Below are 57,671 nucleotides of genomic sequence, written 5' to 3' on the forward strand. Positions count from 1 at the left end.
AATGGCGCAGGATCACCCGCCTGACCTCCCGAACCCCGCACGATCGCCCATGCTAGAAACATCCAGGGTTGATCGCCCCCGTCAGCACTTCGACGCGAAGGGCCAATCATGACCCAGTCCCCGACCGAACCGCGATCCCGCTGGTCACCCTGGTCCCTGCACGGCGACGGCCGCACCGTACGCCCCGGGGACGTGGTGCACCCCGACGAACGGCTCTCCTGGCCCCGCACCCTGGGCATCGGGGTGCAGCATGTGGTGGCGATGTTCGGGGCCACCTTCACGGTGCCCCTGATCACCGGCTTCCCGCCGGCCACCACCCTCTTCTTCTCCGGGCTGGGCACCCTGCTCTTCCTGCTGATCACCGGCAACCGGCTGCCGTCGTACCTCGGCTCGTCGTTCGCCTTCATCGCCCCGGTGCTGGCGGCCAAGGCCGGCGGCGACATCGGCCCGGCCCTCGGCGGCATCGTCGTGGTCGGGGCGACGATCGCCCTGGTCGGCATGGTGGTGCAGTTCTCCGGAGCGGGTTGGATCAACCGACTGATGCCGCCGCTGGTCACCGGCGCCATCGTGATGCTGATCGGGTTGAACCTCGCCCCGGTGGCATGGGACGGCGGCGGGAACGGCGGGGTCAAGGCCCAACCCCTGGTCGCGGTGGTCACCCTGGCCGCGATCCTGATCTGCACGGTGCTGTTCCGGGGCTTTCTGGGCCGGCTGTCCATCCTGCTCGGGGTGCTCGTCGGCTGGCTGCTCGCCGCGCTGACCGGCGGGCTGGACCCGGCGACGGTCACCGGGCTGCGGGAGGCCGCCTGGGTCGGGCTGCCCGAGTTCCACACGCCCAGCTTCAGCCTGCGCGCCGTGGTGCTCGTCATCCCGGTGGTCCTGGTGCTGATCGCGGAGAACGCCGGCCACGTCAAGGCGGTCGCCGCCACGACCGGGCGGAACATGGACCGGGACATGGGCAAGGCGTTCATGGGTGACGGCGTGGCCACCATGCTCGCCGGCTCCGGCGGCGGCTCCGGCACCACCACGTACGCCGAGAACATCGGGGTGATGGCGGCGACCCGGGTCTACTCGACCGCCGCGTACTGGATCGCCGGGCTGGCCGCGGTGCTGCTCGGGCTCAGCCCGAAGGTCGGCGCGCTGATCCTCACCGTGCCGGCCGGGGTGCTCGGCGGCGCCACCACCGCCCTCTACGGGCTGATCGCCATCCTCGGTGCCCGGATCTGGCTGGACAACCGGGTCGACTTCCAGGACCCGGTCAACCTGCTGACCGCCGCCGTAGCAGTGATCATCGGGGCCGCCGACTACACCCTCACCGCCGGCGACCTCTCCTTCCACGGCATCGCCCTGGGCTCCGCCGCCGCCCTGATCATCTACCACGGCATGCGCCTGATCGCCCGCCTCCGCAACACCACCCCGACCTCCCGCCAGGGCCCCGAGCCGGAACTCTGAGCAGACCCGCTGCCACCCCGCCCTCCCCGCCCCACCCCGCCCTCGCCCCCACCCCGCCCTCGCCCCCACCCCGCCCTCGCCGCTGTTGATCAAGAGGTTTTGGTCGTGACAAGCGCGATTCTCGACGCAAACCTCTTGATCAACAGGGCGAGAGGGGTGTGGTGAGGGCGAGAGGAAGGGGGTCAGGCAGGGTGGGTGGGTGAGTGGGTCAGGGGCGGTCGATTTGGTGGCCTATTACGGTCGGGCCGAGCATGACGGCGAAGCCGGAACCGTCGCGGCGGGGGTCCTCGGCCGGTAGGGCCACCGGTTCGCCGTTGGCGGTCGCGCCGACCGGGCGAGGGCCGGCCCAGGCGACGACCACCTCGGTCTCACCCTTGAGGAAGCGCTGGGCGCGCACCCCGGCGGTCGCCCGCCCCTTGACCGGGTACGCCGAGAAGGGGGTCACCTTGACGGTGGCCCCGGTCGAGGTCACCACCATCGGCTCACCGTGGTCCGGGTCGTCGGTGCGTACCGCGCCGAAGAAGACCACCTGGGCCCCGGCCGACAGGGCGATGCCGGCCATGCCGCCACCCTTGAGGCCCTGTGGTCGCACCAGCCCGGCCGGGAAGCGCAACAGCGAGGCCGCGTTGGTGAGGAAGGTCAGGTTCTCGGCGCCGTCGACCAGCCAGGTGGCTCCGATGACCTCGTCTCCTTCCCGCAGCCCGATCACCTCGAACTCGTCGGAACGTACCGGCCAGTCGGGGGCGCAGACCTTGACCACCCCCTGACGGGTACCCAACGCCAGACCCGGGGAGCCTTCGGCGGCGGCACCCAGGGGCGCCAGACCCACCACGGTCTCCCCCGGCTCCAGCGGCACCAACTCGGCGGCCGACATCCCGCCGCGCAGCGACACCGTGCCGGACTGCTCCGGCAACACCGGCAGGGGCAGCACATCCACCTTGAAGGCCCTACCGGCACTGGTCACCAGCAGCACCCGGCCCCGGGCGGTGGAGTGCACCATGGCGCGTACCGCGTCGTGCTTGACCCGGCCGTGCCGACGCCGCCCCTCGGCGGCCTCCTCCGACTCGGCCGCGGTACGGGCCACCAGGCCGGTGGCGGACAGGATCACCTGGCAGGGGTCGTCGGCCACCTCCAGCGGCCCGGCCGGGGCGGAGGCGGCGAGCACCTCCTTGAGATCACCGTCGACGAGGACGGTACGACGCGGGGTGGTGAACTGCTTGACCACCGCGGCCAACTCGTCGGAGACGAGCTTCTTCAGCACCTTCTCGTCGTCGAGGATGGTGGACAGCTCGGCGATCTCGGCACGCAGCTTCTCCTGCTCGGCCTCCAACTCCAGCCGGTCGTACTTGGTCAGCCGACGCAGCGGGGTGTCCAGGATGTAGCCGGCCTGGATCTCGGAGAGCTTGAACCGGCGCATCAGGCCGTCCTTGGCGTCCTGGGCGTCCTCGCTGGCCCGGATCAGCTTGACCACCTTGTCGATGTCGAGCAGGGCGATCAGCAGACCGTCGACCAGGTGCAGCCGCTCCTGGCGCTTACGCCTGCGGTACGCGCTGCGCCGGGTCACCACCTCGTAGCGGTGTGCCAGGAACACCTCCAGCAGCGGCTTCAGCCCCAGGGTGCGCGGCTGCCCGTCGACCAGCACCAGGTTGTTCACCCCGAAGGACTGCTCCAGCGGGGTGAGGCGGTACAGGTCGGCCAGCAGCGCCTGGGGGTTGACCCCCACCTTGCACTCGATGACCAGGCGGGTGCCGTTCTCCCGGTCGGTCAGGTCCTTGACGTCGGCGATCCCGGTCAGCCGCTTGGTCTTGGTGACCTCGTTGGTGATGGCGGCGATGACCTTCTCCGCACCCACCCCGTACGGCAACTCGACCACCGTGATCGCCTGCCGACCCCGACTGCCCTCCAGCGGGCCGATCTCCACCTTGCCGCGCATCCGCACCACGCCCCGGCCGGTCTCGTACGCCCGGCGCACCTCGTCCAGGCCGAGCAGCAGCCCACCGGTGGGCAGGTCCGGACCGGGCACGAACTCCATCAGCTTGTCGAGGGTGGCGTCGGGGTGCCGGATCAGCCAGCGGGCCGCCGAGACGACCTCCCCCAGGTTGTGCGGGATCATGTTGGTGGCCATCCCGACCGCGATCCCGGAGGTGCCGTTGACCAGCAGGTTCGGGAAGGCAGCCGGCAGTACGGTGGGCTGGGTCAGCGAGCCGTCGTAGTTGGGCTCGACATCGACGGTCTCCTCACCCAGCTCGCCGACGAGCAGCATCGCCTCCCGCGACATCCGAGCCTCGGTGTTGTGGTTGACGAAACCGCCAGCGAGGAATGAGTGGTCTTCGGTGTCGACTCTGATCGAGTAGACCTCGGCCGGCTCGCACGCGGTCACCTCGGTGATCCGCTCGAATCGGTAGCCCGAGTCCATCACGGGCAGGATCGTCGCAAGTACCTCGGGATCCTTGATCCGATCGACGATGCGAAGCCGTTCAGTCTCCCAACGCTCTACCCGGTCAAAGTTGTGCTGAGTCAGCCACTTGCGGCCCGAACCACGCCTGTCGAAGGCGAGCGCCCCACGAACGTATTCGGCCACGAAAGGCACGTGGTCTTTACTGAGTCGATGCGGGCGCAACGGTGAACGTTTGAGCACCCTGTGCAGCACAGCCTGCTTGGTACGGAGGAACCCGACCCGATTGGCGAACGCCGCAATGTTCCGCATCCCTGAAATGACCAGCCGATGCTCCACCGAGCCACTCGGACGCGTATATTGCCGCCAACACGCGATGACACCGAACTCCGCCAACAACTCTTGGACGTCCCGAGTAAGGCGTTCGCTGAAGCTCGTGTACTGAATGGTGAAGCTGTCCTTCGCTACCCGTACGCCGCCGTCTCCTTCGAACAACGCCATCAGGAACGAGCGCTTCACACCCCACCCTCCGGTCCAGACGAACTGCGGAACGAACTTGTCCCGCGCCTGGTGCCCGATGAGTTCGGCTAGCGGGCTGGCACGGAACGCGGCCATCCCCCCGGCATACTCCTGTACATCCAACTCCTGGATGCGTTTGCGGTCGCGGCGGGTATGCCGCTCGCTGACGTAGCGCTGCCCGCCTACAACTTGGTCGTAGGCATGCAGGACCTCGCCGAAGAAGTGCTCATCCGTATTGTTGAAGCCCGCTCGCGACTCACTCGCGAACCCTTCGGATACCCAGGCGCCCCCGAGTACTCCCAGCATGTACTCCCGAGCCGTAGGGGTTACCTGGTACCAGGCGTTCCGCGCGATGCAGACGACCGTGTCGGGGGTCACCTCGTCGAGACGGCGCCACTGGAACACCGGCACGCCGAGCGGCACCTCCAGACACAAGACCAGGTGATTCTCACTGCCCCGGAGTGAGAACCCGGCTTCCGTACGGATCTGGATGGTGGGATGGACACCCGAGTTGAAAACCTTGCTCGCCCGGACGGCCTTGCCGTCCTTGTCGAGTACCTCGAAATCGACGTCAGCTTCACTATCGGGAGCGAGATTCGCCAGCTCGCCGATTCGAGGACTCGAACCGTCTGCCAGGCGAATCCGAGTATCGCCCGTCACACAGTAACGCGCCGCCGCCGGTCCGTCGTCCGGGCTGCCGAAGTTGCCGTGCCCGTCGATGAGTGGCACATTCAGGGAGAAGTCCTGCGCCATCCGGACCATCGCGTCGTAGATCGCGGTGTCGCCGTGCGGGTGGTAGCGCCCCATCACGTCACCGACCACCCGGGCCGACTTGACGTGGGCCCGGTCGGGCCGGAAGCTCGACTCGTACATGGCGTACAGGATGCGCCGGTGCACCGGCTTCAGGCCGTCGCGGGCGTCCGGCAGGGCCCGGGAGTGGATGACCGAGAAGGCGTACTCCAGGTAGGAGTCGGACACCTCGGTGACCAGCGGGTTGTCGAAGACCCGCGCGCCGGCCCGGTCGAACGCGGAGTGGTCGACCTTCGTTTCCTTGCGGCGTGCCATGGTTCAGCTTTCCTTCCGAAGAACCCGTTGGTCAGGCGTCGATGGCGTCGCGGTCGACCCGGTCGGCGGAGTCGATCAGCCAGTTGCGGCGCGGCTCGACCTTCTCCCCCATCAGCAGTTCGAGGATCCGCTCGGCGGCGTCGACATCCTCCAGAGTGATCCGCCGCACCGACCGGGTGGCCGGGTTCATCGTGGTCTCCCACAACTCGTCGGCGTCCATCTCACCGAGACCCTTGAACCGGGGAATGGGGGTGACGATCTGCTTGCCGGCCTTCTCCAGCTTGCGGACGGTCGCCTCCATCTCCGCCTGGGTGTAGGTGTAGACGGTCTCCGGGTTACGCCCCCTGGTGGTGATCTTGTGCAGTGGCGGCATCGCGGCGTAGAGCCGACCCGCCTCGATCAACGGCCGCATGTACCGGGCGAACAGGGTGATCAGCAGGGTCCGGATGTGGGCGCCGTCGACGTCCGCGTCGGCCATGATGAGCACCCGGCCGTACCGCATCGAGGACAGGTCGAAGGTACGCCCGGAGCCCGCCCCGAGCACCTGCACGATGGCGGCGCACTCGGCATTGTCCAGCACCTGCTGGAGGTTGGCCTTCTGCACGTTGAGGATCTTGCCGCGAATCGGGAGAAGCGCCTGATACTCGGCAGAACGGGCAAGTCGCCCCGTACCCAGGGCGCTGTCCCCCTCCACGATGAACAATTCGCTTCTGTCGATGCCTGAGGCGCGGCAGTCGACCAGTTTGGCCGGCATGGCGGCGCCTTCGAGCGCGGTCTTGCGGCGGGCGGCGTCCTTCTGCTGCTTCTGGGTCAGGCGCACCCGCGCGGCGTCGACGATCTTCTGGAGGACGGTACGCGCCTCGGTCTTGGTCCTGCGGTCCTCCAGCCAGGACTTGAGGTGCTGCTCGACCAGGCCCTGCACCACCTTGGTGACCCCGGCGGTGGAGAGTTCGTCCTTGGTCTGGGAGGTGAACTGCGGCTCGGGCACCCGCACGTGCACCACCGCGGTCATGCCCTCCAGCACGTCGTCCAGGGTGGGGGCGTCCTCCTTGGCCTTGAGCAGGCCACGGGTATTGCGTACGGCGTCGGCGAGGGTACGCACCAGGGCCCGTTCGAAGCCCTTGCGGTGAGTCCCGCCGTGCGCGTTACGGATGGTGTTGGTGAAGCACTCGACCGTGCGCTCGTAGCCGGTGCCCCAGCGGAAGGCCACCTCGATCTCGGCGCGTCGCTGCACGTTGGACTGCATCACGCCGTTGGCGTCGGCGGCGTTCTCCCGGTAGGTGCCCTCGCCGGTGACCAGCAGGGTGCCGGAGACCGGCCGGTCGCCGGAGGGGGCCAGGAAGTCCACCATGTCGGTGAGCCCGTTGGGGTAGTGGAACTGCTCCTCGGTCGGCTCCTGGGCGGTGAGGTCGCGCAGGGTGTAGCTGACCCCGGGCACCAGGAAGGCGGTGTGCCGCAGCTTGGCGCGTACCGCGTCGTGGTCCAGGGCCGCGCCGGTCTCGAAGTAGCGGGGGTCGTACCAGTAGCGGATCGAGGTGCCGGTGCGCTGGCCGCGCTTCATCGCGCCGGCTACCTGGAGGCCGGGGCCGGGGGTGAACGGCGCCTCCGGGCCCTCACCCTCGAAGATGCCGGGTGCCCCGTGCCGGAACGACATGGTGTGCACCTTGCCGCCGCGACGGACGGTGACGTCGAACCGGCGGGACAGCGCGTTGACCGCCGAGGCGCCGACCCCGTGCAGACCACCGGAGGTCTTGTAGCCGGAGCCGCCGAACTTGCCGCCGGCGTGCAGCCGGGTGAGCACCAGCTCGACCCCGGAGATGCCGGAGCGGGCGTGCACGTCGGTGGGGATGCCCCGCCCGTCGTCGTCCACCTGCACCGAACCGTCGGGGTGCAGGATGACCTCGATCTTCGTGGCGTGGCCGGCGACGCCCTCGTCGGTGGAGTTGTCCAGGATCTCGTTGACGAGGTGACCCACGCCACGACTGTCGGTGGAGCCGATGTACATGCCGGGCCGCTTGCGAACGGCGTCCAGCCCCTCAAGATGGGTGAGGTCATCGGCCCCGTACAGGGTCTCAGGCTCTGCGGTCAACTCCGTCGTACTCCCCGGTCTCGGCGATGTGCTGCCCCACACCGTCGGTGGTCGGCCCAGCGTGGGACGGCCGCAGCGAGCGTAGCCGTACGCCCCGACACCTGACGCGGACACCCGCGCGGCACGCCGCAGGAGGCCTCTGCTGGTGGCACCTGCCGCGGTCAACGCCCCGGCGCCGCACCTTATGCCCGACGCCGTCTCGGTGTGGGCTGGGATTTAACTCCCGCCTGACCCAGATGTCACATCTGTTTCCCGTGTTGACGCACGTCACACCTGCGTGATTCCATCACGAGAAGAGGATCTTTCATATTTCTATGAATGGATGGGGCTGCCATGCCGAGGTTGCGTCGTACCGCCGCCGCGATGGTTCTGGCCGTCGCCGCGGCGACCCTCTCCACCGCCATCACCCACACCGCCCCGGCGACCGCTGCGGCACCCACCGCCGCGGTCGCCCTCGGCGACAGCTTCATCAGCGGCGAAGGCGCCGGGGCCTACCAGCCGGTGGTCGACTCGACCGGGGTCGCGCGCAACTTCCCGGGCTGGACCGCGCCGAACAACAACGCCTTCTTCTGCCACCGGTCCGGCAATGCCTCGCTGCACAAGGCGTCACTGCCCGGCATTCAGGACCGGTTCAACCTGGCCTGCTCCGGCGGCCAGCCGCGCGACATCGCCGCCGCCTCGTCGGCACGCACCGGCGGTCGGCAGGTGGCCGCCCAACTCGACCAGCTCCGCACGGTCGCCCAGACCCACGACATCGACCTGGTGCTGATCGGTCTGGGCTCCAACAACAGCTCGTTCACCTTCGGCGGGGTGGCGGAGAAGTGCGCCAACCGGTTCATCGCCGACGCCTGGACCGGCTGGTGGGAGTTCTGGGCGTACCTCAACGGCCCGGTGGAGCAGAAGCCCTGCACGGACGCCGACCTGGCCACCGCCGCGCAGATCAGCGCCGCGACCGCCGAGACCACCGCGGCGGTACGCCAGATCCTGACCACGTTGCGCGAGGTGGACGCCGACGGTCAGCACCGGGTGGTGTTGCAGGACTACACGAACCCGCTGCCGCTGGACCTGGCCTCGTCGTACCACTCGGAGGACAGCCGGGACGACACCCGGGACAAGTTCCGCGCCCTCGGAGCGGAGCGGTACGCCGCCGGCTGCCCGATCCACCGGGCCAGCCTGGCCCCCGGCCACCGGTTCTCCCAGGGGCTCGGCACCATCGTCCGCTCCACCCGGGACACCCTGGCCGCCGAGTTCCCCGGTGCCGACCTGGTCTACCTCAACGTCCAACGGGCCTTCGACGGCGCCCGGCTCTGCGAGAACTCGAACAGCCCGACCGGCACGCTGGCCACCCCGATCCGGCTGATGGACAACCCGCCCAACGGCACCTTCGTCACCAGCCTCTCCGGCAAGGACAAGATCGCCATCCAGCGGATCGCGAACACCTGCGCGACCTACTTCCAGACCTGCCAGGAGTCGTGGCACCCGAACGCCGCCGGGCATCAGGTGCTCGGCCAGTGCCTGGCCGGGGCGGCCACCACCACCGCTCGCTCGGTGACCTGCGTACGGGCCTCGAACGGCACGATAAGCGTCTCCTGACCATCCGGGACCGGCCCGTATCCCCGTGGTGCGGGCCGGTCGCCGTCGCCACTCAGGGCGCGGGCGGTGCACCGAGGGCGAGCAGTACCGGGCCGGTCGGTGAGTCGACGAGATCGGCCATGCTGACCTGGTCGAGCACGGCGAGGAAGGCCTCCTGCGCCCGGCGCAGCTCTACCCGTAGCCGGCAGGCTGCCCGCAGCGGGCAGGCCGGTGCCTCGCAGTCGACCACCTCGCCGGCTCCCTCGAACGCCCGTACCACCTGCCCGACGGTGTAGGTGGCGGCGTCCGCGGCGAACGCCACTCCGCCGGAGCGGCCCCGGATGGTCACCAGCACGCCGAGGTGCTGCAACCGCTGCACCACCTTCGCCACGTGGTTGCGGGGCAGCGCCAGCCGCTGGGCCAACTCGTCCACCGTGGTCCTGCGGCCGGAGGCGGCGGTCAGCATGGCGATCCGCATCGCCATGTCGGTGGACCGGTTGAGCTTCACCTTTCGACCCTACGGTGGCCGTGCGCCGCACCGGCCGCCGGTGTGATCCGCGCGACCAGCGATCCGGGACCTTCGACCCTAAAGAGGTAACTGCGATACCTGTTTTGGTGAGCGCGTCCGTAACGTTCGTCCCGAAGGAGAACATCGTGCTCACCCAGTCCTCAGCAGAGGTGGTTACGGCGACCCTGCCCGCCGTACGGGCGCACGGCGAAGCCATCACGCGCCGGTTCTACCAGCGGATGTTCGCCGCGCATCCCGAGCTGCTCGACCTGTTCAACCGGGGCAACCAGGCCAGCGGCAGTCAACAGGCGGCCCTGGCCGCCGCCGTGGTCGCGTACGCCGAGCACCTGGTCGGCGCGGGTGCCAAGCCCTGGGGTCCGGTGCTGGACCGAATCGCGCACAAGCACGCCTCCCTGGGGATCACCCCGGCCCAGTACACCGTCGTGGGCCGGCACCTGCTCGCCGCCGTCGGCGAGGTGCTCGGCGACGCGGTCACCCCGCCCGTCGCCCTCGCCTGGGACGAGGTCTACTGGCTGCTGGCCGTCGAACTGGTCGCCCGGGAGGCCCGACTCCACGCCGCCGCCGGGCTGGCCGAGGGCGGATCGGTGTGGCGCCCGTGGCGGGTGACGGCACGCCGGCAGGAGACCCCCGAGGTGGTGTCGTTCACTTTGACGCCCGACGACCCCGGCGAGGTCCCCACCTTCGTACCGGGCCAGTACACCTCGGTCGCGGTGGACCTCGGCGGCGGTCGTGGCCGGCAGATCCGCCAGTACAGCCTCGCCGGACGTCCCGGCGCCGCGCACTGGCGGATCGCCGTCAAGCGACTGCGCGGGATCGACGGCGCCCCGGACGGTCAGGTCTCGACCTTCCTGCACGAGCAGGTGACGGTCGGTACGACGTTGCGGCTCAGCCCGCCTTTCGGCGAGGTCAGCGCCGTCGCGGGCGATGGCCCGCTGCTGCTGGTCAGCGCCGGCATCGGGCTGACCCCGGCGATGGCCGCGCTGGAACACCTGGCGGTCACCGCGCCGCAGCGCCCGGTGGTGCTGGTGCACGCCGACCGGGCCGGCGCCGCCCATGCGCTGCGCGGTGACCTGCCGCGCCTGCACGCCGCGCTGCCGAACCTGCGCACCAGGCTGTGGTACGAGGACACCAGCGACGTCGCCCTGCCCGGGGTCGCCGTCGAGGTGACCGGCGGCCGGGTGGACCCCGAGTCGATCCCACTCTCCCCCGACGCCCACGTGCACCTCTGCGGGCCGCTGCCGTTCATGAACCTCGTCCGGGGTGGACTGTTGCGCCGGGGCGTACCGGTGGAGCGGATCGCCTACGAGGTGTTCGGGCCGGGCATGCTGCGCGGCTAGCGCGCCGACCCCGGCGGGTCGCTCGACTCGCCGGGGGCCGCCCCCGCCACACCCTACTCGCGGGTAACCTGTGCTGGTGAGCGCGACGGTGGAATACGTGCAGGAATTCGTCCAGGTCGACGGCGCCCGCCTGGGCATCCAGGTCTATCCGGAGCCCACCGGCCCGGCGGAGGCACCGGTGGTGCTGGTCGTGCCGGCCATGGGGGTGCGGGCCCGGTACTACCGGCCCTTCGCCACCGCCCTGCGCGCCGCCGGACTGCGGGTGGTCGTGGCCGACCTGCGGGGCACCGGCGAGAGCACCCCCAGACCCAGCCGGGCCTGCCGGTACGGCTACCCGGAACTGGCCGCCGACATCGGTGCGGTACGCGCCGCCCTCAAGGCCCGGTTCGACGGTCGGCGCACCCTGCTGTTGGGGCACTCCCTCGGTGGGCAGGCCGCGGTGCTGCACCTGGCCCTGCACGGCGAACAGGAGGTCGACGGGTTGGTGCTGATGGCCGTGGGGATCCCGTACTGGCGGGACTTCACCGGCCCACGGCGCTACGGCGTGTTGCCGTACACCCAGGGCATCGCCGCCACGGCCCGGCTGCTCGGGGTCTGGCCCGGCTGGGGGTTCGGTGGCCGGCAGGCCCGCGGGGTGATCCGCGACTGGGCGTACACCGCCCGCACCGGCCGCTTCCCTGACCTGGAGGGGGTGGACACCGAGGCGGCGGTGCGGCAGATCCGTACCCCGGTGCTGGCCGTCAGCTTCGCGCACGACCAGTACACCCCGCATCCGACCCTGGACCGGCTCTGCGCCAAGCTTCCCGCGGCTGCCGTGGTACGCGTGCGGTACCCCGACCCGCAGGGTGTCCCGCTGGACCACTTCACCTGGGTACGCCAGGCCGCCGAGCCACTGGCCGCGCGGGTGGCCGACTTCGCCGCCACTCTGCCGGCCCGCTGACCCCTCGCACCCCCACCCGGTGATTAGGGCCTGCCAGGGCGGGTAAGCCGCAGCGCTCGAAAACGGCTTGAGGGGGACAAACATGTCGGACACACACACCGCTCTTCGATCCATGCACGACCTGGGCCTGGCGGCCTGGTTCGGTGGCTCCCTGATGGGGGCCTTCGGCGTCAACGGCGCCGCGGCCCAGGTCGGCGACTCGACCCAACGGCTGCCGGTGGCCTCGGCCGGCTGGTCCCGGTGGACCCCGGTCAACGCCGCCGCCATCGGCGCCCACCTGGCCGGGGCGGTCGGTGAACTGGTCACCGAGAGCCCTCGGCTGGCCGCCCAACGGGGTGTCGGCCGGGTGAGCACCCTGAAGACGGCCCTGACCCTCAGCGCCCTGGCGGTGACCGGGTACAGCCGGCTGCTCGGCAACCGCCTGGCCCGGGCGGGTGGGCCCAGCGTGGCGGGGGTGACCGAGCCGAATCAGCAGACCCCGCAGAACGTGGCCGCCTGTCAGCGGCAGCTCAAGCTGCTCCAGTGGACCATTCCGGCGCTCACCGGCGCGCTGATCGTGGTCACCGCGTACATGGGTGAGCAGCAGAAACCCGGACAGGTCCTGCGCGGCATCATCGGCCGGGCCAACGGGCTGATGCAGTCGCCGAAGACGATGGCCAAGGCCGGCGGGCTGATGCAGATGTCGAAGGCGATGAGCCACAACGGCCACTGAGGGTCGGTCGGCCCGGCGGGGTCGAGCATCCGGCTCAGCGGCGCGACGACCGTTCGGCTCCGGCTGGTACCCGCCCGGCGGTGAGCAGACCGGCCAGCCGTTCGGCGTCGCGCTGGGCCTGCCCGGCACAGCAGTTGTTGAACAGCACATGCAGTTCGTCGGCCTGCCCGGCGAGTTCGGTCAGCAACTCCGACCAGATGCCCAGCTCCCGATCCGCGTAGGCGTACCGGAAGCGGTCCTCCTTGTCGCCGCCGGCCCAGGCGGTGCTGTGCCCGTGCATCCGTACCATCGCCAGGTCGGCGGTGGCGATCAGGATCGGTGGCACCGACTCGGGGTGGCCCTGCGGCATGTCCACGGCGCAGTTGGTCAGCCCGTGCTCGCGGAGGAAGGCCAGGGTCTCCAGCGCCGCGGTGCCGTCGAACCAGGACCCGTGTCGCAACTCGACCGCCACCCGCCACGGTCGGCAGCGATCGGCCAGTTCGGCGATCCGGCGCCGGGCCGCCTCGCCGCGGGCCAGCCACGGCGGGAACTGCAACAGCACCGCGCCGAGCCGGTCGGCCGCCGCGATCGGGGCCAGCGCCGCCCGGAACCGGCGCCACAGCTCGTCGTACGCCGCCGGTGGCAGGTCCCGGCGGCGGATCCGGGCCGGGCCGCCGCTGGGGCGCAGGTCGGCGGGGAGGGTGGCGACCGGGGTCGGGTGGCCGGTGAACAGGCGGTACGCCTTGACGTTGAAGGTGAAGTCGTCCCCGGTGGCCTCGACCCAGCCCTGGGTGGTCTCCGGCGTCGGCACGGCGTAGTACGAGGTGTCCACCTCGACCAGGGGGAACTTGCCGGCGTAGTAGTCGAGCCGACCGGACGGGGTGTTCGCCGCCCGCGGGTACCAGCCGGACCGCACCAGCGTCTGATCGGCCCATGAGGACGTGCCCACCTTGATGACACTCATGTAATTCAGTGCACCGCTACCCGGTGCGATCGGCAACCGCTGGCGCGACGGCTGGGTTTGAATGGATCCTCACCGGGCAGCCGAAGCGTTGGCTTCAGCGGACAAGGAGGCAAGGATGCGTGCGCTACGGCTGCCAGCATGGAAGACCGACCCGGAACTGGTCGAGGTGGACGAGCCGACACCCGGACCGGGTCAGGTGGTGGTGAAGATCGGCGCTGCCGGTGCCTGCCACTCCGACCTGCACCTGATGCACGACTTCGAGGCGGGCGGCCTGCCCTGGAACCCGCCGTTCACCCTGGGGCACGAGAACGCCGGTTGGGTACACGCCCTCGGTTCCGGGGTGACCTCACTGGAGTTGAACCAACCGGTCGCCGTGTACGGGCCGTGGGGCTGTGGGGTCTGCCCCCGCTGCCGGCTCGGCGCCGAGAACTACTGCGAGAATCCGGCCGCCGCGCCGATCCCGGGTGGTGGGGGCGGTCTCGGCCTGGACGGCGGGATGGCCGACTACCAACTCGTGCCGGACGCCCGGCTGGTGGTGCCGCTGCCCGACGGGCTGGATCCGGTGCAGGCGGCGCCGCTGACCGACGCGGGGCTGACCCCGTACCACGCGATCCGCCGGTCCTGGTCCAAGCTGCCGCCCGGCAGCACCGCCGTGGTGATCGGCGTGGGTGGGCTGGGGCATGTGGGGGTGCAGATCCTCAAGGCCACCACCGCGGCCCGGATCATCGCCGTGGACACCCGGGACGACGCGTTGCGGCTGGCCGAGGAGTGCGGCGCCGACCTGGTGCTGCGATCGGGTGAGCGGACCGTCGAGGAGATCCGTTCGGCCACCGGGGGCCGGGGTGCGGACGTCGTGCTGGACTTCGTCGGCGCGGACGCCACCCTGAAGATGGGGGCCGCCGCCGCGCGTACCGTGGGGGACCTGACCATCGTCGGTATCGGCGGCGGGACCCTGCCGGTGAGCTTCTTCTCCGTGCCGTACGAGGTCAGCATCCAGACCACCTACTGGGGTAGCCGACCGGAGCTGATCGAGGTGCTGGATCTGGGTGCCCGTGGGCTGCTGCGGCCGAAGACGACCACCTTCAAACTGGATCAGGCGATGACCGCGTACCGGCAGATGCAGGACGGCACCCTGGAAGGCCGGGCCGTGATCGTGCCGTGACCACCGACGCGGCGGCCCCTAGAGTGATCATGTGGTCGCCGCGTTGGAGCTTTATCTGGACACCGTCGCCACCCGCCGCATCCGGGTCCTCTGGGACGCTCTGGAGGCCGAGGGCGTGCAGAGCCTGCGCTCGCTGCTGGAGCAGCGGCACCGGCCGCACGTGTCGCTGGCGGTAGCACCGCGTTTCGACCCGCAGCGGGTGGCGGCGGCGTTGGAGGGTACGACCGTGGCCGCGCCGCTGCGGCTGTCCTTCCAGTACGTCGGCCAGTTCGTCGGCCGGGTGCTCTGGCTGGGCCTGGCGCCCACCGTGGAACTGCTGGAGCACCATCGGCGGGTGCACGACCGGCTGACCGCCGCCGGCATCCCCCTGGCCGAGCACTACCGCCCAGGCAACTGGATCCCGCACTGCACCCTTTCCATGCGGGTACCGAACACCCTGTTGACCCCGGCCATCCGCCGCTGCCTGGAGATCCTCCCCCTGGAAGCCACCATCACCAGCGCCGCCCTGACCGACCACGCCCACAACATCTCCCACCCCCTCCCCTAACCACCCTCACCCCTATTTCCCCCGTCGATCTTGCACTTTTTGTCGCCGCATACCGCGCATAGCGGACGAATCAGCGACCGAAAGTGCAAGATCGACGGGGGACAGAGGGGGTGGCGGGGAGGGTGAGGGGTTAGGAGGTGGGGTCGGGGTGGCCGTGGCGCCAGTAGCCCATGAAGGCGACGGCGCGGCGGTCCAGGGCGCAGTCGTTGACCAGGTGGCGGCGCAGGGTACGGATGACGCCCGCCTCCCCCGCCAGCCAGGCGTAGCAGGGGGCCGAGGGCGGGACCTCGGGCACCTCCCAGAGAATCGTCTCCGCCTCCACCTCCTCGATCGAGGGGCCGGGGACGGAGCCGGGGACGGCGGGCGGCGCGACGGCCAGCAGGTCCCGGGCCGCCTCGGCTACGGCGCCGATCAGTCGGTCCCCGTAGCGTCCGCCCTCGCGGGGCAGCCAGGTCACCTCGACGCCGGGGGGCGTGTCCAGCGGCAGGACGTCCGCCGCGTGGGGCACCTCCAGCAGGACCCGGCCCCGGGCGTCCAGGGGCAGCCGCTCGCAGATGCCGCTGATCGCCGGGACCGCCGTCTCGTCCCCGGCCAGCAGCAGGCACCCGGTCGACGGCGGGCGGAACTCGCGTCCACCGTGGTCGCCCTCGTAGCCGGCGTCCGGGCCGGCGATGGCGATCTCGTCGCCGGGGCGGACCTGCTGGGCCCACCGGCTGGCCGGGCCGCCGTCGCCGTGCAGCACCAGGTCCACATCGAGTTCGTGCAGGTGCGGGCGGACCGCTCGGGCGGTGTAGGTGCGGATCGGGTTGCGTCGGTGCTCCGGCAGGGCCCGCCACTGGGCGTACCAGTCGGGGCCCTGCGGCAGGTCGACCGCCCGCTGGCCGGGCAGCGGCAGGGCCAGCTTGATCCGCTGGTCGTAACCGTTGTCGGCGAAGCGGTCCAGGTCCGGGCCGGTGAAGGTGACCCGGACGAAGGAGGGACTGAGCCGGCGTACCGCGCGGATCTCGACGGAGAACAACCGCCACGGCGCGACGGGCAGGGTGTTGGTCATGCTGCCTTCCTTGGTACGGGCCACGGGAGGGGTTACCGGGACTGCGCGGCCGAGGCGCGCGAGCGCCACAGCAACCAGACGAAGTACGGGGTACCGATCAGGGCGGTGACCAGCCCGGCCGGGATCTGGGCCGGGGCGATCACCGTGCGGCCCAGGGTGTCGGCGAGGCTGACCAGGGCCGCACCCAGCAGGGCGGCGACCGGGAGTACCCGGCTGTGTCGGCCGCCGACCAGGGCGCGGGCGGCGTGGGGGGCGACCAGACCGACGAAGCCGATCACCCCGACGGCGGAGACCGCGGTGGAGGTGAGCAGCGCCGCTGCGGCCAGGGCTATCAGCCGGGTGCGTTCCAGCCGGACTCCGAGCACCCGGGGGGTGTCGTCGTCCAACGCCATCAGGTCCAGTTCGCGGCGGGCGGCCAGCACGGCCGGGGTGAGCACCAGCAGGGCGATCGCCACCGGCAGCACCTGGGTGGCGGTGCGGCCGTAGGTGGACCCGGACATCCAGGTCAACGCCTTGCCGGTGTTCCAGGGGTCGTGGGCGACGATCAGGAAGGTGATCAGCGCCATGCCGCCCTGCCAGGCCCCGAATCCGATCAGGACCAGCCGGTCGGAGCTGAGTCCACCTCGCCAGGCCGCGCCGTAGACCAGGGCGAAGGCGAGCATCGCGCCGAGCCCGGCCATCCCGGAGACGGCCCACACACTGGCCAGCGGCACGAAGGTGATCAGCGATACGGCGCCCAGTCCGGCCCCGGCGGTGATGCCGAGGATGCCGGGCTCGGCCAGCGGGTTGCGGCAGACCGCCTGCACGGTGGTGCCGGCCACCGCCAGGGCCGCGCCGGCCAGCAGGGCGGCGGCGACCCGGGGCCATCGCTGGTCCAGCACGAAGGTGTACGCCGGGCCGGTGCTGCCGTTGACCCAGTTGACCAGGTCACCGAGGAGCACCCAGGTGTCCCCGGCCAGCATCCCGACCAGCACCGCCACGGTGACGACCGTGGCCGTCACCCCGACGACGGTGCGGTGGAAGGCGGCCGAGCGTACGGCGGCGTGACCGCCCGGGGGTCGGCGGGTGGGTCCGGCGTCGCGGTGCCGCCGGGCCAGCCAGATCAGCACGGCCGCACCGAGCAGGGTGGTCACCACGCCGGTGGGGATGTCGACACCGGCCTGGGCGCCCATGATCGCCCGGAGCAGCACGTCCGAACCGAGCACGATGATCACCCCGGCCAGGCCGGAGAGCGGCAGCAGCACCCGGTGGCGGTGCACTCCGGGCACCAGCGGGCCGAGCAGCCGGACGATCACCGGCGCGCAGAGGCCGACGAACCCGACCGGCCCGGTGAGGGTGACCGCCGCGGCGGAGAGCAGGACGGCCAGCACGGTGACGATCAGCCGGGTACGCCGTACGTCGAGGCCGAGCACGGCGGCGGTGTCGTCGCCGAGGGCCAGGATGTCCAGGCGGTGTCCGAGCAGCATCAGCGCCACGATGGACAGGCCGATGACCGGGGCGAGCTGGGTCAGGGCGTTCAGGTCGCTCTGCACCAGGGACCCGTTGCCCCAGGCGAACAGGCCGATGGTGGCCTGTTCGAAGAGCAGGAGCAGCAGCATGCTCACCGAGCTGAGCGCCAGCCCGGTGGCCGAACCGGCCAGGATCAGCCGGGTGGTGCCGGCCTGCCCGCCGGAGGACATCGCCATCACCAGTCCGGCCGCCGCCAGGCCGCCGCAGAAGGCCAGTCCACCGGCCGGCAAGGCGGGCAAGGCGATGCCGAAGGCGGCGACCGACACGATGGCCAGGTGGGCACCGGCGTTGACGGCCAGGGTGTCCGGGGAGGCTAGCGGGTTGCGGGCGATGGACTGGAGGGCCGCACCGGCGAAGCCGAGGGCGACCCCGATGGCCAGCCCGGCGAGCAACCGGGGCACCCGGGAGGCGACGAGCACCCGGACGGTCTCGTCGTCACCGCCGGTGAGCAGGCGCAGCAGGTCGAGCGCGCCCACGGCGGAGGTGCCCTGGGTGAGGTGCACGACGGCGACCACCAGGGCCAGCGCGGTGGCCGCGATGAAGGCCCCGACGACGCGGGAAGCGGAGGTGCGTCCGGCCGGAGCCGACCCGAGGGCCGGCTCCGGACGCGCGGGCGCGGACAGCCCGGTCACACCGCGTAGGTGTTGACGAACTGGTCGATGTACTGCTTGGCGGACAGCGGCCCGCCGAAGGTCCAGATGCCGTCCGGCATCCGGTGCAGGTTGCCCTGCTGGACGAAGGGCAGCGACTTCCAGATGGCGTTGTCGGCGAGGCCCTCGGCGAAGACGTCCGTGCCGTCCGAGGCGTTGTAGAAGAAGTGCAGGTCCGGGCTCTTGAGCCCGGTCAGGCCCTCGACGTCGGTCTGGCCCAGGCCCCACACCTCGTCGACCTTGCCGGTCCAGGCGTTGGTGAGGCCGAGCTGGATGCCGAGCTGGGAGACGAAGGCACCCTGGCCGAACATCCGGATGCTGACGGTGCTGCCTTCCTTCCAGCCGTCGGCGATGGCGAACGGCTTACCGGCGGCACCGGCCTCGGCGATCTTCTTCTTGCCGTCGGCCAGGGCGGCGTCGAAGTCGGCCAGCAGCTTCTCCGCCTCGGCGGTCTTGCCGACCGCCTTGGCGATCATGTTGAGGTCGGCGCGCATCCGGCCCACGTTGTCGGTGGCGTCGCTGCTCTTGGTCACCAGCACGGGGACGTACTTCTCCAGCTGGTCAAGCAGGGCGGCGCCACGACCGTCCGAGACGACCACGAGGTCGGGGGCGAGGGCGACGATCGAGTCGACACTGGGTTCGCCACGGGTGCCGACATCCTTGACCGCGGGGTCGAGCTTGGCGGCGGTCACCCAGGTGGCGTACCCCTTGGGGTCGGCGACCCCGACCGGCATGACGCCGAGGCTGACCAGCATCTCGACCTCGCCCCACTCCAGGCCGACGACCTTGGTGGCGGGGCTGTCGAGCTTGATCTCCTTGCCCCGGCTGTCGGTCACGGTGACCGGTCCGCCGGCGGCGGAGGCGGAGGGGGTGGGTTCGGCGGTGTTCTCGGTGGTGCCGCAGGCGGCCAGCAGCAGGGCGGTAGCGGCGGCGGCGACCAGGGCGGTGACACGGGTACGGGACATGACGTTCTTTCTCGTTGCTGGACCGGTCCGGGTTCAGACCGGGATACGGGTCAGGTGCCGCCCCACTGGGCGGGTGGTCACCAGACCGGTGAGTGGATCGGTGCTGACCTCGATGCGGATGCCGTAGGTCTCGGTCAGGTCCGTCTCGGTGAAGACCTGCTCCGGGGTACCGGCGGCGCGGATGCGGCCGTTGTGCAGCAGGACCACCTCGTCGGCCACCGCGGCGGCCTGGTTGAGGTCGTGCAGCACCACCCCGACCGCGACGTGGTGTTCGTCGGCCAGCTCGCGCATCAGGTCGAGGATCTCGACCTGATAGCGCAGGTCGAGGAAGGTGGTGGGCTCGTCGAGCAGCAGTACCGTGGTGTCCTGGGCCAGGCAGGTGGCCAGCCAGACCCGCTGGAGTTCGCCGCCGGAGAGTTCGTCCACGGGCCGGTCGGCCATCGCGGCCACCCCGGTGACCGCCATCGCGCGGGCGATCGCGGCCGGGCCCTCGGGGTCGTCGTTACGCCAACGACCCCGGTAGGGGTGGCGGCCGTAGCCGACCACGTCACGGACGGTGACCCCGTTGGGTACCGGTCGACTCTGCGCCAGCAGAGTGACCCGGCGGGCGAACTCCTTGGCCGGCAGGCTGGCCGCGGCGACCCCGTCGGCGCAGAACACCGCCCCGGTGTCGATCGGGTGCAGCCGGGCCAGCGCCCGCAGCAGGGTGGATTTGCCGCTGCCGTTCGGCCCGACCAGGGCGGTCACCCTACCGGCAGGCAGGGCGATCGAGGCGCCGTGGACCACTGCCTTACGGTGGTAACCCAGGCAGAGGTCGACGCCGCGAAGGCGCTGCTCAGCGTCGTTCGACGCCAGTACGCTCGACATGCGGTTAGGTTAACCTAACCTAACTTCGAGTCAAGATGTGGGGCCTCCTCATCTCCGCACGCCCCCCGGCCGGGTAGCCCCGCCTCGATGCCACTCCCCCCCGGTCGACCGGGTCGCACCACGCCCCGCGAGGAACACGAGAAGGTGTCGGGGTGGGGGACGACAGACCGGCACGAGCGGCGGTAGCGTTGCGCGTCATCGCCGCCGGGTCGCCGGTGCGCCGACCCGCGTTCGTACGGAGGATGAGGCATGTCCATCGGCGAGGAGCCGTACGCAGTCCGCGACGACCTGGCCTCCCGGCCGACCTTCGAGGTGACCCTGCGCGGTTACGAGAGAAAGCAGGTCCACCGCTATGTGGAGCAGTTGGACGGTCAACTCAGCACGGTCTCGGCCGAACGGGACCGGGCCCTGGGCCGGGCCCGGGAGCTGACCGCCAAACTCCAGGCCGCCCAGGCCGAGGTGGCCGAGCTGCGGCAACGACCGGCGCAATTGGACAAGGCGACCTTCCAGGATGTCGGCCCGATGGTCGGCCAGATCCTGGACCTGGCGGAGAAGCAGGCCGCGGCGATCATCGACACGCACACCCAGCGGGCCAACAAGCTCCAGGCGGAGGCGGAGAAGACCCTGGCCAATGCCCGGGAGCGCACCGTCAAGGCGCTGGCCGACCTCGAGGAGGAACTGGCCGCCCGCCGCGCCGAGCACGACAAGAAGTACGAGGAACTGCGGGCCACGGCCGAGGCCGAGTTGACGGAGACCCGGGAGTGGGCCGACCGGCTGCGCGCCGAGGGTGAGGCCGCACACGAGCGGGCTCAGCAGGAGGCCCAGCGCATCGGCGAGCAGTGCCGCCAACAGGTCGAGCAGGCCCGCGCGGCGGCGGAGGCGCTGACCTCCTCCGCGCGTACCCAGATCCACCAGGAGATCCAGGCGGCCCGGTCCAAGAGCCAGCAGGAACTGACCCAGCGGCGGACCGCCGTCGAGGAGGAGTTGGCCGAGCGACGGGCCACGGCCGAGGAGGATCTGGCCGAGCAGCGGGCCTCGGTGGAACGCGAGTTGGCCGCCCAGCGCACCGCCGCCGAGCAGCGGGTCAGCTCGATGATCGCGGACGCCCAGCAGTACTCCGCGGAGATCCGCAAACGCGCCGACGAGCAGGCCGCCGAGGTACGCCGACACAGCGACGAGCAGGCCGCCGCCGCCGAGGAGCAACTGCACGCCGTCCAGTTGCAGATCGGCGAACAGCAGGACACCCTGGCCGGCGTACAGGAGGAGTTGGAGACCGCCCGGCGGCAGCTGGCGGAGACCCAGCGGGACCGGGAGGTCACCGACGCCGAGCTGACCCGGATGCGCCAGCAGTTGGAGGAGACCGTCCGGGATCTGACGGCGGAGAGCCAGCGACTGGACGAGGTACGCCGGGCCGTCGAGGCGGCCGAGCGGCACGCCAAGGAGACCCGGGCACGGGTGCAACGGGAGGCCAAGCGGGTCGCCGACCTGGCGGCTGCGGCCGTGATGGCCGCCGCGGCCGGGGGTGGGGAGACCGCCGAGTATCCGATGGTCGGGGCCCGCTCGGTGCAGCGCCCGCCCACCCGGGCGGCAGAGGCCGAGCCGGTGGGCCAGGGTACGACTGCCGAGCCCGGTGGGCCGGAGACGGCCGAGGGTGACGGTGGCGCCGTCGATGCCCCGACGCTGAGCCCCAAGGCACCTGCGGGCGGGGAACCGGCTGCCGAGGGAGTGGATCAGTCGTACCTCGGGCCGACGGTGGCGCTTCCGCAGAACGCCCTGGCGCGGGCCGAGGCGGCGCTGGCGGCCGGCGGACCCCCCGGCCTCAACTGGTTCGCCGGGCAGCCCGAGGGCCAGGACGAGGCCCCGACCGACCGGAAGCCGGAGCCCTCGACCCCCTGACCGGGATGGCGTCCCGCGCACCACTGTGGAGCGCGGGGCGCGGCGCGGCCCGCTGAACGTGCTCGGCGCGTCAGGCGTCCGCACGATGGTCGGCGACAGCCGACGGTGCCAGAATCGCCCCATGCGGCGTGCGCTCGTGGGCCGGGACGAGGTATTCGACCAGGCCTGGCGCTCGCTGGGCGGGGCCGGGCAGGTGCTGCTGGAGGGGCCGGCCGGGATCGGTAAGACGGCCCTGCTGCGGGCCCTGGTGGCCGAGGCCGCCCAGGCGGGTTGGTGGGTGCTGTCCTGCGCGCCGACCGAATGCGAGGCCGATCTCCCCTTCGCCGCCCTGGCCGACCTGCTGCGTCCCCTGGCGGGCCTGGCGGCGGACCTGCCGCACCCGCAGCGGGTAGCGGCCGAGACGGTGCTGGTCACCGGCGACAGCGACGAGACGATCGACGAACGGGTGATCGGGGCGGCCACCCGGTCGCTGCTGGAGGCGGCGCTCGCCTCGGGGCGGCCGGTGCTGCTGGCCGTGGACGACGCCCCCTGGCTGGATCGGCCGAGTGAACGTGCCCTACGGTTCGCCCTGCGCCGGGTCGGCCCCGGTCTGTCCACACTGGTCAGCAGCCGCAGCACCAACGGGCCCACCATGCCGGCCACCCCGCTGGGACTCGACGCGGGCGCCACCGTACTGACCCGGCTGGCGTTGGCCCCGTTGGGTGTGCACGCGCTGCACCACGTCCTGCGGGAGCGGGTCGGCGCCGTCCTGGACCGCCCCCTGCTGGCCCGCATCGCCCGGGAGTCCAGCGGCAACCCACTGGTGGCCATCGAGGTGGCCCGGGCGGTGCAGCGACTGCCGAAGCCACCGGAGCCGGCCCAGGAGCTGCCGGTGGCCTCCTCCATCCACCAGCTCCTCGCCGAGGTGCTGGCCGGGCTGCCGACCCGGTGCCGCGACGCCGTACGGCTGGCGGCGCTGCTCGGGGTGCCCCTGCTGCGGGACCTGACGGCGGCCGGGGTCGGCCCGCGCGCCTTCGATCCGGCCGAGGAGGCCGGACTGCTGGTGGTGACCCCGACTCGGGTGCAGTTCGCCCATCCGGTCTACGCGGCGGCGGTACGGGCCGGCATCCCGCCGGGGGTACGGCGAGGGCTGCACCGCAGGCTGGCCGAGGCGGTGGCGGACCCCGACGAACGGGTGCGTCAGCTGGCCGCCTGCACCACCACGACCGACCCGGTGGTCGCCGACGCCCTGGCCGCAGCCGCCGTACGCCAGCACACCCGGGGCGCACCGGAGGCGGCGGCGAACCTCTACGAGGCAGCCGCCCGACTCACCCCGGCCGAGGACCGCCCTACCCTGGGGCAGCGGCTGCTGGCGGCGGCCCGGTGCCGGTTCGACTGCGGCGATCATCCGGGGGCACGGATGGCCGCCGAACAGGTGGCCGCCGGGTTCACCGGCCACCTGCGGGCCGAGGCGCTGCTGTTGCGCGCGGTGGTCGCCTGGAGCGCGGACGAGCCGGGCGGCACCGCCCTGGCGGCCGCTGGGCGGGCCCTGGCCGCCACCCGGCCCGGTTCCCCCCTGGCCGGGCGGATCCACGCCCATCTGGCCCTCTTCGTCGACCTGCCGGAGCCGGCGCGTACCCACGCGGAGGCGGCCATCGCCCTGCTCACCGGCCCGGGTGGCGACCGGGAGCTGCTGGCCGCAGCCCTGCTGCACCTGTTCTTCAGCGAGGTACGCGCCGGGGAGCCACCCCGCACCGAACTGCTGGACCGGGCCCTGGGCATGGAGGGGGCCGAACCCTCCTGGCTGGCCGGTACGATCCCGGCGATCTGGTGGAAGGGGATCGACGAACCCGACCGGGCGCGTGAGCGGCTGACCCGGCTGCTGGACCGGGCGGCGGCGCGCGGCGACGAACCCTCCCAGTACGAACTGCTCAAGCATCTCGGTGAGACCGAGTTGCTGGCCGGGCGGTGGGGGCTGGCCGAGCGGCACATCGCGGCGGCCCGAGACCTCGGTGAGCTGCTGGGCACCGAGTTGACCGCGGAGATCTGGCTGACCGGCCTGCTGGACGCCCTGCGGGGACGGCTTGACGCTGCGGGACAGGTGGCCGAGGCGGGCCTGCGGCTGGGCGAGGAACTCGACGACGACTGGTGCCGCCGCATCCACCTGCAACTGGGTGCCTTCGTCGCGCTCTGCGCCGGACGGGTCGCCGAGGCGGCGGCCGGGTACGGTCGGCTGGCCGCCACGGTGGACCGGATGGGCCTGGCCGAGCCCCTGGCGCAGCGCTTCGAACCGGACTGGATCGAGGCATGTGTGGCCGCCGGTGACCTGGCCACCGCCCGCGCCGCCCTGCACCGGCTGACCGAACGACACCGCCGCCTGCCTCGGCCCTGGACCCTGCTGGGCCTGGTACGCAGTCGCGCCCTGCTGGACAGCGCCGCCGGCGGGGACCCCTCGGCCGCCCTGGACGACCTGGTCGCCGCCCGCGCCGCGGTGGCGCCGGAGGTGCTGCCACTGGATCGGGCCCGCTGCCTGCTGGTGGCCGGCATCGTGCATCGGCGGCTGCGTCGCAAGCGCCCGGCCCGGGAGGCCCTGGAGGCGGCGGTGGGCGAGTTCGAGGCGCTGGGCGCGGCGGCGTTCGCCGCGCGGGCGCGGGCGGAGGCGGCCCGGTTGGGCGGCCGACCCCCGGCACCGTCGGGGTTGACCGCCACGGAGGAACGGGTGGCCCGGCTGGCCGCCCTGGGACGGACCAGTCGGGCCATCGCCGACGAGTTGTTCGTCAGCCCCAAGACGGTGGAGACGAACCTCTCCCGGGTCTACCGCAAGCTGGGCATCTCCCGGCGGGCCGAACTCAGCGCGGCGCTGGCCCGGGTCGGCCTCCCCGAGGCGCCGCTCGGCCCCAAAGGCTAGGGAAACACCGGATTCCTTCGCCTGGTCACAGCCGTACCGTCAAGGTCACTCCGACCGTCAGTGGCGCTGGTGCGCCGGGCGTACGGCCGGGTCCAGGAAGGGGACAGACAGTGCGACGACTGATCCTGCCGGTGGTGCTCGCGGCGGCCCTGGCACTGACCGGCTGCGGCGACAGCGAGCCGACGACGCCCGCTGCCGGTTCGGACGCCGGCTCGGATGCCGACCTCGACCTGCCCGTCGACGGCGGCGGGTCCATCCGCCCGGCCTGCCCCTTCACCGCCGAGCAGGTCGCCGAGATCGTCGGCCAGCAACTGGACGACAAGGGCAACTGCAGCTTCGGCGACGGAATCGCGCTGCTCACCGTGACCACGGCCTCCCGGGAGGCCGGGGAGATGACCTACGACTACCAGCGCCAGCAGGCCGACCAGACCTACCAGTCGGTGACCGACCTCGGCGTCGGGGACAAGGGCTACCTGGCGGTCAAGGACATCGAGGCGGAAGCGGTAGTGATCAACGGCGCGGGCGGTTTCACCGTGACATTGAGCAGCTTCGCGCGTCTCGGCGCCCAGCCGGACGGATACGCCCAGGTGATGCGCGAACTGGTCGACGCCCTGCCGCGCTGAAGCCCCCGACGAAGGAGACACCGTGCGCCACCTGACCACCGTCGCTCGACTCGCCGTGGCGGCCACCGTGCTGGCCACCCTGGCCGCCTGTGGCGGAGCGGAGCCCGCGGCGGCACCGCCGGCACCGCCGCCCTCGGAACCGGTGGCGCCGACCGAGGTCACCGAGGCACCCGAGCCGCCCGCCGCCACCCCGGTGGACGCCTGCGCCCTGGTCTCCAAGCAGGATGCCGAGAAGCTGGCCGGTACCCCGCTGGACGACCCGATGCCCAGCGGGGAGAGCTGCTGGTTCACCGGGCCGGTCTCCGGGCCGGTGGCGCAGGTGGAGGTGCATGTCGGGGACGGGGCCAAGAAGATGCTGGACATCGACCGCGATCTCGATCATGAGTTCGAGACCTTGTCCGGCATCGGCGACGAGGCGTACCTGGAGGACTGGAACGTCTTCGTCAACGTCTCCGGAGTCTGGGTGGCCATCCGGCTGGTCCGCACGGATGAACCGGCCGAGTACAACAAGCGGCTGACCGAGCTGGCGCGGACGGTGGCCGGGCGGCTCTGACCCCGGCCCGGCCGATCGCCCCGGAGCGGCAACCGGGGGTATCACCTGCGCAGCAGCCCTTCATATCGTGGTGTGTCGATTGACAAAGTTCATGATCCCAACTTATTGTGCGAGCCGGCCGGAGGTTGCCGGCGGTCCGGCGACATGCGGCCAGCCACCCGTCGACACCATCACCACACGAGGAGCGCCATGGCTGGGCTGCGCACACCACGAAGGACACGATGGCGACTGGGGGTGGTCGGCGTCGGAGTCGCCACCCTGCTGGCCGGGATCGGGCTGGTCGGTACGGGTGCCGCCCAGGCGGCGGCCGGCTGCCGGGTGGTGTACTCCGCGCCGAGCCAGTGGCCGGGCGGTTTCACCGCGAACGTGGACCTGACCAACCTCGGCGACCCGCTCAACGGCTGGCGCCTGACCTGGACCTTCCCCTCCGGACAACGGGTGACCCAGGCGTGGAACGCCACCGTCACCTCCACCGGCAACGACGTCACCGCCACCAATGTCGGCTACAACGCGGCGCTGGGCACCAACCAGACCGTGTCGTTCGGCTTCAACGGCTCGTGGTCCGGCAGCAACCCGGCCCCCACCTCGTTCGCCCTCAACGGGGTCACCTGCACCGGCAGCGTGGGCCCGACCACCCCACCCCCCACCACCCCGCCGCCGACCAGCCCTCCCCCGACCACTCCGCCGCCGACCGGTGACCCGATGGCCTACGTGGCCGCGATGCAGCCGGGCTGGAACCTGGGCAACACCTTCGACTCCGTCGGCGCCGACGAGACCGCCTGGGGCAACCCACGGGTCACCGAAGCCCAGTTGGACGCCATCCGGGCCCAGGGGTTCAACAGCATCCGGATCCCGGTCACCTGGAGCAACCGCCACGGTCCGGCCCCCTCGTACACCATCGACGCGGCCTGGCTCAACCGGATCAAGGAGGTCGTCGGCTGGGCCCTGGACGACGGCTTCTACGTGATGATCAACCTGCATCACGACTCGTGGCAGTGGATTCACGAGATGCCGAGCAACCGGACGACAGTGCTCAACCGCTACAACGCGCTCTGGACCCAGATCGCGGCGGCCTTCCGGGACGCCTCACCCAGGCTGCACTTCGAGAGCGTCAACGAGCCGCAGTTCGCCAACAGCTCCGGTGACGCCCAGAACGCGCAACTGCTGCACGAGCTGAACGTCAACTTCCACCGGATCGTCCGCGCCTCCGGCGGCAACAACGCCACCCGGATGCTGGTCCTGCCGACCCTGCACACCTCCTCCGAGCAGGCCCGGATCGACGAGCTGACCACGACCCTCAACCAGCTGGGCGACCGCAACCTGATCGCCACGGTGCACTTCTACGGCTACTGGCCCTTCAGCGTGAACGTCGCCGGTGGCACCCGCTTCGACGCCACCACCCAGCAGGACCTCGTGGACGCCTTCGACCGGGTCTACAACGCCTTCGTCGCCCGGGGCATCCCGGTGGTCATCGGCGAGTACGGGCTGCTCGGCTTCGACCGGCACACCGGCACCATCCAGCAGGGCGAGAAGCTGAAGTTCTTCGAGTACTTCGGCTACTACGCCCGGCACCGACAACTGACCACCCAACTGTGGGACAACGGCCAGCACTTCAACCGGACCACCTTCGCCTGGCGGGACGCGGAGCTGATCAACCAGATCAAGTCGAGCTGGACGACCCGCTCCGGCACCGCCTCCTCCGACCAGGTGTACGTGCCGCGTACCGGCTCGATCACCGCCAAGACCCTGACCCTGAACCTCAACGGCACCACCTTCTCCGGTCTGCGTCAGGGCAGCACCGAGCTGGTCCGGGGCACCGACTACACCATCTCCGGCAACCAGTTGACGCTGACCGCCAGCGCGTTGACCCGGCTGGTCGGCAACCGGGCGTACGGCGTCAACGCCACCCTCCAGGCCCGGTTCTCGGCCGGCGTACCGTGGCGGATCGACGTGATCAGCCACGACCCGCCGGTGCTGTCCAACGCCACCGGGACGACTGCCTCCTTCGCCATCGGAACCCAGTTCCGGGGCGACCAGTTGGCCACCATGGAGGCGCGGTACGCCGACGGCAGCAACGCCGGCCCGCACGACTGGACGCCGTTCAAGGAGTTCGACGTCACCTTCGCCCCCGACTACACCGGCAACCGGATCACCCTCACCGACACCTTCTTCGGTGAGGTACGCGACGGCGCCCCGGTCACCCTCACCTTCCACTTCTGGAGCGGTGCCCAGGTGACCTACCGGGTCACGAAGTCCGGCGGCAACGTCACCGGCCAGACCGGCTGACCGACCGCGCGTAGCCGGCCGGCCTCCCCCCGCCGGCCCCCACCGGCCACCGGCCTCCCCGCCGGTGGCCGGTGGCGCGCACCGGTCATCATTGGTTCATGATCCGATTCGTACTGAACGTGCTCTGGCTCATCTTCGGCGGCGGGCTCGTGCTGGCGATCGGCTACGGCATCGCCGCTCTGATCTGCTTCGTCCTCGTCGTCACCATCCCCTTCGGGGTGGCCTCGCTGCGGCTGGCGTCGTACTCGCTGTGGCCTTTCGGGCGCACCCTGGTCTCCAAGCCCGGGGTCGGGGTCGCCTCCGGTGTCGCCAACGTCATCTGGGTGGTCCTCGCCGGCTGGTGGCTGGCCCTGTCCCACATCGTCGCCGGGGTCAGCCTCTGCCTGACCATCATCGGCATCCCCTTCGGGGTGGCCAACTTCAAGCTCGTCCCGGCCGCCGTCTGGCCGCTGGGCCAGGAGGTCGTCCCCGCCCCCTGAGTCACGCGACCGGCCCGGCGGACCACGCCGGGCCGGTGGGCCGACGGCGGGCAGCCCGACGGCCGGTGGTCCGGCACCGCGACCGGACCGTATTGCCAACCCCGTGGAGCGGGGGATTTCCGGGGGTACCCGCCGCCAGAATCAGCGGATGGACCGCATCCTGGCCGTGCTCGCCGCGCTGCCTCCGCTGCTCGTACTGGCCCTGGTGTTCCTGTTACCGGCCCTGGAGTCCTCGACCCTGCTGGGGTTGTTCGTGCCCGGTGAGGCCGTCGTCCTGGTCGGCGGGGTGGTGGCCCACCTGGGTGGGCTGCCGCTGTGGGCGGTGATCACCGTTGCGACGGTCGGGGCCTGCCTCGGCGACCAGATCGGCTACCTGGTGGGCCGCCGTTACGGGCCGGGGGTACTGGCCCACGCGCCGGCCGTGCTCCGTCGCCGCCTGGACCTGGACCGGGCCCGACGCCTGGTGGCCCGCCGAGGGGCGGTCGCGGTGGTGATCGGCCGATGGGTGGCCGTGCTGCGGGCGCTGGTGCCCCTGGTCTGCGGTGCCAGTGGGATGCGACGACGCACCTTCGGCTGGGCCAACCTCACCGGCGGGCTGCTCTGGGCGGCGGCGGTGTCCACCCTCGGCTACCTGGGTTCGGCCTCCTTCCGCTACCTGGAGCGGGAGTTGGGCATCGGCACGTACACCCTGCTGGCCCTGATCGTGGTGCTGGCCCTGCTCGGGTCCTGGCGGCGCCGCCGGAGGACGCACTGACCGATCCCGGCCGAGCGGACCCCGGTGCCGGCGGGCGGGCTCACCAGAGGGTGGACCAGTAGTCCCAGAACCGGACCAGGATGGCCAGCATGATCACCGCCAGGGTCAGTCGGGTGTTCCTCGTCATGCCGCTGCCAGCCTTCCGTGTGGGTGCGCGCCCCCTGCTGGCCCGGTTTCCTGTCAGCTTGCTGAAAGCCCGCGCACCCGCACCGCGAGCCCGGAGGTCACCAGTGCGCGCCGTGGCACACGTCGTCGGCGCCCTGCGGCTCCACCTGGAGGGTGGCGTGCTCGATCTCGAAGCGGTCGTGCAGCACCTGCCGGGCGGTGCTGAGCACCTGGCCCAGGTCGGCCCCGGCCGTCAGCTTCAGGTGTGCCGAGGCCACCTCCATGCCCGAGGTCAGGGTCCACACGTGCAGGTCGTGCACGTCGACGACGCCCTCCACCCCACGCAGCTCGGCCCGTACCTCGGTGATGTCCAGGTGCGGCGGGGCGGCCTGCACGAGCACCCGCAGGGCGGCCCGCCCCAGCTTGAGGGTGCGGGGCAGGATGAACACCCCCACCGCCACGGCGATGATGGGGTCGGCGTACCACCAGTCGGTCAGCGCGATCACCACGGCGGCGACGATCACCCCGACCGAGGCGAGCAGGTCGCCGAGGACCTCCAGGTAGGCCCCCCGCACGTTGAGGCTCTCCTTGGAGCCGGAGCGCAGCAGCAGGAAGGCCACGATGTTGGCCAGCAGACCCGCCACGGCTACGGTAAGCATCGGGCCGACCAGCACCTGCGGCGGTTCCTCGAACCGGCGTACCGCCTCCACCACCACGTAGACGGCGACCCCGAACAGCAGCACCGCGTTCGCCAGCGCCGCCAGCACCTCCATCCGATACAGCCCGAAGGTGCGTTGGCCGTCCCGGGATCCCCGGCTGGCCGCCGTGATCGCCGCCAGGGCCATGCCGATGCCGAGCACGTCGGTGAACATGTGCCCGGCGTCCGACAGCAGCGCCAGGGAGCCGGTCACCCAGGCCCCGATCGCCTCCACCACCATGAAGACGGCCAGCAGGGCGAAAGCCGCCCACAACCGCCCACGGTGCTTCTCCCCCGCGCGCAGCACCTGCTGGCCGTGGTCATGTCCGGCACCCATCATGCGCCCTCCCGCCCCGCCGACGGCGATCAACATATGCGGGCATTGCAATGAGTGCAACTCTAGCGGTCGGCCGGCGTCCCCGCCGCCGTTTCGGCAGAGAGGGCCGGCCCGCGGGTCAGTGCGCGCCGCGCAGGTTGAGCAGGACCACCCCGGCGATGATCAGACCGACCCCGACCACCTTGGTGACCGTCAGCGGCTCGCCCAGCACGGTCGCTCCGATGGCCACGATCGCCGCGGTGCCCAGGCCGGACCAGAGGGCGTACGCGACCCCGACCTCGATGCCCTTCACCGCCTGGGCGAGCAACGCGAACGCCGTCAGGTAGGACACGGCCAGCCCCAGGGTCGGCCACAGGCGGGTGAACCCTTCCGTGGCCTTGAGCAGGCTCGTGCCGGTGACCTCAGCGGCGATAGCGAGCAGCAGGAAGACGTACGCCACCATGCACCCCAGTTCCAGTCATGATCAGTCGATGCAGGCCACTCTGCCGGTCCGAAGTGACGATCACCAGAGGGCCCTCGTCACCGGGCTCGCAGGTTCGCGCGGAGCGCACCCAGGATGACCGCGGGGGTGGCCAGCGAGTCCGGATGCTCACGCATGGACACCACCTCGTTGAACCGGCGGGCGGTGGCGACGTCCGTGATGGTGGCGGTGACGATCTGCCGGCTGACCCAGCTGGAGAGCCGGTAGCCCCGGGGGTAGGGGCCGTCGACATGCGGCAGGGCCAGATCAGCGGAGGTCGACATCGACCAGGCGGCGTCGACCACGACCTGTTGCAGGGCGAGGAACTCCCGGGCCGGCTGCCGCAGATCCGGCCCGGGTCGCAGGTAGGTCGACAGGCAGGCGGCGTGCAGGGTCGCGGCCGTGATGCCCTGCCCGTACACCGGGTTGAAGGAGGCGACCGCGTCGCCGACCGGGACCAGCCCGGCCGGGAAACGGCGCAGGGTGTGGAAGTCCCGCCGTCGACTGTCCCCGTGGCGGTAGGTCTGCACCTCGCCAAGCAGTTCACTGTCGGCTACCTCGCGGAACTCCGGTGGGAACTGCTCGCGCAGCCGACGCAGGAAGTCCTCCGGGGTACGGCCCGGACGGTTGTCCGCGTAGCCGGCCATCATCGCCATCCACCGACCGTCCTCGATGGCGAAGAAGGCCGCCCCCGCCACCTCCGGCGACCTCCGATAGCTGTTCAGGGCCATCACGACGGCGTGTTCCGGATTGTCCTGTCGACGCCGGAACAGGGCGGTGGCGTAGTTGAGCTGCACATTCATCCGCCGCGTCGCGGGCCGCTCCCACCCGGCCTGCTCCAGCCAGTCGGAGAGCCGGCTGGACCGGCCCATGGCGTCCACCACCAGATCCGCCTGCTCCACCCCGGGCCGGCCGCCGACCTCGTACCGGACCCCGGTGGCGCGATTCCCGTCGACCAGCAGACCGGTGGCCCGTGCGGTGACCGTCTTGACGTTGGGCAGCCGCAGCACCTGCTGCCGGATCAGCCCCTCCAGCAGGGGCCGACTGCCGGCGAGGCTGTCGGCGTCGTCCGGTACGACGACCTTGAGCCGCCCGTCGAGGTAGGTGCGCCGGGCCGCAGGGGGTGCCTCGATCGCGCCCTGCGCCAGGGCCAGCCGACGAAACCCGGGGAAGAGGCGTTCCAATTGCAGAAAGCCGCCCGGCAGCAGGGCGTGCAGTTGGGTGCCCTGCGGAACACCGGGCCGAGGGCCCGGGACATGCACGTCGTCCCGGTCGATCACGACGACGCCGGCCGCGTGGTCGGCCAGCACCCGCGCGGCCAGCAGGCCCGCGACACTGCCACCGAGCACGACGGCCTTGTCGATGAACGGTGACGGCTCGTCGGGGGGCCGCACCGCGTTCAACGCCGCGAAGACCTGAGCCGGAGAGAGGGACATGGGCTCTCCAAGGGGGTACGAGGTGCCGCCCACCCCGTGCCCCTACCGTGCTGCCAGCACGGCGACCGGTCGGCGGGCGGGCGGGTCGGCATGGCGCTCATCGATCGTTGCACAGCCGGGGCCTCCCGTCCGACCCACCGCCGGCTGTCCGGGTCACGACAGTCGGCCTCCTGGGTGGAGGGTGGTGTCGCCAGGGGAGGTGGTGGTGCGGGAGCCCGTCCGGTTCACCAGGTAACCGAAGGCAGCCGCGGTGAAGAACATGACGATGCCGTAGACGGCCGCCGGGACCGCCATCCGGCTGCTGTCGAGCAGTGCCGGGCTGAGTGCGATCGTGATGGCGAGGGTGCTGTTGTGGATGCCGATCTCGAATCCGGCCGCCTTGGCCGCATCGCGGTCGACCCCGGCCAGTCGGGGTACGCCGTATCCGATCACGAGGCTCAGCAGGTTGAACGCGAGCACGGCGAGACCCACCGAGACGAAGTAGTCGGCCAGGTTGTCCCGGTCGCCGAGTACGGCACCGGCGATCACCGCCACGAGTACGACCACCGACAGGATCCGCACCGGCCGGTTCAGTCTCGCGGCCAGGCGGGGAGCCCGAGCTCGGACCAGCATGCCGATGACGACCGGTACGAGCACGATGGCGAAGACCTGGAGCACCTTGTCGAACTGGAGACCGATGCTGCGCCCGTCACCGAGGAAGTGCGCCGCCGAGAGGTTGACCACGATCGGCAGGGTGAACACGGCGAGCACCGAGTTGATGGCGGTGAGGGTGATGTTGAGCGCCACGTGCCCGCCGAAGAGGTGACTGTAGAGGTTGGCCGTGGTGCCGCCGGGAGATGCCGCGAGCAGCATCATCCCGACGGCCAGTTCCGGCGGCAGGCCGAAGGCGAGCACCAGGCCGAAGCAGAGCGCCGGTAGCAGCAGCACCTGGCAGGTCAGTGCGATCACGGCGGCCTTGGGATGCTGGGCCACCCGGCGGAAGTCGGCGACGGTCAGGCCGAGACCCAGACCGAGCATGATGACGCCGAGGGCGATGGGCAGTCCGATCAGGGTCAGGGCGGAGTCCATGACCCAACATCGTTACCACCCGGTAACGCATTCACCATCATCCGTGTGGCTGGATGCGCGGAACCGGTCAGGACCACCGCTCGCAGGTGAGGATGATTCCCAGTCGACATCCGTCGATACAACGGCCGCCGTGACGAAGACCCAGGACCCGACCGCGGCAGGCCCTCGGCCGAACGGCCCTTGCCACCGAGGGCCGCCCCGGTGCCCGGCTACCATCGCCCGATGGATCTTCGAGGAACGATCAGCCCTGATCGCCCGCTGCTAGTGCTGGCCCTCGCGGAGGAGGCCGCGCACCTCGATGCGCGCCTACCGGTGCTGCTCACCAGCATGGGGAAGATCAATGCTGCCGCCGCGATCGCGGGGACCCTGGCCCGCGAGCCGCGGCCCTCGGCGGTCGTCAACCTCGGTACCGCAGGCGCCCTGCACCCCGGCTGGGCCGGCATCCACGAAGTCGGCAGCGTGCTGCAACACGACCTGGACACCGCCTTCCTCCACCGGTTGACCGGTCAGACCGTCGGGGCGCCGGTGACCCTGGGCGAGGGTCCGGTGCTGGCCACCGGCGACCAGTTCATCGCCGACGACCAGGCCCGCGCCGCCCTGGCCACCCGCGCCCACCTGGTCGACATGGAGGGTTACGCGGTCGCCTCCACCGCCCAGCGGTTCGGCGTACCGGTGCGTCTGATCAAGCAGGTCAGCGACGAGGCCGGCGCCGGGGCGGCGAGCACCTGGCAGGAGTCCGTGGACCAGTGCGCCCGACTGTTGGCCGACTGGGTCCGCGACCACCTCTGAGCGGTCAGTCGGAGGCTGCCGGAGCGCAACCGGGCAACTCCGCCCCCAGGCAGCTGGTCTGGTTGCCACCCGCGCGCTTGGCGGCGTACATCGCCTGGTCGGCGACACCGAGGGCCTGCTCCAGACAGTACGCGGGACCGTGGGCGACCCCCACGCTGACCTGCACCGGCCAGGCGGTCAGACCGGCGACGGCGGCCACCGTCCGCAGGCCCACCTGCCGGGCCAGTGCGGCATCCGCGCCCGGCAGGATGGCGACGAACTCGTCGCCGCCCAACCGCGCCACGAAGTCGCCCTGCCGGACGCTGGCGGTGAGCAGGTCCGCCACCGCCCGCAGCACCTCGTCGCCGGTGGCGTGACCCAGCGAATCGTTTATGTGCTTGAACCGGTCGATGTCCACGGCCAGCACGGCCACCGGCCGGTCGGCCAGGTCGGGATCGGTCAGCTCACGCAGGAACCGGTCCAGCCCTCGCCGGTTGGCCACCCCGGTCAGGGGGTCGGTCCGCGCCGCCCGCTCGGCCTGCTCGTGCTGCCAGCGCAGCGCGTCGTAGGCCTGCATCGTCATCGCGGTGTGCAGCCAGTGATTCCGTTGCCGCCACAGCAACTCGGCCAGGGCGTCGCCGTAGGTCAGCCCCGGCCGGGCGCCGGGCGAGCCGGTCGCCGCCAACAGCACCGCGTGGGTACGGTGCACCGCGGCCGAGATCAGCCAGTCGGTGTCCGGCGACAGCAGGGTGACGGCCTCCTCGATGACCCGTAAGGCCTGCTCGGGTCGCCCCGACCGGCGCAGGGCCACCGCGTGGAAGGGCCGGCACAACAGGATCTCCTGATGCTGTTCGGACACACCGTGGATCCGCAGCAGCTCGGTGTAGCGGGGGATGTCGGCAGCCGCACCGGCCGGATCCTGACGGTCGGCGCGGGAGCACGCCGCGTACAGCAGGGCGGAGAGCCGCCACACCTCCGCCTTGGGGCCGGAGGCCTCGGCGGCGGCCCGTATCGCGTACTCCTCCGCCGCGCCGGTGTGCCGCTCCGCCTCGGCCACCTGACCGACCTGGTACAGCTCCAGGGCCCAGATCAGGTTGAGTTCGGCGAGGTTGCACAGCCACATCGCCCGGTTGCCGTTGTCCGGATAGGACTCTCGTCGGGTCGCCTCGTAGGCCGCCTCGAACTGGGGTGCGGCCAACTCGTACAGGCGAAGCTGGGCGAAGCCGATCGCGATTCCGGTGTGCGCGTTACCCACGATCACCGGGTTGGGTTCGTCGGCCAGTAGGGCGGTCTGGGCGCTGACCAGGTCGCGCAGCACCGCCTCGATGTCGTACTCGGCGATGTTCTGGCCGCCCAGGCGCAGCCGTCGGGTGGCCCGCAGCGACAGGGCGCAGGATCGCCATCCGGCGCTGCCCTCCCGGTCGGCCGCGGCCAACATCAGGTCGGTGGCGTCGATCGCGGCACGCAGTTCACCCAGGCGGGTCAGCGCCACGACCCGCGCGAAGTGCATCGCCGCCGGACCGTCGCCCAGTTGTCCGGTCGGTTCGCGAAGCGCCGTCTCCGCGGCCGTCAACACCTGCGCCGCAGCACCGGCCTGCGCCTCCTCAAGGAGGCGGAGCGCCCCGAGGGTCACCTCGTCCATGCGGCCTCCGCACCGCCCAGGTAGGAAATCAGGCCGATGGTACGGCAACGGCTCACTCGGGATGACCCGGTAGTGCGGGCGGTCCGCTCGTTGACCCGATCGTCGGCAGCGGCAGTTCGATCGCGGCCGGTCCATCGAGCCGTAGGGCGGAGTGGGCCGGTGGCTGCTTCTCGGCCCGGGGTAGCCGGGTGTGCAACCGGCCCCGCCCGCCCGGCTCCGGGCGGGCGGTGACCTCGCAGGTCACCATCTGGATCGGTGCCGGGGGTGGGGTGAACCGGCCGGTACCCCAGCGCAGCCAGAGGGGTATCCGTCCGGCCTCCGCCTCGGCCAGCAGCTTCTCCCAGGTGCGGCGGCGGGTGCCGTGGTCGACCTCGACGACGACCGGCGGCCCGTCGGGGCGGGCGCAGGCCACATCGAGCACGGACTGTTGGGCCGACATCGGCGGCGGCAGCGGCAGCACGCTGGGGGCCCGGCGGTAGACCCGCCAACCCTGCTCACGTGCCCAGCCGACCACGGTGTCGACCAGCCGGGCGGTGACCTGGTCGGTGGTCAGGTCGGTGAAGGCCAGCCGGTCGACCCGCTCCGCCAGCAACCCCGCCAGCCACCGCCCCTGCTCGCCGACCTCCATGCCCGCAGCCTAACCACCCCCGGTCCCACCCCTCTCCCCTCGGCCACCCCTGGTTGTGGCGGGTGTTCAGGGCAACTGTTGGAGGCGGATCAGGTTGCCGGAGGGGTCGCGTACGGCGCAGTCACGTAACCCGTACGGCTGGTCGGTCGGTTCCTGAACCACCTCCACATCGGCGGCCTGGAGGCGGTCGAAGGTCTCGTCCAGTTCCGGGGTGGCCAGCAGGATGCCGGCGTAGGTGCCCTTGGCCATCATCTCGGCGATGGTGGCGCGCTCGTCCGCGGTGATGCCGGGGTCGACCGCCGGCGGGGTGAGGACGATGGCGGTGTCGGGCTGGCCGGGCGGACCGACCGTCAGCCAGCGCATCCCGCCGTGCCCCACGTCCAGGCGGACCTCGAAACCGAGGATGTCGCGGTAGAAGGCCAGTGTCGCCTCCGGGTCGGTGTGCGGCAGGAAGCTGGCATGGATGGTGATGTTCATGCTGGCCACGCTAATCGCGCCCGGACCGGTGCGGCTTCTCGAATCCTGACCGCTTCCCCTCACCCGCCCACGTAGCCGGCCAGGTGCTCACCGGTGACGGTGGATCGGGCGGCGACCAGGTCGGCCGGGGTGCCCTCGAAGACGACCCGGCCGCCGTCGTGTCCGGCACCCGGACCGAGGTCGATGATCCAGTCGGCGTGGGCCATGACCGCCTGGTGGTGCTCGATGACGATCACCGACTTGCCGGCGTCGACCAGTCGGTCGAGCAGCCCGAGCAGGTGCTCGACGTCGGCCAGGTGCAGGCCGGTGGTCGGCTCGTCGAGAACGTAGACGCCACCCTTGTCGGCCATGCGGGTGGCCAGCTTGAGCCGCTGCCGCTCGCCACCGGACAGGGTGGTCAGCGGCTGACCCAGGCTCAGGTAACCGAGCCCCACATCCACCAGCCGGGTCAGGATGGCGTGCGCTGCCGGGGTACGGGCCGCCCCCTCGTCGAAGAAGGCCTCGGCCTCGGTGACGGACATGGCCAGCACCTCGCTGATGTTGCGCCCGCCCAGGTGGTATTCCAGCACGGCGGGCTGGAACCGCCTGCCCTCGCAGTCCTCGCAGGTGGTGGCGACACCGGCCATCATGGCCAGGTCGGTGTAGATGACCCCGGCCCCGTTGCAGGTCGGGCAGGCGCCCTCGGAGTTGGCGCTGAACAGGGCCGGCTTGACCCCGTTGGCCTTGGCGAAGGCCTTGCGGATGGGTTCCAGCAGGCCGGTGTAGGTCGCCGGGTTGCTGCGCCGGGAGCCACGGATCGCGGTCTGGTCGACCGCCACCACCCCGTCGCGCCCGGCCACCGAGCCGTGGATCAGGGAACTCTTGCCGGAGCCGGCCACCCCGGTGACCACGACCAGCACCCCCAGCGGGATGTCGACATCGACGTCGCGCAGGTTGTGAGTGGCCGCGCCCCGGACCTCCAGCGCCCCGGTGGGGATACGCACCTTCTCCTTGAGGGTGGCCCGGTCGTCGAGGTGCCGCCCGGTCAGGGTGTCACTGGCCCGCAGACCCTCGACGGTGCCCTCGAAGCAGACCGAGCCGCCGGCCGTACCCGCCCCGGGGCCCAGGTCGACGACATGGTCGGCGATCGCGATCATCTCCGGCTTGTGCTCCACCACCAGTACGGTGTTGCCCTTGTCCCGCAGCCGCAGCAGCAGGTCGTTCATCCGGGCGATGTCGTGCGGGTGCAGCCCGACGGTCGGCTCGTCGAAGACGTATGTGACATCGGTCAGCGAGGAGCCCAGGTGCCGGATCATCTTGGTGCGTTGGGCCTCGCCGCCCGAGAGGGTGCCCGAGGGGCGGTCCAGGGAGAGGTAGCCGAGCCCGATCTCCACGAACGAGTCGAGGGTGTGCCGCAGCGAGGCCAGCAGCGGCGCCACGCTCGGTTCGTTGCGCGACCGCACCCACTCGGCCAGGTCGCTGATCTGCATCGCGCAGAGGTCCGCGATGTTACGTCCGTCGATCTTCGAGGAGCGGGCCAGTTCGTTGAGCCGAGTGCCACCGCAGTCCGGGCAGGTGGCGAAGGTGATCGCCCGGTCGACGAAGGCGCGGATGTGGGGCTGCATCGCCTCCCGGTCCTTGGACAGGAAGGACTTCTGGATCCGGGGGATCAGCCCCTCGTAGGTCACATTGATGTTGTCGACCTTGATCTTGGTCGGTTCCTTGTGGAGAAGGTCGTTGAGCTCGCGCTTGGTGAAGGTGCGGATCGGCTTGTCCGGGTCGAAGAAGCCGCTGCCGCTGAAGATGCGGCCGTACCAACCATCCACGCTGTAGCCGGGAATGGTCAGGGCACCCTCGTTGAGGGATTTGCTGTCGTCGTAGAGCGCAGACAGGTCGAAGTCGCTGACCCGGCCCATGCCCTCGCACCGTGGGCACATGCCGCCGGTGACGCTGAAGCTGCGGCGTTCCTTCGTCGTGGTGCCGCCGCGTTCCAGGGTGATCGCACCCGCCCCGCTGACCGAGGCCACGTTGAAGGAGAAGGCCTGCGGCGAGCCGATGTGCGGCTGCCCCAGTCGGCTGAACAGGATCCTCAACATGGCGTTGACATCGGTGACCGTACCGACCGTCGAGCGGGAGTTGGCGCCCATCCGTTCCTGGTCGACGATGATCGCGGTGGTCAGCCCGTCGAGCACGTCGACCTCCGGGCGCGCCAGGGTCGGCATGAAGCCCTGCACGAAGGCGCTGTAGGTCTCGTTGATCAGCCGCTGCGACTCGGCGGCGATGGTGCCGAAGACCAGGGAACTCTTGCCCGATCCGGAGACTCCGGTGAAGACCGTCAGCCGACGCTTGGTGATCTCGATGCTGACGTCCTTGAGGTTGTTCTCCCGCGCGCCGTGCACCCGGATCAGGTCATGGCTGTCGGCGACGCGCGGCGAGGGGGTCCCGGCGCTCGTGCTCCTGGTCATCGTCTTCTCCATCCCCGTGAGCGTTCGCCGGTCACGCTAGCCGCGGCCCGTCCGTCGACGCTTCTCGAATCCTGATTGGCCGGGTCACCTGCCGCGACACGCACCCGGGCAGCTCGGCCGCCCCGGTATGCGCCTGCCGCCGGTAGGTGCTCGGCGGTACCCCGACCAGCTCGGTGAACCGGGTGCTGAAGGTACCCAACGACCCACAACCGACCGTGAAACATACCTCGGTGACCGTCAGGTCGCCGCGACGCAACAACGCCATCGCCCGCTCGATGCGCCGGGTCATCAGATAGGCGTACGGCGATTCTCCGTAGGCCAGCCGGAACTGGCGGCTGAGGTGGCCGGCGGACATGTTCACCCCACGGGCCAGCGCCTCGACGTCGAGGGGCTGGGCGTACTCGCGGTCGATGCGATCCCGGACCCTACGCAGCCGCGCCAGATCCTTCAGCTGCTCAGCCGAGACTCTGCCGGTCACCCGCGAGATCGTGCCACGACGCCGGGTGGTTGCCCAGCAAGCAGGCGGGTGTGGCACAGGGCACCGCGCCTTTACCGTCGAGATGGGGTCGATGACGGTAGCGCGCAGGTGAGGTGAAGACACCAAAAGGTTTTGTGTGATTCCTACAATCCGGCCGCGCAGGGTTCGGCGGTTACGGCATGGCGCGACCCGTTCGCAGGCAGAACAGTGTTCACTGCCGGGGCCGCCGTCATTGCCGCCTCGTTCGTCACAGGATCTACCGGAGGGGTCGATCGGGTGTTCAGCCGTATCGCCATCGTCAACCGTGGTGAGGCCGCCATGCGGCTCATTCACGCGGCCCGAGAACTGGCTGCGCAGACCGGGACACGGATCGAGACCGTCGCCCTCTACACGGATGTCGACCGCACCGCCACCTTCGTACGGGAGGCGGACCTGGCCTATGAGCTGGGCCCCGCCTCCGCCCGGCCGTACCTGAACCTGGCCACCCTGGAGCGCGCCCTGCTGGCTACCGGCGCCGACGCGGCGTGGGTCGGTTGGGGCTTCGTCGCCGAGGATCCGGCCTTCGCGGAGTTGTGCGAGAAGATCGGGGTCACCTTCATCGGGCCCAGCCCGGAGGCGATGCGCCAGCTCGGCGACAAGATCGGCGCCAAGCTGATCGCCGAGCAGGTCGGGGTGCCGGTGGCCCCGTGGAGCCGGGGCGCGGTCGAGAACCTGAACGCCGCGCGGGCCGCCGCTGCCGAGATCGGTTACCCGCTGATGCTCAAGGCGACCGCGGGCGGTGGCGGGCGCGGCATCCGGGTGATCACCAGCGAGGCCGAGCTGACCGAGGCGTACGAGCGCACCAGCCAGGAGGCGGCGCGGGCCTTCGGCAGCGGAGTGGTGTTCCTGGAGCGCCTGGTCACCGGCGCCCGGCACGTCGAGGTCCAGGTGATCGCGGACGGTCAGGGCACCGCCTGGGCCCTGGGGGTACGCGACTGCTCGGTGCAGCGACGCAACCAGAAGATCATCGAGGAGTCGGCCTCCCCGGTGCTCAGCGCGGAGCAGACCGCCGAACTCAAGTCCTCGGCCGAGCGGCTGGCGCTGGCCGTCGGCTACCGGGGGGCGGCGACTGTCGAGTTCCTCTACCACCCCGGCGACCGGCTGTTCGCCTTCCTGGAGGTCAACACCCGGCTCCAGGTGGAGCACCCGATCACCGAGTCCACCACCGGTTTCGACCTGGTCAAGGCGCAACTGTGGGTGGCCGCGGGTCGACGACTGGAGGGTGAGCCCCCCGTCGAGCGGGGGCACGCCATCGAGGCCCGGCTCAACGCCGAGGATCCCGACCGGGACTTCGCCCCCTCCCCCGGCCGGGTCACCCGGCTGGACCTGCCCGCCGGACCGGGCATCCGGGTGGACACCGGCATCAGCGAGGGTGACACCATCCCGGCCGACTTCGACTCGATGATCGCGAAGATCATCGCCTACGGTCGGGACCGCGACGAGGCCCTGGGTCGGCTCCGCCGGGCGATGGCCGAGACCACGGTGATCATCGAGGGTGGCGCGACCAACAAGAGCTTCGTGCTCGACCTGCTCGATCGGCCCGAGGTCATCGACGCCAGCGCCGACACCGGCTGGATCGACCGGGTACGGGCCGCCGGCGAACTCGTCGGGCACCGGCATTCCGCAGTCGCCCTGGCCGCCGCCGCCATCGAGGCGTACGAGGAAGAGGAACGCGACGAGCGGCACCGACTGCTGGCCACCGCGGCCGGGGGACGCCCTCAGGTGCAGCATGTCGGCGGCCGACCCCTGGACCTGAAACTGCGCGGGCTGGACTACCGGATGCGGGTGGCCCGCACCGGGGCCCACCGGTTCCGGGTCGGGATCGAGGCCGGCGGCGAGGTCCGTACCGCGGACGTCGAACTCGACCGTTTCGATCGGCACACCGGACAGATCGTCGTCAACGGCGCCCAGCACCGTCTGCTCACCGCCACCCACGGACCGATCCACCTGGTCGAGGTGGACGGGGTGACCCACCGGATCAGCCGCGACGAGGGTGGGGTGCTGCGGGCACCCATGCCCGCCCTGGTCGTCGCCACGCCGCTGGCGGTCGGCGCGGAGGTCGAGGCCGGCGCGCCGGTCCTGGTGCTGGAAGCCATGAAGATGGAGACCGTGCTGCGGGCGCCGTTCCGGGCCCGGCTCAGGGAATGCGCGGTCGCGGTGGGCAACCAGGTGGAGGCGGGCACCCCGCTGATGCGGCTGGACCCGATCGGTGACGGTGACGCCGAGGCCGGCGAGGACCGGGCCGCCCCGGCCGTCGAGTTGGACCTGCCCGCCGCCCCCGAGCAGGTCCCGGTGCTGGAGCGCACCCGACGCGGCCAGGAGGACCTGCGGGGCCTGCTGCTCGGCTTCGATGTCGACCCGCACGACGACCGGCGGGTGCTCGACGACTACCTCCTGGCCCGGCAGGCGGCGACCGAGGACGGTCACCGGCCGCTGGCCGAGGAACTCGACCTGCTCAACGTCTTCGCCGACCTGGCCGAACTGAGCCGCAACCGGCCCACCGGTGAGGACGGTGGCGGTGCCCACGTGCACAGCGACCGGGAGTACTTCCACACCTATCTGCAGAGCCTCGATGTCGAACGGGCCGACCTGCCGACCACCTTCCAGGCCAAGCTGGCCCGCGCCCTCGGGCACTACGGGGTGACCGAGCTGGACCGCTGCGCCGAGGTCGAAGCCGCGGTCTTCCGGATCTTCCTGGCCCAGCAGCGGGCCACCGCCGACGCAGCGGTCGTCACGGCGCTGCTGCGCGCCTGGTTGCCGGAGCCGCCGCCGGCGGAGTCCCTGCGCGAGTCGGTGGGCCTGGCCCTGGAACGGCTGCTGGCCGCCACTCAGGTCCGCTTCCCGGTCATCGCCGACCTGGCCCGAGGTGTGGTCTTCGCCTGGTTCGCCCAGCCGCTGCTGCGCCGCAACCGGGCCCTGGTCTACGCCGAGGTCCGCAAGCACCTGCGCCACCTGGACGCCCAGCCGGACGCCCCGGACCGGGCCGAGCGGGTGGCCGCGATGGTACGCAGCACCGAACCCCTGGTCCGGCTGCTAGGTCAGCGGCTGCTGCGCGACCGCTTCGACAACACCGCGATGCTGGAGGTGCTGACCCGGCGCTACTACGGCAACAAGCAGCTGATCGGGGTCCGCACCCGCCCGGCGGCCGGCTGCACCCTCGTGGTCGCCGAACGGGCCGACTCCTCACTGGTGTCCGCCGCGGTGGGCTTCGAGGCCTTCGGCGACGCGCTGCGCGGGCTGGCCGAACTGGCCGTCGACGAGGAGGCCGTCAACGCCGACATCTACCTGGCCTGGGAGAACCAGCCGGAGGACTTCGACGCGATGGCGGCGGCACTGCTCGCGGTCATCAACGCGCAGCCCCTGCCCCCGCAGGTACAACGGCTGACCACCACGGTCGCCGGCAGCGGCGGGGCGGTCATGCACCACCACTTCACCTTCCGTCCGGCGGACGGCGGGATGGCCGAGGAGCGGTTGATCCGGGGCCTGCACCCGTACATCGCGCAGCGGATGCAGCTGGAGCGGCTGCACAAGTTCGACCTGACCCGGCTGCCCTCGGCGGACGAGGAGGTCTACCTGTTCCAGTGCGTGGCCCGGGAGAACCCCTCCGACGACCGGCTCGTCGCCTTCGCTCAGGTACGGGACCTGACCGAGCTGCGGGACCACGACGGTCGGCTGGTCGCGCTGCCGACCACCGAGGACGCGGTGGCGGCCTGCCTGGACTCGATCCGCCGGGCCCGGTCCCTGCGGCCCTCGAAGAACCGCTTCCCCACCAACCGCATCGTGATCTACGTGTGGCCGCCGAGCGGCCTGACCCGGGCCGAGATGGAGATGATCGCCGGGCGGGTACGCCCGACGACCGCGGGCGCCGGGCTGGAGGAGATCCTGTTCATCGCCCGGCAGCAGGACCGGGCCACCGGCCAGCTGACCAAGGTCGGGATCCGGATCACCTTCGACGCCACCGGTGGGGCGCAACTGACCGTCGGTGAGCCGCCGGTCGAGCCGATCGAGCCGCTGGACGACTACCGGCTGAAGGTGCTGCGGGCCAGCAGCCGCAACACCGTCTACCCGTACGAGCTGACCCGGCTGCTCGGCGACTTCGTCGAGTACGACCTCGACGAGACCCACACCCTGGTGCCGGTGGACCGGCCGAAGGGCCGCAACAGCGCGGCGATCGTCGCCGGTGTGGTCAACACGAAGACCGCCCGGCATCCCCAGGGCGTCACCCGGGTCATCCTGCTCGGCGACCCCACCAAGGCCTTGGGCGCGCTGTCGGAGCCGGAGTGCCGGCGGGTGATCGCAGCCCTGGATCTGGCCGAGCGGATGCAGGTGCCGTTGGAGTGGTACGCCCTGTCCGCCGGTGCCCGGATCTCGATGACCTCGGGCACGGAGAACATGGACTGGGTGGCGGCGGCCCTCAAGCGGATCGTCGAGTTCACCCAGGGCGGCGGCGAGATCAACATCGTGGTGGCCGGCATCAACGTGGGTGCCCAGCCGTACTGGAACGCCGAGGCCACCATGCTCATGCACACCAAGGGTGTGCTGGTGATGACGCCGGATTCGGCGATGGTGCTCACCGGCAAGCAGTCGCTGGACTTCTCCGGCGGGGTCTCCGCAGAGGACAACTTCGGCATCGGTGGCTACGACCGGGTGATGGGCCCGAACGGGCAGGCGCAGTACTGGGCGCCGAACCTGCCGGCCGCCCGCGACGTGCTGATGGCCCACTACGACCACACCTACGTCGCGCCGGGCGAGTCGGCACCTAGGCGTACGGAGACCACCGACCCGGTGGACCGGGACGTCTCCGACTTCCCGCACTCGGTGGCCGGCAGCGACTTCACCACGGTCGGCGAGATCTTCTCCGCCGAGACCAACCCGGACCGCAAGAAGCCCTTCGACATCCGTACGGTGATGCGGGCCCTGTCCGACCAGGACCACCCGGTGCTGGAGCGGTGGGCGGGCATGGCCGACGCGGAGACCGCGGTGGTGCAGGACGTCCACCTCGGCGGCATCCCGGTGTGTCTGCTCGGCATCGAGTCGCGGTCGGTGCCCCGGCACGGTTTCCCGCCCGCCGACGGCCCGGACACCTACACGGCCGGCACCCTGTTCCCCCGGTCGTCGAAGAAGGCGGCGCGGGCGATCAACGCGGCCAGCGGCAACCGGCCGCTGGTGGTGCTGGCCAACCTGTCCGGATTCGACGGCTCGCCGGAGTCGATGCGCAAACTGCAACTGGAGTACGGCGCCGAGATCGGCCGGGCGATCGTGAACTTCCGTGGGCCGATCGTGTTCTGTGTGATCTCGCGGTACCACGGTGGCGCCTTCGTGGTCTTCTCCAAGGCGTTGAATCCCAACATGACCGTGTTGGCCTTGGAGGGCTCGTACGCCTCCGTGCTGGGTGGGGCTCCGGCCGCCGCCGTGGTGTTCGCCCGCGACGTCGACGCGCGCACCGCCGCCGATGCCCGGGTACGGGAGCTACAGGCCCGGGTGGCCACCGCGGCCGGTGCCGAACGCGCCACGTTGACCGCGGAGCTCGACGAGCTGCGCTCGGCGGTACGGGCGGAGAAGCTCGGCGAGGTGGCCGCGGAGTTCGACCGGGTGCACGACATCCACCGGGCGGTCGAGGTCGGCTCCGTCGACGCGGTGATCCGCGCGGCCGAGCTGCGTCCCCGCATCATCGAGGCCATCGAGGCGCACCTGCGATGAGACCGGTCACGGCGGGGTCGGCGGTGAGCCGGCCCCGCCGTGGCGGTGCGACGCCCCCACCGATCGCGGCGGGGCGACTACAGTACGACGCTGTGCAGTCGGCCGAGATCAGCACCGCCACCCCGACGGATCGTCCGGAGGTGGTCGGCAACCCGGCCAATGTCGAGTTCTACCGCCGGGCCGGGTGGCAGGTGATCCGCCACCTCGACGAGCCCCTGCCGATCTGGGTGATGCGGCAGTGACCCGCCCAGGCGGCGGCTGCTAAGCCAGTGACAGGAACAACTTCTCCATCTGGTCCAGATCGGCCTTGCGCTCCTCGCCGGGGGCGGCGGTGACGCACTGCTGCAGACCACTTGCGATGATCTTGAATCCGGCGCGGTCCAGGGCCCGGGACACGGCGGCGAGCTGAGTCACCACCTCGGCGCAGTCCCGCCCGTCTTCGAGCATCCCGATGACCCCGCGGATCTGCCCCTCGGCGCGGCGCAGCCTCTTGATCACGTCACCGACGGCGTTCTCGTCGACCTGCATGTCCACCCCTCTCGATCGGCGGGCCCAACGGTACACCCGGGGGTATACCCTCGATCTACTCCACCGCCTGCCACCAGGCATTTGTCGCTTGGCCTTCGGTCGGACATACTCGGTTACGTCATACCCCCAGGGGTATCCGAGCCCACTGATCAAGGAGTGTCACGTGACCGCCAGCAACGCCTCAGCCGCCATCGACGTCGCCACCGCCCGCGCGCTGATCGCCGAGAACCCGGACACGTTGATCGTCGACGTGCGTACGCCCGGGGAATATGACAGCGCTCACGTCCCCGGCTCGATCAACCTGCCGCTCGACCAGGTCGACGCGCACCTGGGACGGATCGTGAACGACGCCGGTGGCCGGATGCTGCTGATCTGCCAGTCCGGTGCCCGGGCCGGCCAGGCCTGCACCAAGCTGGTGAACGCCGGACTGCCCGCGGCCACCGTGGTCACCGGCGGGATGAACGCCTGGATCACCGCGGGCGGCCCGGTGCAGCGGGGTCGTGAGCGGTGGGGCCTGGAGCGCCAGGTGCGCCTGGTGGCCGGCAGCATCGTCCTGCTGTCGATCCTGGTCAGCATCTGGGTGCCGGGGGCGCGGTTCGTGGCCGGTTTCATCGGAGCCGGTCTGACCTTCGCCGCGCTGACCAACACCTGCGCCATGGGCATGATGCTGACGAAGCTGCCCTACAACCGGGGTGCCGGCTGCGACATCGACGCCTCCCTCGCCCGGCTCAGCGAGCCCGGGCTGCGGGCATGAGTGCGACCTACCCCCGGCAGGACCACACCGGCCTGGCCCGGGTGGTGCCACTGATCGGCTGGTTGCGGCACTACGACCGCAACGTCCTCCGGCACGACCTGGTGGCCGGTCTGACCGTGGCCGTCATGTTGGTGCCGCAGAGCATGGCGTACGCCACCCTGGCCGGCATGCCGGCGGTCACCGGCCTGTACGCCTCGATCGTGCCCTTGGTGGTCTACGCCCTGCTGGGTACCTCCGGCTCCCTGGCCGTGGGCCCGGTGGCCATCACCGCCCTGATGACCGGAGCGGCGCTGGCACCCCTGGCCGAGGGTGACCCGGCCCGGTACGCGGCCCTGGCCGCACTGCTCGCCCTGCTGGTCGGCGCCATCCAACTGCTGCTGGGAGTGCTGCGGCTGGGGGTGCTGGTCAACTTCATGTCCCATCCGGTGCTGTCCGGGTTCACCTCGGCGGCGGCGATCGTCATCGCCGCCAGCCAGCTCAAGGATCTGTTCGGGCTGAACATGGGCCGGGCGGACACCTTCCCGCAGACCCTGGCGGCGCTCTGGGACTCCGCCGGCACCGCCCACGCTCTGACCATCGGGGTGTCCCTGGTCAGTGTCCTCACGCTGGTGCTGCTGCGCCGGTACGTACCCCGACTGCCCGGCGCCCTGCTGGTGGTGGCCGGCATCACCGCGGTCAGCGCGGCGTTCTCCCTCGGCGAGCGGGGGGTGAGGATCCTCTCGCACGTTCCGGCGGGCCTGCCGGCACCGGCGCTGCCCAGCCTCTCCGGCCAGGACCTCCAGGCGCTGCTGCCGGCGGCGATCGCCATCGCGCTGGTGGCGTACCTGGAGGGCATCGCGGTGGCCAAGACCCTGGCCGCCAAGTCCCGCCAGCAGGTGGCCCCGGACCAGGAGCTGGTCGCGGTGGGCGCGGCCAACGTGGCCGCTGGGCTGTTCCAGGCCTTTCCGGTGGCCGGTGGCTTCTCCCGCAGCGCGGTCAACTTCTCCGCCGGGGCCCGTACCCCGGTGGCGACCCTGGTGACCGCGGCGATGGTGGCCGTCACCGCCCTGCTGCTGACCCCCGCCTTCCACCACCTGCCCCGGGCGGTCCTCGCCGCGATCGTGGTGGTCGCCGTGCTGGGTCTGGTCGACGGCAGGGGCGCGGCCGCCACCTGGCGGGTACGCCGCGCCGACGGGCTGGCCCTGGGCCTGACCTTCCTGGTCACCCTGATCCTCGGGGTCGAACCGGGGCTCGCCGCCGGTGTGGCCTTCAGCCTGGGGGTGTTCCTGTGGCGCTCCGCCCGACCGCACACCGCCGAACTCGGCCGGGTGCCGGGCACCGACCGGTACCGCAACGTGCAGCGGTTCACCGGCCTGCTCACCGACCCGCGATACGCGGTCATCCGGGTCGACGGTCCGCTCTACTTCGCCAACGCCCAACGGCTGTCCGACCAACTGCTCGGCCTGGCCGAACAGCGGGCGGGTCTGGTGGCCGTGGTGTTGGACGCCAGCGCGATCACCGACGTCGACACCGACGGCGCGACCGCCCTGGCGGAGCTACGGGAGCGGTGTGCCGCGCGCGGGGTGGCCGTGCACCTGGCCACCGTCCGGGGACCGGTACGCGACCTGCTGGACCGCGCCGGGGTGTGGCGATCGGTCAGCGAGGCGGGCCAGGTGCACCCCGACATCCCCACCGCCCTGGCGGCGGCCGGGAACCCGACGGCGGCCGACCCGGCAGCCCTGGCGGGGGTCGGCGGCGGCGCCGAGGTCGGGCGGGAGCGATGATCGGATCCCAGCGCTTCGCCACGATCGTCACCTGCATCGACGGGCGCATCCAGCGTCCGCTGGAGGAGTGGGCGATACGACACCTCGATGTCGACTACCTGGACACGATCACCGAACCGGGACCCGCGGCGGTGTTGACCGCCACCGGGGAATCGCACCTGACCGCGGTCCTGGCGAAGGTGGCGGTGTCCCAGCGGGCCCACGGCAGCGGCACCCTGGTCATCGTCGGGCACGCCGACTGCGCCGGTAATCCGGTCTCCGCCGACGAGCACCGCGACCAACTTCGCCGGAGTGTGGCGCGACTGGCGCGACGGTTGCCCGACACCCGCATCCTCGCGGTGCACGCCGACCAGTGCGGGGAGCGCTGCTGGGATCCCGAACTCGTCGCTGAGGTCTCCCCGACGGCTGTCGGGCCTGACCTCGTCTTTTAGGCCACAGGTCATCGAGTTGCGTTGGTCACGACCGCCCAACGCATACCCCGGGGGGTATATTTTGGGAAGCGGTCATCGCCCGTCACCACTGCGAAGGAGTCGCCAGAAATGCTGTTCACCCAGTACTACCTGGATTGCCTGTCCCAGGCGTCGTACCTGATCGCCGACGAGAGCACCAAGCGTGCCGTGCTGGTCGACCCCCGTCGGGACATCGACGAGTACCTCGCCGACGCGCGGGCCCGGGGCCTGACCATCGACGGGGTGATCAACACCCACTTCCACGCCGACTTCCTCGCCGGTCACCTGGAGGTGGCGGCGGCTACCGGTGCCTGGATCGGCTACGGCCGGCGGGCCGAGACGGAATACCCGATCCGCAAGCTGCGCGACGGGGAGCGGATCAGCCTCGGCGAGGTGACCCTGGAGATCATGGAGACCCCGGGTCACACCCCGGAGTCGATCAGCATCCTGGTCCACGAGCGCGCCGAGGACCCGGTGCCGTACGGGGTGCTGACCGGCGACGCCCTGTTCATCGGGGATGTCGGCCGCCCCGACCTGCTCGCCTCACTCGGGGTGACCGCCGACGAGTTGGGCCGGATGCTCTACGACAGCGTCCAGCGCAAGCTGATGGGCCTGCCCGACGAGGTCAGGGTCTTCCCGGCCCACGGCGCCGGTTCCGCCTGCGGCAAGAACCTGTCCACCGAACGGCAGTCCACCATCGGTGAGCAGCGCCGCACCAACTACGCCTGCGCCCCGATGAGCGAGGAGCAGTTCGTCGCCCTGGTGACCGGCGGGCAACCGGCCGCGCCCGGCTACTTCGCCTTCGACGCGGTGCTCAACCGCAAGGCCCGCGAACTGTTCGACCCGACCCGGGGCGCCCGCCCCCTCACCGCGGCCGAGTTCGCCCAGGCCCACGCCGAGGGCGCCGTGGTGGTCGACACCCGGGACCCGCAGGAGTTCGCCACCGGGCATGTCCGGGGCTCGGTCAACATCCCCGCCGACGGCCGGTTCGCCGAGACCGCCGGCAGCGTCCTGGCCCCGGAGCACCGGATCCTGGTGGTGGCCCCGCAGGACCGCGAGGAGGAGATCGTCGTACGCCTGGCCCGAATCGGGTTCGACCAGGTGCTGGGCTATCTGCGGGAGCCGGAGGCCGCCTTCCTGGAGATGATCGCCCAGATGACCCGGGCCAGCCGGGTCACCGCCACCGACCTGCGGGAGGCGCTGGAGCGGCCCGAGCCGCCGGTGGTGCTCGACGTGCGCAACGCCGGCGAGCGGGAGCAGGGTGCGGTCGAAGGCTCCCTGCACATCCCCCTGGCGGAGCTGACCCGCCGACTCGACGAGGTGCCGACCGACCGTCCGGTCGTGGTGCACTGCGCCGGTGGCTACCGCTCCTCGGTGGCGGCCAGCCTGCTGCGTAGCACCGGTCGGGCCGACGTGTCCGACCTGCTCGGCGGGTACGGCGCCTGGCAGTCCCTGCTCGCTGCCGCGCGCTGAAGGATCCGGCCGGTCGGGGTCGCGGGGTCGCTCAAGACGCCCGATCCCGACCGGCCGACCTGGTCAACAACCGGGCCACCGCGAGCGGCAGCAGATGCAGCACCCCGGCCAGCAGCAGGGCCAGGGTGAGGATCTGGCCGACGGCGAGCCCGTCCAGGGCCAGCACCAGCGCGGCGCAGGCACCGGTGGACAGCAGATGCCACCCCAGGCGTCGCACGATCGACCAGGTGGTGGAGGGCGGTTGCGGCTTGTCCTCGCGGGTGCGCCAGGCGCCGATCGCCGCGCCGATCGCGACCAGCAGGGCCACCTGCCCGGCCCAGAGGGCCACCCGGCCGACGCTTGCCTCGTTGGTCACCGACGGCGCCAGGAGGGTCGTCGCCGTGAAGATGACGAAGGCGGGCAGCCCGACGAAGACGAAGGCCGTCATCGCCGCCCCCAGCACCCGCCTCGGCGGGCCCTGCTGAGGCTGGACCCGTTTGCCGATGTCGAGCCGTACCTCGTCCGGAGCCCAGATCAGGTTGGTGGTCACCGGCTGCTCACGCCCCGAAGCTGACATGCCGCGAGCCTAGTGCCGTCCGTCAATCTCCCCGGGCCCCGGACCGGGCGCTCCGTTTCGCCGTAACGGCGGTATCACGCCACTGCGGACCCCGCCGTTACGGCGAAACGGAGCGGACCCCTGACCGCGTCCTGGCTGGAGGCCGGCGGGCCCCTGGCTGGAGGCCGGCGGGCCCGGCGTGCCCCGTGGGATTCCCCGCCGCACCCGGACCCGATAGCCTGCGAGGGCGGGACCGTGCCGCGGCGAAGTTCTCGACCAACGCGAGGCGTCGACGCGACCGCGGGCAGGGTGCCGGGTTGTCGCAGTGAGTGTGCGTTGAGTACGGGGTGGGGTTGTCGTGGCGTCAGTGGGGAAGATCATCCGGTTCGATGAGGTACGCGGCTACGGCTTCATCGCGCCGTCCGCCGGCGGGGAGGACGTCTTCGTCCACGCCAACGACTTCGGCGAGCACCGCCACCAGGTGCGGGTAGGGATGCCGGTCGAGTTCGAGGCCGTGGACAGCGATCGTGGCCTCAAGGCCGCCTCGGTACGGCTCATCGAGCCGGAGTCGCCCGCGGTCGCTGGCGAACGGCGGCTGCGTCCGCGCATCGAGGGCGACGAGGAGTTGTGCGACGTCCTGTCCCCGGCGGAGTTCACCGGGGCGGTGACGGAACTGCTGCTGCGCTGCTCGCCGTCGCTGACCGGCGCCCAGATCATCGCGGTACGGGAACGATTCATCGAGTTCAGTCGCGCCCACGGCTGGGTCGACGGCTGAACGGTCAGGCGTCGCTCGGTCCGGGCGTCCAAGCGAGCGCGATGCGCAGCGCACGGCCCAGCTCGTTGAAGTCCACACCCCATGCGGGCCGGTAGTCGACGATCTCCACCGCGCTGGGCATCGCATCATGCTAGCGATGCACCGCCGCCGGGACGACCGGGCTGTCCGTGGCACCTACCTGACGACGACCGGTGCCACGCTGGACGTCCAGACCAGGCGCGGCTCGTAGCGGTTCAGCAGGTCGACCACGGCCTGCTCGGCCTGCTCAGGCACCAGCACGTCGAGCCGGAGCCTGGCCAGCAGGGGCTGCTCCTGCCAGTAGCCGCGCGGCAGCACCTGCCGCATGGTCCCCTCGGTCGCCGCGGTGGTGTCGGAGACGGTCAGGGAGATCGCGCCGGCACCGAGCAGTTCCTCGCGCAGGCTCCCGCTGTCGGCCACCCGGGAGGGGTCCAGCAGAGCGCTGACCAGCTTGACCTGCTGCCCGGCCGGCACCGAACCCGCACCGCCCGACCTGGCCCGCCGGGATCGTCGTTGTGGTCCGCCCGGGGCGACCAGGCTGGTCACCCCGCCCAGGTGGTACGCGTCCGTGCCCTGTTGGGCCTGGTCCAGCCGGTCCTGGTCCTGCTCGGGCACCCGCAGGCCGAGCACCGCCTGGATCCCGGCCGCGATCAGCCAGGTCAGTACGAACGAGAAGGCCACCACGCTGACCACCCCGACCACCTGGTCCCACAGCAGGCCGGCGCCACCGCCGAGGAAAAGGCCGTCGCGGCCTAGGGGGTTGATGCCGTTGTCGCCGAACAGGCCGAGCAGCAACGAGCCGAGCATGCCGCCGACGAAGTGCACCGCTAGCACGTCCAGTGCGTCGTCCAGCCGCAGCAGATACTTCAGCCGCAGCGCCAGATGACAGACCAGACCGGCGATGGCACCGATCGCGATGGCGGACAGGGTGTTGACGTACCCGGCGGTCGGGGTCACGGTCGCGAGCCCCGCGACCGCGCCGGAAACCCCGCCGACCACGGTGCTGTGGCCGTCCTTGAACCGCTCCACCAGCAGCCACACCAGCATTCCGGCGGCGGCGGCCAGATGGGTGTTGAGTACGGCCTGGGCGGCCACTCCGTTGGCCTGGAGTCCGTCGCCACCGTTGAAGCCGAACCAACCGAACCAGAGGATCCCGGCACCGAGGATGGTCAGCGGGATCGAGTTGGGGGGTGCCTCCGCGTGCGGCCAGTTCCTGCGTCGGCCGACGACCAGCAGTACGGCGACCACGGCCGCCCCGGCACTGGCGTGCACGACCATTCCACCGGCCCAGTCCTGGGTACCGAGCTTCGCCAACCAGCCGCCGGGGTGCCACAGCCAGTGGGCTATCGGGGCGTAGACGACGATGGACCAGATCGCCAGGAACAGCACCCAGCCGCCGAACCTCAACCGCCCGGCGGTGGCACCGGTGACCAGCGCGGGCGTGATCACCGCGAACATCATCTGGTACGCGACGAAGGCCAGGGCCGGGATGGTGATCCGCCCGTCGACCACGTGCAGATGGGGTGCGGGTGGCACCTTCAGGTCGGTCAGTCCGAACAGTTCCAGGTTGCCCAACAGGCCGCTGCCGGCGTCGTCGCCGAAGGCGATGGTGTAGCCGACGAACACCCAGGTCAGACTGACCACCCCTAGGGCGATCATGTTCTGCTGCAACATCGCCAGGACGTTGCGGCTGCGCACCATCCCGCCGTAGAAGACGGCCAGGCCGGGGGTCATGAACAGCACCAGCCCGGTGCAGACCAACACCCAGGCGGTGTCTCCCGGGTTCACCGCGATATCAGCGGACACGACCTGCCCCTTTCTGCGTACGGCCGATCAGACCGAACGTCGGACGGACGACACGACGGTGTCCTTGACCCGCTCGTGATTGGGCACCGGCGCGAAATGCCGGTCGGGCAGCAGCAACAGCCAGGTGGCCACGTTGAAGGGACCGGTCAGCACCGGGATGCCCAGCGGGGTGAGCACGCTGGCCATGGCCATCTGGATGAACAGGGTCAGGGCGATGCCGAACAGGGTGTACCCGGTCACCAGCAGCCCTGGCCGGTGCAGCACCGCGCCCACCGCGATCGCGGTCAGTACGGCGTTGAAGCCGAACAGTCCCTTGTCGAGGCTGGCGCCGTCGGCACCGAACCAGAGGGCCAGCAGGGTGGCGCCGACCGTGCCGACGATCGCGAAGACCGCCGACCAGCGAGAGTTGATCAACAGGGCGATCACGATGAGCAGCCCGCTGACCCAACTGTTGATCAGGAAGACCTGGGAGATCCCGCGCAGGAAGATCGGCACCAGGTCCCAGTCGAAGCGCCCACCGGTCAAGGTGCCCTCCCCGGGGAACTTCGGGGTCAACTGGGTCAGCACGGTGAACCGGTCGAACTGGTACGCGGCCAGCAGCAGCACCCAGGTGGTGAGCACGAAGGGAAAGGTGAAGGCGGTAAGCCCCCAGTGTTTGAAGATGGCGTTCAGGGCCAGGGTCACCACGGTGGTGCCCACCGCGCCGAGCACCAGATACAGCCACATCAGGGGTCGCTGGTCCAGAAAGGTCGGCACGGCGATGCCGGTGAGGAAGGGGCTGAACCCGAACAGCCCCTTGCGCCAGGAGGCCCGGTCGACCTGGAGCACCAGGGCGGTCGCGGTGCCGACGACCAGCCCTAGCACCCCACCACCGAAGACCCGGGGGTGCCCGCTGTCGAAGGCCCCCCAGGCGACCGCGATGAGGATGACCAGACCGGTCACAGGATTGTTCTGGAACACCACTTGCGCCGGTCCGCGCAGGCAGGCGTCGATGAACTGGACGAGCGGGTTGCGGTCGGCCAACCCGTTCCAATCCCGCGCGATCGCCACCACGTCGATCTCCTGTCGGATCAGCGCCAGCTGAAGGCAGGCGGGAAGGTGCAGCCGACCACCTCTTCGCGGGCGGCGGCACAGAAGGCCCGGACTGCCGCTTTGACCGGCTCGGTCTCCTGGCCGAGGACCTTGAAGACGAGACCCGCGTCGTTGGGCAGCCGACTGACCGCGCCGGCCAGTGGGGTCTGCTCGTCCCAGACAGGTTCCGAGGTCCGTTCGTAGACGCGCGCGGCACGTTCGGTGTCGGTCAGCAGCATGACGTTGCCGAAGACGTGGAAGCGGTCCATCATCCCGATCCGGTCGACCGGGAACCGGCCGGGAGAGATCACGAACTTCTCCAGGAACAGCCCTCGCCCGTCGGGCCGCTCCGCCCGCAGTTGGGAGGAGAACAGGTCGTAGGCGAAGAGTTCCCCGTCGCGGTAGTACTTGCGGCCGGGTTGGAGCACCTCGGCGTAGAGCAGGGTGGCGCTGGCCGGCAGCCGTACCCGGGTGTGCGAGACGAAGCGACTGCGTCGGAACGGGATCACCGGCTCCGGCAGGAACTCCAGGTAGGCGTCCTCGGCCAGGGTGATGGTCTGCTGCTGGGTGCCGTAGTTGGCGTCCATCTCCTGGATCTTGGTGGCGGCCTGGGTGGTCAGGTGCGCCTGCGCCCTCGGGCCCAGGTCGACCTCCATGGACAGCCGGTCGCCCTGGAGCACCCCGCCGGAGGTGGTCAGGATCATCACGCAGGGCAGGTCGGGCATCTCCTCGTCCCAGTACAGTGCCCGCTGCACCAGCAGCGGCGACTGCCGGTAGAGGTCACGCAGGATGGTCCGGTCACCGCGCCGGTGGAAGCCGAGCCGCAGCACCCCGACCTTGCCGTTGGCGGCGGCGGGCAGCTGGGCCGGTTGATCCTGGTACGGCGCCAGTTCCCGGACCAGGTCCAGGGAAGTCGTCATGCCGGCACTTCGGCGTCGAACAGCACATTGCGGCGGACCAGGTCGACCAGCTCGTCGATGCCCGCACCGGTCTTGCAGTTGGTGAAGACGAACGGCTTGCCGTTACGCATCATCGCCGCGTCGCGGGCCATCACCTCAAGATCGGCGTCGACGTACGGCGCCAGATCCGTCTTGTTGATCACCAGGATGTCGGACTTGGAGATCCCGGGACCGTTCTTGCGCGGGATCTTGTCGCCGGCCGCGACGTCGATCACGTAGATGAAGTAGTCGACCAGGGCGGGGCTGAAGGTCAGGGTCAGGTTGTCCCCGCCGCTCTCGATCAGCACCACGTCGCTGTCCGGGAACTTCGCCTCCATGTCCTCGACCGCCGCCAGGTTCATGCTGGGGTCTTCCCGGACGGCGGTGTGCGGGCAGGCCCCCGTCTCCACCCCGATGATGCGCTCCTCGACCAGCACTCCGGTCAACGCCCGCCGGACGTGCTTGGCGTCCTCCGTGGTGACCACGTCGTTGGTGATGACCAGGATGCGCAGCCCCTGCTCCACCAGGCGGGGCACGACGGTCTCGATGATGGCGGTCTTGCCGCTGCCCACCGGGCCACCCACGCCGATACGGCTTGCTGACTTCATCTGTGCTCGACCCTTCTCGAAGTAAGTGCGGGCGGTTCAGCTCATGAACATGCGAACGTGCGCGTGCTGGTGCGCGGCGGCCAGGACGTCCAGGTGCGGGGCGAAGCCCTGCATGTCGTCGAGGGTCGCGCCGCGGATGTCCTGGTAGTCGTCGTCGACCGCCTCGTTGACGGCGTACAGGATGGACTGGGCGTCGAGGTGATCCACCCGCAACAGTCGGATGGCCGCGCTCAGCACCATCGACGCCGCGCCGTACTGGTGGGCCGCGAAGGCGGCCTGTTCGTCGACGCCGAGTTCGGCGAAGAGCACCCCCAGGGCCACCGGATAGGTCACCGGGACCAGGCCGTCGGTCTCGGCGGCCCGCTTCTTGAGCAGCGACTCACCGATGATGCGGTTGGCGGCCTCGGCCAGCTTGCGGCCCATCCGTACCGACATGGTGCGCATCTCTTCGTTGATCTTGCGAAGGTGGACGGCCTCGTCCGCCCGCCGGACCTGCTCCAGGTCCCCGACCGCAGCGCCCCGATGCCCGGCCAGCACGCCGACCCCGTCGCCGGTGGCGGCCAGTCGGGTGATGGTCCGGACGTACTCCTGGAGGCTGCTGCGGTCGTGCACGGTCCCGTGCTGGACGGCCATCTCCAGACCGTTGGAGAAGGAGAAGGCACCGACGGGGAACACCGAGTCGCCGAACTGGAGCAACCGCAGCGCCTCGGCCATGGTGGGCACGGCAGGACGCTCCTTCAGTTCAGCTCGGCGGGCAGGTGCGAGTGCGGGGTGGAGTCCGCTCCGCCGAACAACCGCCGCGACTCGTGCGGGGCCAGGTAGGCGATGACCTCCGTACCGGCGATGAACTCGTGCGAGATGCCGGTGAAGGAGTGGGTACGCATCACCGAGT

Annotated in this window: 45 protein-coding genes and 4 pseudogenes (1 of these 49 running past the window's edge); 22 read left to right on the top strand and 27 right to left on the bottom strand. The window is 71.1% G+C overall.

Features of this window, described 5'->3' with window-relative positions; translation table 11 throughout:
• Positions 1-108: 108 nt before the first annotated feature.
• Positions 109-1,452 carry a uracil-xanthine permease family protein gene (locus ACLQ2T_RS11965; RefSeq protein WP_425766076.1) on the top strand — a complete coding sequence of 448 codons (1,344 nt, stop codon included), beginning with the start codon at positions 109-111 and terminating at the stop codon, positions 1,450-1,452.
• Between the two features lie 208 nt (positions 1,453-1,660).
• Here ACLQ2T_RS11965 and ACLQ2T_RS11970 read toward each other — a convergent pair.
• The 4 pseudogenes from ACLQ2T_RS11970 to ACLQ2T_RS11985 form a co-directional block, all read right to left on the bottom strand.
• Positions 1,661-3,742, bottom strand: a pseudogene (locus ACLQ2T_RS11970) (DNA gyrase subunit A); the annotation flags it as partial.
• A gap of 393 nt (positions 3,743-4,135) precedes the next feature.
• A pseudogene (locus ACLQ2T_RS11975) lies at positions 4,136-4,672 on the bottom strand (LAGLIDADG family homing endonuclease); the annotation flags it as partial.
• Between the two features lie 138 nt (positions 4,673-4,810).
• A pseudogene (locus ACLQ2T_RS11980) lies at positions 4,811-5,431 on the bottom strand (DNA gyrase subunit A); the annotation flags it as partial.
• A 31-nt stretch (positions 5,432-5,462) separates the two neighbouring features.
• Positions 5,463-7,672, bottom strand: a pseudogene (locus ACLQ2T_RS11985) (DNA gyrase/topoisomerase IV subunit B).
• Positions 7,673-7,853: 181 nt separating this feature from the next.
• Between ACLQ2T_RS11985 and ACLQ2T_RS11990 the strand changes: the two are divergent.
• Positions 7,854-9,113 (top strand): hypothetical protein, encoded by a 1,260-nt coding sequence (locus tag ACLQ2T_RS11990; protein ID WP_425766277.1) that lies wholly within the window; start codon positions 7,854-7,856, stop codon positions 9,111-9,113.
• A 52-nt stretch (positions 9,114-9,165) separates the two neighbouring features.
• Here the strand turns inward: ACLQ2T_RS11990 and ACLQ2T_RS11995 are convergent, their stop codons facing one another.
• Positions 9,166-9,600: an RrF2 family transcriptional regulator gene (locus ACLQ2T_RS11995; RefSeq protein WP_425766077.1), complete on the bottom strand. Its 435-nt coding sequence runs from the start codon at positions 9,598-9,600 to the stop codon at positions 9,166-9,168.
• A 146-nt stretch (positions 9,601-9,746) separates the two neighbouring features.
• Here ACLQ2T_RS11995 and ACLQ2T_RS12000 point away from each other — a divergent pair, with 146 nt between their 5' ends.
• The 3 genes from ACLQ2T_RS12000 (at position 9,747) to ACLQ2T_RS12010 (ending at position 12,610) form a co-directional block, all read left to right on the top strand.
• The gene (locus ACLQ2T_RS12000) at positions 9,747-10,958 is read left to right on the top strand and encodes a globin domain-containing protein (protein WP_425766278.1); all 1,212 of its coding nucleotides are present in this window, start codon (positions 9,747-9,749) and stop codon (positions 10,956-10,958) included.
• Between the two features lie 88 nt (positions 10,959-11,046).
• Positions 11,047-11,898 (top strand): alpha/beta fold hydrolase, encoded by an 852-nt coding sequence (locus ACLQ2T_RS12005; protein ID WP_425766279.1) that lies wholly within the window; start codon positions 11,047-11,049, stop codon positions 11,896-11,898.
• A gap of 82 nt (positions 11,899-11,980) precedes the next feature.
• Positions 11,981-12,610, top strand: coding sequence for a hypothetical protein (locus ACLQ2T_RS12010; protein ID WP_425766078.1), 630 nt, complete (start codon positions 11,981-11,983; stop codon positions 12,608-12,610).
• A gap of 34 nt (positions 12,611-12,644) precedes the next feature.
• On the opposite strand, the gene ACLQ2T_RS12015 is transcribed toward ACLQ2T_RS12010, so the two are convergent.
• On the bottom strand, positions 12,645-13,553 hold the full coding sequence (locus tag ACLQ2T_RS12015; protein ID WP_425766079.1) for a DUF72 domain-containing protein: 909 nt from the start codon (positions 13,551-13,553) through the stop codon (positions 12,645-12,647).
• 115 nt (positions 13,554-13,668) lie between these two features.
• Here ACLQ2T_RS12015 and ACLQ2T_RS12020 point away from each other — a divergent pair, with 115 nt between their 5' ends.
• Together ACLQ2T_RS12020 and ACLQ2T_RS12025 are read left to right on the top strand one after the other, a co-directional pair.
• Positions 13,669-14,715 (top strand): NAD(P)-dependent alcohol dehydrogenase, encoded by a 1,047-nt coding sequence (locus ACLQ2T_RS12020; RefSeq protein WP_425766080.1) that lies wholly within the window; start codon positions 13,669-13,671, stop codon positions 14,713-14,715.
• Between the two features lie 31 nt (positions 14,716-14,746).
• Entirely contained in the window at positions 14,747-15,262 is a 516-nt protein-coding gene (locus ACLQ2T_RS12025) for a 2'-5' RNA ligase family protein (protein ID WP_425766081.1), read from the top strand.
• A 130-nt stretch (positions 15,263-15,392) separates the two neighbouring features.
• Here ACLQ2T_RS12025 and ACLQ2T_RS12030 read toward each other — a convergent pair whose 3' ends face one another.
• The 4 genes from ACLQ2T_RS12030 to ACLQ2T_RS12045 are packed head-to-tail and all read right to left on the bottom strand — an operon-like array spanning position 15,393 to position 20,304.
• A complete protein-coding gene (locus ACLQ2T_RS12030; protein WP_425766082.1) occupies positions 15,393-16,313 on the bottom strand; it encodes a siderophore-interacting protein in 921 nt (306 codons plus the stop codon).
• 32 nt (positions 16,314-16,345) lie between these two features.
• Entirely contained in the window at positions 16,346-18,445 is a 2,100-nt protein-coding gene (locus tag ACLQ2T_RS12035; protein ID WP_425766280.1) for an iron ABC transporter permease, read from the bottom strand.
• Positions 18,446-18,450: 5 nt separating this feature from the next.
• Positions 18,451-19,437 carry an ABC transporter substrate-binding protein gene (locus ACLQ2T_RS12040; RefSeq protein WP_425766083.1) on the bottom strand — a complete coding sequence of 329 codons (987 nt, stop codon included), beginning with the start codon at positions 19,435-19,437 and terminating at the stop codon, positions 18,451-18,453.
• A gap of 33 nt (positions 19,438-19,470) precedes the next feature.
• A complete protein-coding gene (locus tag ACLQ2T_RS12045) occupies positions 19,471-20,304 on the bottom strand; it encodes an ABC transporter ATP-binding protein (RefSeq protein WP_425766084.1) in 834 nt (277 codons plus the stop codon).
• A 249-nt stretch (positions 20,305-20,553) separates the two neighbouring features.
• Between ACLQ2T_RS12045 and ACLQ2T_RS12050 the strand changes: the two genes are divergently transcribed.
• The 7 genes from ACLQ2T_RS12050 (at position 20,554) to ACLQ2T_RS12080 (ending at position 29,782) form a co-directional block, all read left to right on the top strand.
• Positions 20,554-22,200 carry a hypothetical protein gene (locus tag ACLQ2T_RS12050; RefSeq protein WP_425766085.1) on the top strand — a complete coding sequence of 549 codons (1,647 nt, stop codon included), beginning with the start codon at positions 20,554-20,556 and terminating at the stop codon, positions 22,198-22,200.
• A 121-nt stretch (positions 22,201-22,321) separates the two neighbouring features.
• The gene (locus ACLQ2T_RS12055) at positions 22,322-25,087 is read left to right on the top strand and encodes an AAA family ATPase (protein WP_425766086.1); all 2,766 of its coding nucleotides are present in this window, start codon (positions 22,322-22,324) and stop codon (positions 25,085-25,087) included.
• Positions 25,088-25,197: 110 nt separating this feature from the next.
• Complete coding sequence (locus ACLQ2T_RS12060) at positions 25,198-25,710, top strand: hypothetical protein (RefSeq protein ID WP_425766087.1); 513 nt, start codon at positions 25,198-25,200, stop codon at positions 25,708-25,710.
• A 22-nt stretch (positions 25,711-25,732) separates the two neighbouring features.
• The gene (locus tag ACLQ2T_RS12065) at positions 25,733-26,263 is read left to right on the top strand and encodes a hypothetical protein (RefSeq protein WP_425766088.1); all 531 of its coding nucleotides are present in this window, start codon (positions 25,733-25,735) and stop codon (positions 26,261-26,263) included.
• Between the two features lie 189 nt (positions 26,264-26,452).
• On the top strand, positions 26,453-28,549 hold the full coding sequence (locus ACLQ2T_RS12070) for a cellulase family glycosylhydrolase (protein ID WP_425766089.1): 2,097 nt from the start codon (positions 26,453-26,455) through the stop codon (positions 28,547-28,549).
• Between the two features lie 98 nt (positions 28,550-28,647).
• On the top strand, positions 28,648-29,028 hold the full coding sequence (locus tag ACLQ2T_RS12075; protein WP_425766090.1) for a YccF domain-containing protein: 381 nt from the start codon (positions 28,648-28,650) through the stop codon (positions 29,026-29,028).
• Between the two features lie 148 nt (positions 29,029-29,176).
• On the top strand, positions 29,177-29,782 hold the full coding sequence (locus ACLQ2T_RS12080) for a DedA family protein (protein WP_425766091.1): 606 nt from the start codon (positions 29,177-29,179) through the stop codon (positions 29,780-29,782).
• 224 nt (positions 29,783-30,006) lie between these two features.
• Here ACLQ2T_RS12080 and ACLQ2T_RS12085 read toward each other — a convergent pair whose 3' ends face one another.
• The 4 genes from ACLQ2T_RS12085 to ACLQ2T_RS12100 form a co-directional block, all read right to left on the bottom strand.
• Positions 30,007-30,921 (bottom strand): cation diffusion facilitator family transporter, encoded by a 915-nt coding sequence (locus ACLQ2T_RS12085; protein ID WP_425766281.1) that lies wholly within the window; start codon positions 30,919-30,921, stop codon positions 30,007-30,009.
• Between the two features lie 118 nt (positions 30,922-31,039).
• Positions 31,040-31,360: a DMT family transporter gene (locus ACLQ2T_RS12090; protein WP_043723563.1), complete on the bottom strand. Its 321-nt coding sequence runs from the start codon at positions 31,358-31,360 to the stop codon at positions 31,040-31,042.
• Positions 31,361-31,440: 80 nt separating this feature from the next.
• Entirely contained in the window at positions 31,441-32,817 is a 1,377-nt protein-coding gene (locus tag ACLQ2T_RS12095; RefSeq protein WP_425766092.1) for an FAD-dependent oxidoreductase, read from the bottom strand.
• A 153-nt stretch (positions 32,818-32,970) separates the two neighbouring features.
• Positions 32,971-33,885: a bile acid:sodium symporter family protein gene (locus tag ACLQ2T_RS12100; RefSeq protein WP_425766093.1), complete on the bottom strand. Its 915-nt coding sequence runs from the start codon at positions 33,883-33,885 to the stop codon at positions 32,971-32,973.
• A gap of 222 nt (positions 33,886-34,107) precedes the next feature.
• Between ACLQ2T_RS12100 and ACLQ2T_RS12105 the strand changes: the two genes are divergently transcribed.
• The gene (locus ACLQ2T_RS12105) at positions 34,108-34,674 is read left to right on the top strand and encodes a nucleosidase (protein ID WP_425766094.1); all 567 of its coding nucleotides are present in this window, start codon (positions 34,108-34,110) and stop codon (positions 34,672-34,674) included.
• Positions 34,675-34,678: 4 nt separating this feature from the next.
• Here ACLQ2T_RS12105 and ACLQ2T_RS12110 read toward each other — a convergent pair whose 3' ends face one another.
• The 5 genes from ACLQ2T_RS12110 to ACLQ2T_RS12130 form a co-directional block, all read right to left on the bottom strand.
• Positions 34,679-36,295, bottom strand: coding sequence for a diguanylate cyclase domain-containing protein (locus tag ACLQ2T_RS12110; RefSeq protein ID WP_425766095.1), 1,617 nt, complete (start codon positions 36,293-36,295; stop codon positions 34,679-34,681).
• Positions 36,296-36,347: 52 nt separating this feature from the next.
• The gene (locus ACLQ2T_RS12115; RefSeq protein ID WP_425766096.1) at positions 36,348-36,923 is read right to left on the bottom strand and encodes a hypothetical protein; all 576 of its coding nucleotides are present in this window, start codon (positions 36,921-36,923) and stop codon (positions 36,348-36,350) included.
• A 66-nt stretch (positions 36,924-36,989) separates the two neighbouring features.
• Positions 36,990-37,400, bottom strand: a complete 411-nt coding sequence (locus tag ACLQ2T_RS12120) for a VOC family protein (protein ID WP_425766097.1) — start codon at positions 37,398-37,400, stop codon at positions 36,990-36,992.
• Between the two features lie 59 nt (positions 37,401-37,459).
• Positions 37,460-39,844 (bottom strand): ATP-binding cassette domain-containing protein, encoded by a 2,385-nt coding sequence (locus ACLQ2T_RS12125; protein WP_425766098.1) that lies wholly within the window; start codon positions 39,842-39,844, stop codon positions 37,460-37,462.
• A 31-nt stretch (positions 39,845-39,875) separates the two neighbouring features.
• Positions 39,876-40,322 (bottom strand): helix-turn-helix transcriptional regulator, encoded by a 447-nt coding sequence (locus ACLQ2T_RS12130; protein ID WP_425766099.1) that lies wholly within the window; start codon positions 40,320-40,322, stop codon positions 39,876-39,878.
• A 276-nt stretch (positions 40,323-40,598) separates the two neighbouring features.
• Between ACLQ2T_RS12130 and ACLQ2T_RS12135 the strand changes: the two genes are divergently transcribed.
• Both ACLQ2T_RS12135 and ACLQ2T_RS12140 read left to right on the top strand, forming a co-directional pair.
• Positions 40,599-46,061: a carboxyl transferase domain-containing protein gene (locus ACLQ2T_RS12135; protein ID WP_425766101.1), complete on the top strand. Its 5,463-nt coding sequence runs from the start codon at positions 40,599-40,601 to the stop codon at positions 46,059-46,061.
• Positions 46,062-46,153: 92 nt separating this feature from the next.
• The gene (locus tag ACLQ2T_RS12140) at positions 46,154-46,303 is read left to right on the top strand and encodes a hypothetical protein (RefSeq protein WP_425766102.1); all 150 of its coding nucleotides are present in this window, start codon (positions 46,154-46,156) and stop codon (positions 46,301-46,303) included.
• Between the two features lie 19 nt (positions 46,304-46,322).
• On the opposite strand, the gene ACLQ2T_RS12145 is transcribed toward ACLQ2T_RS12140, so the two are convergent.
• The gene (locus ACLQ2T_RS12145) at positions 46,323-46,589 is read right to left on the bottom strand and encodes a metal-sensitive transcriptional regulator (RefSeq protein ID WP_327026985.1); all 267 of its coding nucleotides are present in this window, start codon (positions 46,587-46,589) and stop codon (positions 46,323-46,325) included.
• 163 nt (positions 46,590-46,752) lie between these two features.
• On the opposite strand from ACLQ2T_RS12145, the gene ACLQ2T_RS12150 reads away from it, so the two are divergent.
• The 4 genes from ACLQ2T_RS12150 (at position 46,753) to ACLQ2T_RS12165 (ending at position 51,028) form a co-directional block, all read left to right on the top strand.
• Entirely contained in the window at positions 46,753-47,343 is a 591-nt protein-coding gene (locus tag ACLQ2T_RS12150) for a rhodanese-like domain-containing protein (protein ID WP_425766104.1), read from the top strand.
• The gene (sulP, locus tag ACLQ2T_RS12155) at positions 47,340-49,106 is read left to right on the top strand and encodes a sulfate permease (protein WP_425766105.1); all 1,767 of its coding nucleotides are present in this window, start codon (positions 47,340-47,342) and stop codon (positions 49,104-49,106) included. Before ACLQ2T_RS12150 ends, sulP begins: the two co-directional genes overlap by 4 nt.
• A complete protein-coding gene (locus ACLQ2T_RS12160; protein WP_425766106.1) occupies positions 49,103-49,537 on the top strand; it encodes a carbonic anhydrase in 435 nt (144 codons plus the stop codon). The genes sulP and ACLQ2T_RS12160 overlap by 4 nt, the downstream gene beginning before the upstream one ends.
• 108 nt (positions 49,538-49,645) lie before the next feature.
• Positions 49,646-51,028 carry a rhodanese-like domain-containing protein gene (locus tag ACLQ2T_RS12165; RefSeq protein ID WP_425766107.1) on the top strand — a complete coding sequence of 461 codons (1,383 nt, stop codon included), beginning with the start codon at positions 49,646-49,648 and terminating at the stop codon, positions 51,026-51,028.
• A 31-nt stretch (positions 51,029-51,059) separates the two neighbouring features.
• Here the strand turns inward: ACLQ2T_RS12165 and ACLQ2T_RS12170 are convergent, their stop codons facing one another.
• Positions 51,060-51,584, bottom strand: a complete 525-nt coding sequence (locus tag ACLQ2T_RS12170; RefSeq protein ID WP_425766108.1) for a hypothetical protein — start codon at positions 51,582-51,584, stop codon at positions 51,060-51,062.
• A gap of 337 nt (positions 51,585-51,921) precedes the next feature.
• On the opposite strand from ACLQ2T_RS12170, the gene ACLQ2T_RS12175 reads away from it, so the two are divergent.
• Positions 51,922-52,338, top strand: a complete 417-nt coding sequence (locus ACLQ2T_RS12175; protein ID WP_425766110.1) for a cold-shock protein — start codon at positions 51,922-51,924, stop codon at positions 52,336-52,338.
• Positions 52,339-52,512: 174 nt separating this feature from the next.
• On the opposite strand, the gene ACLQ2T_RS12180 is transcribed toward ACLQ2T_RS12175, so the two are convergent.
• The 6 genes in view from ACLQ2T_RS12180 to ureE are tightly spaced (at most 36 nt apart) and all read right to left on the bottom strand, a layout consistent with a single transcriptional unit that may run on beyond the window.
• Positions 52,513-54,162, bottom strand: a complete 1,650-nt coding sequence (locus tag ACLQ2T_RS12180; protein WP_425766111.1) for an ammonium transporter — start codon at positions 54,160-54,162, stop codon at positions 52,513-52,515.
• 27 nt (positions 54,163-54,189) lie between these two features.
• Positions 54,190-55,215, bottom strand: coding sequence for an urea transporter (yut, locus tag ACLQ2T_RS12185; RefSeq protein WP_425766112.1), 1,026 nt, complete (start codon positions 55,213-55,215; stop codon positions 54,190-54,192).
• A gap of 17 nt (positions 55,216-55,232) precedes the next feature.
• Positions 55,233-56,153: an urease accessory protein UreD gene (locus ACLQ2T_RS12190; RefSeq protein WP_425766113.1), complete on the bottom strand. Its 921-nt coding sequence runs from the start codon at positions 56,151-56,153 to the stop codon at positions 55,233-55,235.
• Positions 56,150-56,779, bottom strand: coding sequence for an urease accessory protein UreG (gene ureG / locus ACLQ2T_RS12195; protein WP_425766114.1), 630 nt, complete (start codon positions 56,777-56,779; stop codon positions 56,150-56,152). Before ureG ends, ACLQ2T_RS12190 begins: the two co-directional genes overlap by 4 nt.
• Before the next feature lie 36 nt (positions 56,780-56,815).
• Positions 56,816-57,493 (bottom strand): urease accessory protein UreF, encoded by a 678-nt coding sequence (locus ACLQ2T_RS12200; RefSeq protein ID WP_425766282.1) that lies wholly within the window; start codon positions 57,491-57,493, stop codon positions 56,816-56,818.
• 23 nt (positions 57,494-57,516) lie between these two features.
• Positions 57,517-57,671: the end of an urease accessory protein UreE gene (ureE, locus tag ACLQ2T_RS12205; RefSeq protein ID WP_425766115.1), read on the bottom strand. Its footprint extends 409 nt past the window's final position; only the last 155 of its 564 coding nucleotides appear in the window; its start codon lies off the right edge, out of view; its stop codon occupies positions 57,517-57,519.

It is taken from the genome of Micromonospora sp. DT229, from assembly GCF_049844505.1.
Taxonomy (GTDB): domain Bacteria; phylum Actinomycetota; class Actinomycetes; order Mycobacteriales; family Micromonosporaceae; genus Micromonospora.

Excerpts from the sequence above, each read along its gene's own strand:
- ACLQ2T_RS11990 (WP_425766277.1), top strand. The coding sequence starts at position 7,854 with ATGCCGAGGTTGCGTCGTACCGCCGCCGCGATGGTTCTGGCCGTCGCC.
- ACLQ2T_RS12110 (WP_425766095.1), bottom strand. The coding sequence starts at position 36,295 with ATGGACGAGGTGACCCTCGGGGCGCTCCGCCTCCTTGAGGAGGCGCAG.
- ACLQ2T_RS12200 (WP_425766282.1), bottom strand. The coding sequence starts at position 57,493 with ATGGCCGAGGCGCTGCGGTTGCTCCAGTTCGGCGACTCGGTGTTCCCC.
- ACLQ2T_RS12165 (WP_425766107.1), top strand. The coding sequence starts at position 49,646 with ATGCTGTTCACCCAGTACTACCTGGATTGCCTGTCCCAGGCGTCGTAC.
- ACLQ2T_RS12010 (WP_425766078.1), top strand. The coding sequence starts at position 11,981 with ATGTCGGACACACACACCGCTCTTCGATCCATGCACGACCTGGGCCTG.
- ACLQ2T_RS12055 (WP_425766086.1), top strand. The coding sequence starts at position 22,322 with ATGCGGCGTGCGCTCGTGGGCCGGGACGAGGTATTCGACCAGGCCTGG.
- ACLQ2T_RS12020 (WP_425766080.1), top strand. The coding sequence starts at position 13,669 with ATGCGTGCGCTACGGCTGCCAGCATGGAAGACCGACCCGGAACTGGTC.
- ACLQ2T_RS11965 (WP_425766076.1), top strand. The coding sequence starts at position 109 with ATGACCCAGTCCCCGACCGAACCGCGATCCCGCTGGTCACCCTGGTCC.
- ACLQ2T_RS12115 (WP_425766096.1), bottom strand. The coding sequence starts at position 36,923 with ATGGAGGTCGGCGAGCAGGGGCGGTGGCTGGCGGGGTTGCTGGCGGAG.
- ACLQ2T_RS12125 (WP_425766098.1), bottom strand. The coding sequence starts at position 39,844 with ATGACCAGGAGCACGAGCGCCGGGACCCCCTCGCCGCGCGTCGCCGAC.
- ACLQ2T_RS12050 (WP_425766085.1), top strand. The coding sequence starts at position 20,554 with ATGTCCATCGGCGAGGAGCCGTACGCAGTCCGCGACGACCTGGCCTCC.
- ACLQ2T_RS12105 (WP_425766094.1), top strand. The coding sequence starts at position 34,108 with ATGGATCTTCGAGGAACGATCAGCCCTGATCGCCCGCTGCTAGTGCTG.
- ACLQ2T_RS12015 (WP_425766079.1), bottom strand. The coding sequence starts at position 13,553 with ATGAGTGTCATCAAGGTGGGCACGTCCTCATGGGCCGATCAGACGCTG.
- ACLQ2T_RS12145 (WP_327026985.1), bottom strand. The coding sequence starts at position 46,589 with ATGCAGGTCGACGAGAACGCCGTCGGTGACGTGATCAAGAGGCTGCGC.
- ACLQ2T_RS12080 (WP_425766091.1), top strand. The coding sequence starts at position 29,177 with ATGGACCGCATCCTGGCCGTGCTCGCCGCGCTGCCTCCGCTGCTCGTA.
- ACLQ2T_RS12170 (WP_425766108.1), bottom strand. The coding sequence starts at position 51,584 with ATGTCAGCTTCGGGGCGTGAGCAGCCGGTGACCACCAACCTGATCTGG.
- ACLQ2T_RS12160 (WP_425766106.1), top strand. The coding sequence starts at position 49,103 with ATGATCGGATCCCAGCGCTTCGCCACGATCGTCACCTGCATCGACGGG.
- ACLQ2T_RS12100 (WP_425766093.1), bottom strand. The coding sequence starts at position 33,885 with ATGGACTCCGCCCTGACCCTGATCGGACTGCCCATCGCCCTCGGCGTC.
- ureG (WP_425766114.1), bottom strand. The coding sequence starts at position 56,779 with ATGAAGTCAGCAAGCCGTATCGGCGTGGGTGGCCCGGTGGGCAGCGGC.
- ACLQ2T_RS12075 (WP_425766090.1), top strand. The coding sequence starts at position 28,648 with ATGATCCGATTCGTACTGAACGTGCTCTGGCTCATCTTCGGCGGCGGG.
- ACLQ2T_RS12095 (WP_425766092.1), bottom strand. The coding sequence starts at position 32,817 with ATGTCCCTCTCTCCGGCTCAGGTCTTCGCGGCGTTGAACGCGGTGCGG.
- ACLQ2T_RS12120 (WP_425766097.1), bottom strand. The coding sequence starts at position 37,400 with ATGAACATCACCATCCATGCCAGCTTCCTGCCGCACACCGACCCGGAG.
- ACLQ2T_RS12085 (WP_425766281.1), bottom strand. The coding sequence starts at position 30,921 with ATGGGTGCCGGACATGACCACGGCCAGCAGGTGCTGCGCGCGGGGGAG.
- ACLQ2T_RS12070 (WP_425766089.1), top strand. The coding sequence starts at position 26,453 with ATGGCTGGGCTGCGCACACCACGAAGGACACGATGGCGACTGGGGGTG.
- ACLQ2T_RS12030 (WP_425766082.1), bottom strand. The coding sequence starts at position 16,313 with ATGACCAACACCCTGCCCGTCGCGCCGTGGCGGTTGTTCTCCGTCGAG.
- sulP (WP_425766105.1), top strand. The coding sequence starts at position 47,340 with ATGAGTGCGACCTACCCCCGGCAGGACCACACCGGCCTGGCCCGGGTG.
- ACLQ2T_RS12190 (WP_425766113.1), bottom strand. The coding sequence starts at position 56,153 with ATGACGACTTCCCTGGACCTGGTCCGGGAACTGGCGCCGTACCAGGAT.
- ACLQ2T_RS12045 (WP_425766084.1), bottom strand. The coding sequence starts at position 20,304 with ATGTCGAGCGTACTGGCGTCGAACGACGCTGAGCAGCGCCTTCGCGGC.
- ACLQ2T_RS12040 (WP_425766083.1), bottom strand. The coding sequence starts at position 19,437 with ATGTCCCGTACCCGTGTCACCGCCCTGGTCGCCGCCGCCGCTACCGCC.